Genomic DNA, 55,619 nt, shown 5'->3' with positions numbered 1-55,619 from the left:
GACATAACCCTTCAGTTTCAGAGACCTAAAACTGCCTGACCTTTACCGAAATTGTGTGACCACATTTCATTTGAATCAGGAACATTTCGCACCCATAAACGCGCCCATCGTTAAAGATCCTTGCAAAGTCTTATGGAACAAAAGCGTTCGTTACTTCAACAAGAGAAAGGGGTGATAATTAGATTAAAACCCGAATGATTTTAATAAATAAGATAGAAAAATGGTAATAAAATAAGAATCACTATACTTTGAATAAACGTTAATATAATGTCTTTTTTCTTAGTGTTTTTTGGGGGATAACGATTGGTCAGCCTTTGGAAAACAAACAAAATTATCCACCAGAATAATAATGTTATAATAACTGTTTTAAAGTCTTGAAAACAAATTAAAACGCCCCTCCTAATTAAAGCCACTCGTTAGAAGTATATACTAAAAATTAAGAAAAAAGTTTCTTTCTTCTTAAACAATCCTTCCCCGTTGTAAATTGTCAAAGCCCTGACGCTTCCCCTTAGAATACTTTAAATACTTCTGATTTTCATAGTAAAGGACCGGAATGTTGGCAGTACCCCATATAGTCTCCGTGTCAAGTTACAATACTCTGTAATTGCAATTTCAACTATCTTTATTTTTTCAGTACAAAATACAGATAGTGAGAATTTTCAAACAACTAAAGAATCTTCATTACTCTAATCTTGCTTATAAGCAAGATTTTTTTATTTTATTAAAAGTGTAAATTATCTGAATTTTATATTGAATATCATTTTCTTGTGTGATAAACTAACTTTAACATTAACGATAATCGGATATTTAAACCGATTATCGGAAAAATGGCGCGGGGGATATTACCAAGCGCGCTTACCGACTAACATGATTGGAGGTATATTATGAAAAAAGCATTAGACGATATAGTTGTTTTAGACTTAGGTCAAATTTATAATGGTCCGTATTGTTCACTTATGTTGGCCTTTCAAGGAGCAAAAGTTATCAAGATTGAACCGATTAAAGGGGAGAACCTTCGAGTTAGAAGAAAAGGTGATAGTCACGAGTTACTTATGCTGAATTCTAATAAGAAGGGCGTATCTATTGATCTTAAATCTGAGGAAGGAAAACAGTTATTTTTAGATCTGGTTAAAAAGGCTGATGTCGTTGTAGAGAACTTTTCTCTTGGAGCAATGGATCGCCTCGGACTAGGTTATGAAGTTTTAAAAAAAGTTAATCCTCGTATTATTTATGCATCAGGAAAAGGATATGGTTTAGATGGTCCATATGCTAAGAGACTTGCAATGGATTTAACGATTCAAGCAATGGGTGGAGTAATGGCGACTACTGGTTTTGCTGATAAACCTCCTGTTAAAGCTGGCCCAGCTCTCTGTGATTTCCTAGGAGGAATTCATTTATTCGGTGGTATTACAACGGCTCTTTATCAAAGGGAGAAGACAGGAAAAGGCCAACTAATTGAGGTATCTATGCATGATGCAATTTATCCAACTCTTGCATCTGCATTGGGTGCATACTACAGCAGTGGAGGAAAGGTTTCTCAAAGAACAGGAAACCAACATAGCGGTATGGCAACGGCCCCTTATAATGTATATCCAACCGAAGATGGTTACATTGCTATCCTCTGTGTTGCGGATAGACAATGGCAATCACTATTAAGAGTAATGGGCAAACAAGAACTGATTGATGATGATCGTTTTCAAACAAACGTAGATCGTTCTGCAAATACTAAACTTGTCGATGAAATTGTTACAAGTTGGACTTCTAATAAAAACAAATTAGAGATTTCAGATATTCTAATTGAGGCGAATGTCCCTCATGCACCAGTATTATCTATAGATGAAGTTGCTAATGATCCGCACCTTAAATATAGAAAAATGATTCGCGAGATTGAACATCCTATAGCGGGAAAAGTTAGAGTTCCTGGTTCTCCAATTCGTTTATCTGACTCACCTCTGGATGAAGTTGTGGCAGCACCAATATTGGGTGAACATACAGATGAAGTACTTCAGGAAATGCTAGGTCTATCAGAAGAACAACTTGAATTTTTACACAAGAAAAATATTATTCATTCAAAAGAAAAAGTTACTCGGTAAAATTTATGAAAAAGGGAGTGGTCTTATATGAATCCAACAATTCTAACGAATATTGAGAACAAAGTCATGACAATTACATTAAATCGTCCTGAAAAGAAAAATGCTCTTAATGGTCAAATGATAGATGAATGGGTAAAAGCTTTAGAAGATGCACAGGAAAGGGATGATGTAAATGTTATTGTAGTTACTGGTGCCGGCAATGCTTTCTGTTCAGGTGGTGATGTAGGTGGAATGAAACAAGATCAGAAGCCACTAGATAATAAGAATAAGCTTTGGAAGAATATTCACCGTGTGCCCCTTACTTTAAAAAACATAGATAAACCAGTCATTGCTGCTATTAACGGTCCAGCTGTAGGTGCAGGGTTAGATATGGCTTTAATGTGTGATTTCAGGACAATTGTATGCGCTTCGAAAATAAGCGAAGGATATGTGAAGGTCGGCCTTGTGCCAGGTGATGGAGGGGCATTCTTCTTACCTCAGATTATTGGCGAAGCGAAGGCACTTGAATTATTGTGGACCGGGGATTTCATTAGTTCTGAAGAGGCTTATGAATTAGGGTTAGTTAATCATGTATATCCTGAAGAGGAGTTCCTTCAAAGGACGCTTACATTAGCAGAAAAAATAGCAGAAGGCCCACAGGTTGCTATTAGAATGACGAAAAGAGCTGTACGATATTCTAGAACAATGGAACTTGAACCTGCACTTGATTTGATGTCATCTCACTACGCAATCATTAAGGAGACAGATGATCACAAAGAAGGAGTCACTGCATTTAAGGAAAGAAGAAAACCTAATTTTATAGGAAAATAATAAAATAATAGTAACGCCAAGAAGGGGAGATTGTAAGTGAACTTTATTGAATATAAGAAAAAAGGCCAAATTGCTTACTTATATTTAAATCGTCCGGAAAAACGGAATGCGATTAACTCTGAAATGTCCGATTTGTTTCTAGATTATTTACGAGAATATAAAGAAGAGAAAGATGCTAGAGTTTTAATCATTACAGGGAAAGGTGATAAAGCGTTTTGCAGCGGAAGAGATTTAAAAGAATCGAAGGAAAATCCCGAAGCATTTAAACGGAAACCTTTAAGAGGTAGACTATTTAACGCAATTATTGATACCTATAAACCAGTTATCTCAGCCATTAATGGGGCAGCTGTAGGTGCAGGCTGTGAAATAACATTAGCCAGTGATATTCGTTTGGCTAGCTCGGGATGTAAAATTGGTATGCCAGAGGCAAAAAGAGGGATGGGGGCAACATTTGGTTCTACCATCTTACCGAAATTAATTTCACCAAGTTTTGCAGCTAGAATGTTATTTACAGGCAAGTTAATTTCTAGTGAAGAAGCTTTACAAGTTGGTTTGGTAGATGAAGTTTTAGACGACCAAGATGCGTTAATGGAAAGAGCAACTGAAATAGCAAATGAAATTTGTGAATGTGCCCCTCTTTCTGTCCAACGAATTAAAGAAACTATATGGAAGACGATGGATGTTCCGTTGTTTCAAGCATTGCAGCTAGATATCGGTCCTAATGTATACGAGAGTGAGGATCGTATTGAAGGGGCCCAGGCTTTTCTTGAAAAAAGAAAACCTGTATGGAAGGGCAAATAAATCTGTTTAATACCAATTTACTAATCTTTCTTAGAAGGTGAATATCGTGTTTGAACATATAAAGAAGGAAATAGATAACTATGTCGGTACGATCATTATTGATAGACAAGAAGTCAGAAATGCACTTAATCAAGCAACAATAAAAGAGCTTAGAGTAGCATTAGACGAACTAGATTCAATACCAGATCTTAGAATAATAGTGATTAAAGGTGCTGGAGAAAAGGCATTTGTAGCTGGAGCTGATATAAAAGAATTACATGAAAAATCCATGCTAGAGGCACTCGCACCTGGAATGCAAGGCATTTATAAAAAAATTGAGCAATCAACTAAGGTTACTATTGCAGTCATAAACGGTCATGCCTTAGGTGGTGGACTAGAACTTGCCTTAGCCTGTGACATTAGAATTGCAGCAATCCACGCCAAAATGGGTTTACCGGAATTAAACTTAGCCATTATACCTGGTGCAGGTGGTACACAGAGATTAACCAGAATGGTTGGTAAAGGCAGAGCTTTGGACATGATACTAACTGGGAAAATTATAGACGGGGTTGAAGCGGAGCGAATTGGTTTAGTAACCCAAGTTGTTGAGGGTCATAAACTAACTGAAGCTACGGATGATATAGTGAAATCTATATTATCCAAAGGAACGTTAGCTGTTCAACTTGCCAAAATGGTCGTAAATAAAGGAGCAGATGTTGATTTAGATACAGGCTTAATGTTAGAGAAATTAGCTCAAACCGTTATATTTGCATCAGAGGAAAAGGAAGAAGGTACGAGAGCCTTCTTAGAAAAAAGAAAACCAAGTTATCATAAAGACTAACTGTTTTTGAAGGGGGGATAAAAGAATGCATGAAACAGTCATAGTAGATTCGGTTAGAACTCCTATTGGTAGACTAGGAGGGACGTTAAGCACCGTTCTTGTCGATTATTTAGCCGCAAAAGTTATAAAAGAAACTTTACTTAGATCAGGAGCACCAGCAGATTTAGTTGATGAGGTTATCTTGGGTCAGGCAAAGCAAGGTGCCGATGCTTCCAACCTAGCGCGACTTGCTTTGTTACGCGCAGGATTTCCTAAAGAAGTACCTGGTTATACGATTCATCGTCAATGTGGTTCCGGCTTACAAGCCATTAATAATGCAGATATGCAAATCAGGCTAGGATTAAGCAATGTAATCATAGCAGGTGGAGCCGAAAGTATGAGTACTGCACCATACTATATTCGGAATGCTAGATTTGGATATCGTTCAGGAAATGGATTATTACTTGATCCTAATATAGAAAGTCAGCCTAACTCACAGCCAATTGAGGAATACGGTGATTTAACAATGGGGATGACAGCTGAAAACCTAGTAAGTATTTATAACATTGAACGACAGGAACAGGATGAATTTGCATTACGAAGTCAGGAGTTAGCCGCAAAAGCTATCCGAAACGGTCTTTTTAGAGATGAAATCGTACCATATGAAGTGAAGCAGAGAAAAGATACTATTCTTTTTGATCAAGATGAACATCCAAGGCAAACATCATTAGAAAAGTTACTAGCTTTAAAACCTGTTTTTAAAAAAGGGGGGACAGTAACAGCAGGTAACTCTTCAGGTAGAAATGATGCAGCTTCTGCTCTTCTTTTAATGAATGATTCTGTTGCGAGGGAACGAGGTTTTATACCTAAAGCAAGAGTCGTAGCCCATGCAAGTGCAGGAGTTTCACCTGAATTCATGGGAATAGGACCTGTTCAGTCTACACAAAAGGCTTTAATACGAAGTGGGCTCTCATTAGATGATATTGATTTAATCGAATTAAACGAGGCGTTTTCAGCACAAGCGTTAGCTGTTATTAAAGAGCTCAACCTTGATTTAGATAAAGTTAATGTTAATGGTGGAGCTATTGCATTTGGACACCCTATAGGTGCAACGGGAGCTATCCTAGCAACAAAACTATTGCATGAAATGGAACGTCGAGGATCAAAATACGGCTTAGTCACTCTCTGTATTGCGGGAGGACTGGGGATTACGACGATTTTTGAAAATTTACAAGTTTGAAAGAAGGTGAGTTGATTTATGACTAAAATCGCAGTAATTGGATCTGGAACGATGGGTCGAGGTATTGCCTATATAGCAGCACTTAATGGATTTACAGTGGCGTTACATGATATAAATAAAGAATCTTTAAAAAACGCTGAAAAGTACATTTACGATGAATGGGCGAAAAGTGAACAACGAGGTTTTATTACGAAAGATGATATGGAAAAAGGCGAGAGCAACTTGAATTTTTCATCAAATATGAAAGAATGTGTTGAAGATGCCGACCTTGTTATAGAGGCAGTATTGGAAATTATGGACGTAAAAATTAAAGTTTTCAAAGAACTTGATCAATTATGTCCACCTCATACCATTCTTGCTACAAATACATCAACAATGAGTCCGACCGAGATAGGTGCTCAAACATCTCGATCTGATAAAGTCATTGCAATGCATTTCTTTAATCCTGTTCATAAGATGAAGCTCATCGAAGTGATCAAAGGCTTAGATACATCTGAGGAAACAGTAGAGTATGCAAAAGATATAGGAAAGCAGATGAAAAAGGAAATCGTAGAAGTTAATGAATTTCCTGGATTTATCACTAGTAGAATGAATTGCTTAATAGGAAATGAAGCAATGAATATGTTAATGGAAGGTGTTGCTTCAGCAGAAGATATTGATAAATCGATCAAACTTGGATTAAATCATCCAATGGGACCATTAGAACTAGCAGATATAGTTGGACTGGATACTAGATTGCGGAATATGGAATATTTACATCAAACTTTAGGCGAAAAATACCGTCCTTGTCCATTACTTACTAAGTATGTAAAAGCTGGTAAATTAGGGGTGAAAACAGGTTCTGGATTTTTTTATTATAAAAATTGATTGAATAAATTATATTTAAAATATAAGGAGGGGCATAAAGTGACAACAAAAAAAGTAGCGGGTTTATTTATTTCATTGATGGTAATTTTCGCAATGATAGGTTGTTCTGGTAACTCAAGTTCTGGTAACTCAAATGCCGGCGGAAATAAATCTAACGTAACTATTACAACTGGTGGTACTGGCGGTACACTTTATCCAATTGGTGCTTCTATTACTAAAATTGTAAATGGAGGTCAAGATACCATTAAAGTAACAAACCAAGCCTCTGGTGGCTCAGTTGAAAACGTAACTTTACTACAAAATGGTGATGCTGAATTTGCTGTTATAGGTGGAGATGTCGCGGTTAACGGGTATGAAGGTACAGATATTTATAAAGATGACCCTCAAAAACTAAGCGGTGTGTTTGTAGCTTATGATCAGCCTTTAACTATTGTAACGCATGCGGATACTGACATTAACTCAATTCAGGATATTAAAGGTAAGAAAGTTGTCGTTGGACAACCGGGTAGTGGAAACGAGGTGAAATCGAAACAGATGCTTGAAATTTTAGATATTACGTATGATGATTTCAAGCCGCAATTTATTTCATTTTCTGAAGCTGTTGATGCATTAAAAGATAATCATGTTGATGTTGCAATGTTCTGGGCTGGAAGTCCAAATGCATCTATTATGGACTTAGCGACAACAGAAGACATAAAATTCATTTCACTATCAAATGAAGAAAGAGAGCTAGTCTCTGGTACACATGCTTATTATGTTGATTATACACTTCCTAGTGGTCTTTACGAAGGTATGGATGAAGATGTGACAACCTTGTCGGTGAATGCCCAAATAGTTACTTCTCCAGAAGTAAATGAAGATGTAGTTTACACTTTTGTAAAAACGATTTTTGAAAACGTAGAAGAATTTAATGCATCACATGATGCCGTTAAGGACTTTTCTTTAGAGACGGCATCCAGAAATACTATACCATTACACCCAGGTGCAGAAAAGTACTTCAAAGAAGTCGGGGCAATTGAGTAAGTACTTAGATGTTTGAAAGCGATTTCGTATTGTGGAGGAAATTTTAATATTATTATCATCTTAGTCTCCTCTGAAAAATTTAAATTTACAGGATAGTAACACCTGATATAAGAAAGGAGTGACGGTTTTTGTCTAAGGCGATTTCAGAAAATAAGGTTCTTAAAAAAGTTATTCTTCCCATAGCGTTAATACTTTCTATTTTTCAACTTTATACAGGTGGATTTGGTGTGCTAACTCCAATGCTACAAAGAAGTGTTCATTTAACGCTTGTTTTGATATTAGTATTTTTACTTTACCCAATTAGCAAATCACCTAAGCTACGATGGATAGACTATGTAGGTGCAATTTTAGCCTTAGCAAATGGTATCTATCTTTATTCATCCTATACAGACTTGTTTAATCGAGTAGGGAATCCAAATGTACTTGATCAATTTTTTGCAGCAGTTACGATTATCTTACTTTTGGAGGGTACACGTAGATTAACTGGGTGGATTCTACCTCTGATTGGTGTTATTTTCTTAATTTATGGTTACTTCGGCCATCATTTAACTGGAATATTCTCAATTGGAGAGCTTTCATATGATAGAATGATTTCACTTATTTATATGTCTACTAGTGGAATCTGGGGTACTACTTTAGGGGTAGCAGCAACCTTTATTGCTTTGTTTATCCTTTTTGGAGCTTTCTTAGAGTCAACGGGTGCCGGGAAAATTTTTATAGATTTAGCCTTTGCTATTGGAGGTAAATTTAGAGGTGGACCTGCAAAAGTGTCGGTCATTGCTAGTGCTTTAACGGGGACTATTTCAGGTAGTCAAGTAGCGAATGTAAGTATTACAGGTCAATTTACAATCCCACTTATGAAGAAGGTGGGTTATCAGCCAAAAGTAGCAGGCGGAATTGAATCTGTTGCTTCAACAGGTGGAGCTATTATGCCACCGATTATGGGAGCTGGTGCATTCGTTATGGCAGAAATGACTGGGATACCATACTCTGAAATTGTTATAGCCGCTATCATACCAGCATTCCTTTACTTTTTATCTGTATACTGGTCGGTTGACTTTGAAGCTGCTAAAAAGAATATGAGTGGACTGAAAAAAGAAGACCTACCTGATTTCAAGAAAGTAGCTAAACAAGGGATTCATCTATATATCGGGTTAGCTGTGCTAATTTATATGCTGATGATTGCTCATTCATCTCCAATGAAATCAGCTGTTTGGGCAATATTTGCTATCATTATTGCAACCTTTATTTTTAAACGTAAAACAGTTAAATGGGATTTTATTATTGATGCCCTTTATAGAGGTGCTAAAAGTATGTTAATGGTAACAGTTGCCTGTGGTACGGCTGGTATTGTAGTAGGTATTGTGAATTTAACAGGAATTGGTATTACACTGACCTCTCTTATGATAGGTATTGCTGATAGTTCAATGTTCCTAACGCTTCTTATCGCAACAGTAGCAAGTATCATTCTCGGTATGGGGCTTCCGCCAACGGCTGCTTATATTTTATTAGGTGTTTTAACTGCACCTGCATTGGTTGAAGTAGGTTTACCTGTTATTGTAGCTCATATGTTCGTTTATTATTATACTTGTCTAGCACCAATTACACCTCCGGTAGCCCTTGCGTCCTATACAGCAGCAGGTATTGCTGGTAGTAAACCGATGGCCACCAGTTTTAGTTCATTACGTATAGGTCTGGTAGGGTTTATCATTCCTTTTATGTTTGTTTACGGACCATCCTTATTGTTCCAAGGAAGTCTGCAAGATATTGCTACATCACTAGTTACTAGTATTATCGGTGTTACTTTACTATCTGCTTCAATGGTAGGGTGGTTAAAGAGGAATTTGAATATTTTCGAAAGAATCGTACCGTTAGTAACAGCTCTATTATTAATTTTTCCAGAGACTATAACGGATATAGTTGGAGTAACTATGACTGTACTCTTTGTAGCATATGTTTACCTGGTTAAGACGAAAAAAAGTTATGTTACAAGTGGAGTAGAAAAATCGCAAATTTAGTTAGCTAGAAAAACCCCGATAAATTAATGAGGACACTGAAAAAGTCTGTTTAAAGAGAAAAAGAAGCTAACAACCTACTGCATATTGGTTGTTAGCTTCTTTTATTATCTGTATATTGATGAAAATCTTTGATTCTTTCAAAAAGGGTTACTTTTTCAGCAGGCTCAAATTAATATCGGGGTTTTTGTATGGTTTTAGATGGAAATTTTTAATGCATTTTCAATTTGATTAGCAGCTTGCATTAAGTATTTGGAAAATGTAGAAACAGTATCTTTCTCTTCTCTAAATACTGGAAAAGTGATGGATATGCCCGCAAGGATTTCTCCTTTTGAAGATAAAATGGGAACAGAGACGTTAAACGCTCCATTGTATACTTCTCCTTTTGAATATGCATAGCCTCTATTCTTTATATCCTCTAAGTCCTTTTTTAACTCATCTATTTTCGTAAAACCCTCTGCAATAGCTCTTTGAAAAACTTGTTCCTGCTGTGCTGAATCCATAAATGCTAGCATTCCTTTTTTGGATGCACCACGATAAAGGGGCCGACTTGAACCTACAGGTGTAGAGAATCTAATTTCATTTGGACTTTCAAGTGATATGATACAAATTCCTTTTAAAGTTAGAGGATTCACAACATACATACTAACGGTTTCTTGTGTTTTTTCTGCAACTTTCTCTAAAAACGGCATTGCTAATTGTTGTAGCCTAAAATGCGGATTTGCATTTAAGCCAAGTTTATAGGCGTTGAATCCTAATCTGTATTTTCCAGTAGCATTATTTTTTTCTAAATAACCACATTCCACTAGAGTATTAACTAATCGAAATGTAACAGTTGAAGAAATATCTAATTGATTGGCTAGTTCTTTTACACTGTACTCCTTGTCTTTCCCGTGAAAATGATCTAATAACATTAATCCTCTTCGTAATGTTTGGGAGGTCGACTTGTCTACCATTGAGATACCTTCTTTCGCTATATAGAAAATAATTTATTGATTTTGATTAAAAGGGTCTTCTATTTTTAATATTATACATATATTACTACCTTTTTCAGTTTAATAACAATAGGTTTATAGGTATTAATATCTATGATGATTTAACTTTTTAAATTATTGAAAAAGATTGATATTAGTGATAAAATTCAATTATCGGATTTATAATCCGATTATCGTTTTAATTATATTACCTTTTTACGCTTTTGTAAAGTTAGAATCCTTACTTAAAAAGGAGTGTACAAGTGATGAGTTAATTTCAGAAATCCATTTTGGGAACATATAGGGCTACGAGAAATTAATAAGGAAAATGTAGCCTCAATAATAGAGTTATAGGTTAAAAAATTTCTTACTTAAAGACATGGAACAGTTCATGGGGACGTGATTGCTGCTATGGAAAATGCCGCAGTCCGGACTACTATACTCTCCCTTATTCCGAAAGAAAGTTCTGCTGTTACGGTTGAGATGAAATTAAATTACCTTCGCCCATCAACAGGATTTAAGCTAACGGGTAATGGGATGATCATTAATAAAAAGGTAATTCCATTATAGTTGGAGATGCTCTAATTTTTAATTCTGATGGAAATGTTGTTGCTCATGGAATGGCAACTTATATGATCGTTAAAAGCTAGATGCTAATGAACCACTAAAAAGGTGGAGTTATGATGCAACATTACTTTTTATATTTAGTTTCAGCACTCTTTGTTTTAATACCTATATCAGCTGTACGTCCGATGACCTCGTTATTTGCAGAGTCTCTTGGTGCATCTGTTATCGAGGTGGGCGTACTGACAGCCTGTTATTCTTTGACTCCATTACTTCTAGCGGTAAGTACTGGACGTTTTATTGACCGAATTGGAGAGAAGATCCCTATTTTGATAGGATCTTCAGGGATGGCTTTGGCACTTACCATCCCTTTTCTATTTCCGAACTTAATAGCTTTATATTTTTCACAATTACTTTTAGGAGGATCACATTTTTTAACTTTTGTTGCAGTTCAAAATGGATTAACCCAATCTGTTCCTTATGAAAAGCGTGATAGTGCGATCACAACCTTTAGTTTATTTGTCTCATTTGGAATGATGTTAGGACCATTAATTGGTGGATATTCTTCAGAACATATAGGGTTTCAAAATTCATATTTACTCTATTCGGTTATAACTATGTGCTTGCTTGTAATAGGTTTTTTAAATAAATCTAAGGGGCATCCTCAGGTTGCTTCCATTCAGGATCGGAATGTTAAAGAGGTTTTCATGATTCCAGGTATTAAGAGTGCTTTTTTCATTAGTATGTTAAATTTAGGTGCTCTAGATATATTTTACATTTATTTTCCATTGTACGCTAATTCAATAGGGCTTAGCCCTTCTCAAATTGGTTTGATTTTAACTATTCAATCTTTGGCGAGTGTAATTACTAGAGTATTTATTCCTAAACTAGTACATCGATATGAAAAATTTAAAGTATTATCTGTTTTTATGTTTGTTGGTGCAATCGCATACGGTTCTTTATCCTTTATGAATGGTTTTGTCTCCATGCTTGTTGCAGTGACTATCTTTGGTGTCGGACTTGGTATAGTGCAACCACTTACAATAATGGTCACTGTTAGTTTAGCACCTGAAGAACGAACGGGTGAAGTTTTAAGTTTAAGAATAGCAGGCAATAGACTTTCTCAAATAGTGATACCGTTGTTAATTGCTGGAGTAACAACTGTTACAGGTGTTAGTTTTATATTTGCCTTTAATGCCATATTTTTAACTTTTGGTTCTATGATGTCAAGTAGAATCAATTATAAAGTAGTGTCAAATCGGTGATTAAATCATAGATTCCAAGAGACGGCTTTCAAAGTCCCTCAGATAGCGTTCCTCTAATGAAGAAGTAAAAAATTATAAATAAAATTGCAGACTGTAATTTTCAACAAATTGAGTTTACATGGGGCTGGATTAGAATTATTAAGTGTATAGAAAGCGACTTAATATGAAGGAAACGATAAAAATAGTAGGAAATGGATGCATGGAAACCAGAGTGAAAATCAAAAAACTATTTTTAGGTAGCTTGCTGAATACATAGAAAATGCAATAGCTGATGGTACTTTCCAAAAACAATAAGTTCTTATGCCGATAATTTTAATGTCAGCAACAAGTGTAGTAGGTATGTCCAGTGTTTTTTTACTTTCCGGAATAATAATTATTGATAGCTCAATAAATCATAGTAATCTAAAGATGTTAGAACTAAAAGAAACCTATAATTAATAGAAAAGAATGATGGAAAGGAGGGCATTATATTGTTAGAGACAGTTACAAAAATAGATGTGATGGAAAAAGATATTGACGGCTTAGATCATGTTAATAATAGTATCTATGTTTCCTATTTTGGAATAGCACGTAAGGAATGGTATCGTGAAGCTGGATTATCATTTGAAGAAAAACAGAAAAGAAATATAGGTACCGTAATTAGAAAATTAGAAATAAATTTCCTGAAGGAATCTAGATTAGGTGACTCATTAAAAATTATTACTCGGCCACTTCAACTTGGGAACAAAAGCTTTTTATTAAAACAAAATATTTATAATCAAAATGATGAACACTTAACAGACATTACTGTTACGGTCGTCATGTTCGACACAATAAACCGAAAGAGCATAAAAGTAGTTGAGGAAATAGCACGTCATTTCAAATAAGGCGAGATATTTGCAATAATTAATATTGAATAGTAACTTTGTCTCTTGATTGAAATAGTAAGTATCTAACGTAACGTTTACGTCATAAGCAAAATCAACGGTCTGTTTAAGATTGGAGGAATTAATGTCTTCTATTCCATTTTACTCCAATAATTTTGAAATTAGTCGAGAATAAGATAATTCAGATGAAATATTATCTGATGCCAGAAATCCACATTCAAGCCCAAAAACAAAATCATAAACGTTTATAAACAATTTATTCAAAATGATAATAGATTTTTAAGTGGTAGTTCAGTGTTGAAAACGACAGACTGTCCGGAGCAATGTATGCTCACTGCTTGAACTATTTTTTGAAAGCTCATTTATTTTTTAAAAAAGGGAGAGCGCCTGTTTCATAGGATATTTGAAAACTATTTTAGAACTCGGTTTCTGTTAGTGAAACAAGGATCATGCCAATACTGAGAAAAAACTAATTGAAGTAGAGCAAAGAAATAATAAATTGGAAACCTTTATTGAGGAAAAGTTTGAGAAACGGGATCAGCTATTACTTGAAAATATTAGGAATATACAGAATCAAAATCAGAAACAAAAACGGAAAGGTTTTTTCGGTTTGTTTAAAGATTGATTCCATTCATCCCATCTAACCAGTAGGATGTGGTGGTTTTCCGTTAGAAATTCTTGTCAAGTAGGTTTAGGCCCTTGTGTAGCAATGGAACCAAATCATGTAATAAGTATTCCGGACATCAAATATATAAAAATCAGTAGTTTATGTCCGCTAACATACGTAATAATGCCGAAAATCAATGTCCGCTAATACTTAACGTAAGATTTGGTTCGGTTCCTACATAGACCCCTAATTACACAGATAGAGGGAGTTTGTTATGACATCTATTGAAAGAACGGCATATCCTCGGTTTAAGCGAAGCTTAACAAAAAAAGAACTTCAGCGCATTTATACCCCCAAATTAGAAGAAACTCAATTTATTCACTCGATCGCACGAGGACCCGAAAATTTATTAACAGCGGCTGTTTTGTTCAAATCGTTTCAGAGGCTAGGCTATTTCCTAAGGCTCATGACATCTCGAAAGGGATTATTGAACATATCCGTGATTCGTTAAACTTGTCTCCTGATATGTCCTTAGATATCAAAACCATCCAGAACTATATAGAGACATCAACAAGAAATACGCAAATATTTTAATGTCATACCAAACGGAAAACAAACACGGCCTATCATGTTCAACATTTTAACCGAAGCAGCAAAGGTGAAAGATCACTCCCCTGATCTGGTTAATATCGCTATCGAAGAGCTCGTTAAAAGCTTATCACATCTGCTGGGTATTAAACTGATGCCGAGGATACGGAATTTCAAAAAGCTTACCTTTTTCCGTCCAAGTCCAGAAATAATATTTAATCATATTGATTCTCTTTTTAGTGATACGATCGACTGGGATTTAATCGAATTGCATTGGAAGGATCTTTTATGTGTGGTCTTGTCCATTAAATATGGGAAAATCTCTTCTGCTATGTTGTTAAGAAAACTGGGGAATTATAGCCAAAAGAACAAGCTCTATCAAGCATTCAGGGAATTAGGACGTGTCGTGCGTACGGTGTTCTTACTACAATACATTGCAGACATCGATCTCCGTAGAAAAATTACAGCTACCACAAACAAAGTAGAGGTTTACAACGGATTTTCCAAGTGGTTGTTCTTTGGTGGGGATGGCATTATTGCCGACAACGATCCTGAACAACAGGAAAAATCAATTAAGTATCGAGATCTGGTTGCAAATGCAGTTATTTTTCAAAATGTCGTGGATTTGACCGCAGTGATACGCCATTTGAGACAAGAAGGATATTACGTAGACCCAGACAATCTAAGTGTACTTAGTCCTTGTAAGGTACCTCCAACTTTTAAATATGTAACTACGCTCTAATACATTTATTGGCAGAAGTCCTTTCGTTAAGATCGTTAAGATCTGCTTACCACTATAGCAGTCATCAACTGCTATAGATAGGAAATTTATATTATTTGAAAATGATAAGTTAGATTTTTTTCCCCTGATTGTGGAAATGGGATTGACTTTTCAAAGAATATATCTAATATAAAAAGAAAGAATATATCTTTTAGATATATATCTTAAAGATAAAAATAAAGGTCGTGGTCTTTTGTCTAGGGAAAATAAAAGTCTATATTCCATACTTGGGATATTAACAATTGAACCAAAATCAGGATATGAAATAAAAAAATTGATTGAAAGTAGTCTTGGTCACTTCTGGTATGAAAGCTACGGGCAAATTTACCCGAATCTTAAGAAATTGCTCGCTGATGAACTGATTACTATGGAAAATGAAAAACAAGAGGGGAAACCGGATAAAAAAATCTATGCTATTACAAAAAAAGGGGAGGAAACACTAAAGGATTGGCTTTTAAAACCGGCTCATCTTCAAGTAGGCAGGAATGAATTACTCCTAAAACTTTTCTTTGGCCATAATGTTCCAACGGTTGCAAACAAAGAACATATTATTGCACATCAAAAAGAAATAGAAAAACTATTAGAACAGTATACACATATTGAAGACGTCCTTACGGAAACAAAAACAACCAATCCTAATCTTCAATATTGGCTATTAACAATTAGCTATGGCAGGCATTGGGCAGAAGCAACAATAAAGTGGTGTAGGGAAAGTATAGAAAAGTTAAATTCTATAAATGATTAAGGGTGGGGGCTGCTGTGGATATTTTTCAAATTTTTCTTGTTATTCATATTATTGCGGGTACGGTTTGCTTGGTTACTGGAGCGTTTGCTTCGGTAGTTAGAAAAAGATATGGAAAGCATACGATTACTGGAGAAATTTATCACGGTGGGTATGTGGTTATCTTTTTAACTTCGGCGGCAATGGCAATAATCCATTGGTCAGAAAGTGCATTCCTTTTTTATATAGCCATTTTTTCTTACGGTTTAGCTCTTTGGGGTTACTTAGCGAGAAAATTACGATGGAAAAATTGGTTGGGTATGCATATTAGTGGCATGTTAGGTTCTTATATTGGTATCATAACAGCTATACTTGTTGTTAATGGTTCACAAATCCCATTTATAAGCGAGATGCCTATTCTTTTATTATGGTTTTTACCAACTATCATCGGGTCACCTATTATTGCAATTGTTAGCCAAAGATATAAAAAATAATTGTTTAGTTTTACAAGCTTTTTTAAAAACTTGAGATCAGAATCAACAGTTAGATAAATGAAATGATGTAAATCCCATGTATTCAAAAACACTCTTGCTTGGTTGCAAGCATACTTTCATTTAATTCACACCACGATTAAAATACATGATAATGAAATTCCTTTTTTGATGAAGGATTTGGAACAACCGATAAGGAATTAGTTTATAGCCTATACTATACTAGACATATTTATACTGCTATATCATCTGCAGGAGTGTCTGCAATCAAAATGGGTATTATATTAATATTTAAGTCTTTCCTATATCAACGGTTCATTAGCAGAGAAAGGAGTAGAAAATCTTGAAACTGACATCAGAGCAGCGTATCCAGTTACATGAATTCAACAACCTTACGAAATCGCTAAGTTTTAATATGTATGACATATGTTATACGAAAACAAGACAGGAAAGAGAAGACTATATCGAATATATCGATGAACAGTACAATGCTGATCGGTTAAAAAAAATTCTAACTACTGTTACAGAGATTATCGGAGCACATGTTTTGAATATTGCCCAGCAGGATTATGTTCCACAAGGAGCTAGTGCAACCATTCTCGTATCTGAAGGTCCGGTAGTTGAGGTTCCTAATGAATCCTATGAAGAATCTCCCGGCCCTCTGCCAGATTCAGTTGTTATGCAATTAGACAAGAGTCATATAACCGTTCATACATACCCTGAATATCATCCAAATGAAGGGATAAGTACGTTCCGTGCAGATATCGATGTGTCCACCTGTGGTGAAATTTCTCCGCTAAAAGCATTGAACTATCTAATACACTCCTTTGACACAGACATTATGACAATGGATTACCGTGTCCGCGGCTTTACCAGGGATATAAACGGAAAAAAATTATTCATTGATCATGATATCAACTCTATTCAAAATTACATTCCTGATAATGTAAAGGATGCCTATGACATGATTGATGTCAATGTCTATCCGCAAAATATCTTTCATACTAAATGCAAATTGAGAGAATTCGACCTCAACAATTATCTGTTCGGGTATACAAAGGACAAGCTGTCTTCCGAAGATAGGAATGAAATCACTAAAAAATTGAAGATGGAAATGGATGAAATTTTTTATGGGAAGAATATTAAAAAGCAGGACTAGGATCGTATAAAAAAGCTCTGAGGCTAGTCCTTAGACTCCTAAGATAAGGCAAGTAACCTTTTGATGGATTGGTAAGAGACTTTGGGCCATTGCCTTTCGGAGATGGAGAGGTTTCTTCCATAAATGACTATTCATAATCATCATTCACAAATAGTGGTCAGAAATCAAGCAAGTCTCATTTTTCCAAAATCCATTTAGTTAGCAACAATATTATGGTACCAATTAATTTTTTGTTTTATCATTTCTTGATAGGACATCAGCTGATCTACTTGTGATTTTAAGTTTTCATTTTGCTTTTTAAGCATGTTGATACGCAGGTCAATTGTTTCGTCCCCCTGCATGGCAAGCCGCACAAATTCTTTTAAATCAGAAATGGACATGCCTGTTGCTCGGAGACAGCAGATAAATTTAAGCAATTCAATGTCTTTCGTTTCATAAATGCGGATGCCACTTTCATTACGGGTAACTACTGGAAGTATGCCTTCTTTTTCATAATAATCGCAAAGTGTGGATTGACAACCCAATTTGATCTGATACTTGCCCAATTGTATAGCTCATAATGATCCCTCCAGTACTTTATGATTCAGAAAAACCACAGTTTTTGGACCGATCGTTCACTTTGGTACCGTATTTAATTTATTAGTATTAATATTTTGATCAGTTATTAAATTTAATTTGTTCTTACTTTCTATATTCTCAAAAAATTCTTCATCATTCAATTTTCTATTTTTTAAACATGAAAGGCCCACCTCCAAACAGGTGAGCCAAAACATCTCTTATTATTAAATTTCTTGTTTAGTTGGTCTTACGATGATTTCATTAACTGCCGTATTATCCGGTTGAGATATCGCATAAAGGATTGAATCGGCAATGGCTTTTGCAGGTATTGCAAGCTTTACAACATCATCTAAACTTTTTCTAACTTCTTCAGTAGTAATCGTATTAAGCAATTCTGTTGCCACTGTTCCAGGCGATATATTTGTTGCGCGAATGTTATTCTCTGCTTCTTCTTGTCGCAAGCCTTCAGTAATGGCTCGTACAGCAAATTTTGTACCTGAATAGACAGCACTTGACTGAAAGACTATGTGTCCTGCAACAGAAGCAACGTTAATAATGTGTCCTTGTTTTCGTTCTCGCATATAGGGAAGAACTGCAGCAATCCCATAAAGCACACCTTTAATATTTACATCAATCATTTGCTCCCATTCAGTTATCTTTTTCTCGTGTAAATAAGAAAGGGGCATGATACCTGCATTGTTTATCAGAACATCGATTTGACCGAAGGTATCCAAGGTAAAACGCGCAAGCTCCTTTACCTCCTCTTGAGAAGAAACGTCAGTAACTTTAATTACGGATGTGCAGCCTTGTTTTTCTAGCCTTGATTTTAGAGCCGCCAATCGTTCCTCACGTCTTGCAGCAAGTACAACCTTAGCTCCATTATTAGCCAGAACCTCTGCAGCGGCTTCTCCAATTCCGCTTGAAGCTCCAGTTAAAATCACTACTTTTCCTTCAACATTTAACAACACAAACCATCCTTTCTAAGTTTAAGATCTCTTTTTAAATATAGAGTCTAGAGTGTTCTCTAGGTCAAGGAATATATCTAAAATTTTTTGTAAAATTTTTTATTTGAGATTAAAATATGTTCAGTATTTAAGAAAAAGAAAGTAAGTAAGAAATATCTTTAATGTAAAAGAAATCCTTTTCCTTTGTCACGCAATTCCGTCCTCATTCGTCTTGTTGGTAGAACAACAAGGAGGGATTTAAATGGAAAAAGTTGATGTCATTATTATTGGTGGCGGTCTTGCAGGATTAACAGCTTCAATCTATTTAGCTAGGGAAGGTAAAAAGGTTGCGATATTAGAAAAAGCGAATAGAATTGGCGGCCGCTCCATTACAACGAATAAGAATGGTGTGCTTATGAACCTTGGTGCACATGCCATTTATAAAGGCGGTGAAGCTATGTCGATTTTCGATGAGCTGGGAGTAACACTTGAAGGAGATATCCCTTCGACAAAAGCTCAAGCTATATGGAAAAATCAAGTTTATCCATTGCCAACTGATTTTCGTTCCATGTTTACAACATCATTGTTTTCTTGGGGAAATAAATTAAATATTTCTAGTTTAATGTTCCTACTCGGAAAGCTGGATTTAAATGCAATTCCAGCTATCAGTTTGAAAGAATGGGCTGAAAAAGAGATAAATGATCCAATGGTAAGGCACTTCTTCTATGCGTTTTGCAGAACTGTTTCGTATACGAATGCTCCAAAACTTCAGCTTGCAAAACCTGTATTAAAACAAATGAAAAGGGCTTTGAAAGACGGTGTTTTCTATGTGAATGGCGGTTGGGAAACCATCATTTCAAAGCTGAGAAAAGGAGCAGAAAACGCAGGAGTGGTATTGCTTCAGAATAAGAATGTTATTGAACTTGAGCATACTGGCCAATCCCAGTGTATAAGATGTGCAGACGGGGAAATATTTGATGTTCCCTATTCTGTCGCGGCAATCCCGCCTATTGAAGCTGTTAGACTCATTAAAGGGGCTGAAAATACTTCCATTCAAGCATGGAAGGACCAGTCCAAGCCAATTACTGCTGCGTGTCTTGATCTTGGCTTGAGAAAATTACCGAATCCAAATCATCAATTTGCACTGGGATTGGATCAACCTTTATTTTTCACTAATCAGTCAAGAGCAGCAAAGCTGAGTGAAGATGGCACACAGGTAGTTAGCTTAATAAAGTATCATGATCCCACCCTTGAGCCTAGTGATCCGCAAATTGATAAACGACAACTGGAACACACAATGGATCTTCTCCATCCCGGTTGGCAAGAGGAAGTAGTAGAGGAACAATACCTTCCTAGAATAACAGTCGTATACGATTTTCCTCATATAGGAAGATCTGTAAAGCCCGGCCCTGCAGTTCCGGAATATCAAGGGTTGTTTATAGCAGGAGATTGGGCAAGTCATGATGAATTATTAGCTGACGCGGCCGTTGCAAGCGGCAAACGGGCAGCACTTCAACTTTTGGAGTCATTTAAAGTCACCAATTGAAAGAGGGGTTAAATCGTTGGAAACTGAAGAGCTGTATCATGAATATAAACCTTTGCTTTTTTCTTTAGCCTACCGGATGCTGGGGAGTGTCATGGACGCAGAAGATATTGTTCATGATGCTTTTCTTTCATTTAATCATTTAGAAAATAAGGAGACGATTAAAAATCCAAAAGCATTTTTATGTAAAATCGTAACAAACCGAACGATTGATAAACTGCGTTCTGCAGCACATAAACGCAATGAATATGTTGGAACATGGCTGCCTGAACCACTCGTAGAAGAAAAGAATGATCCATCTCATTCTTATATTATGAAGGAATCTATTTCAATGGCATACCTTTTGCTTTTGCAGCAGTTGTCTGAAATTGAGCGGGCTGTTTTTATTTTGCGTGAAGTATTCCAATATGAATACGATGAAATTGCCGATATTGTCGATAAGAAAAGCACGAATTGCAGGCAAATTTTTCATCGAGCAAAAAAAAGTATGGGGGAAGAGCCTAAAACCTCTAAAACAGAACTTGCAAAGATGACGATTAAAGTAGAACAATTTATTAAAGCATTACAAAGAGCTGACATTAGTCAGATGTTAGAAACGTTAAGAGGTGATGCAGTCTTTAAATCAGACGGTGGAGGTAAAGTCAAAACAGCTATTAATCCGATTTACACAGCTGAACGCATTGTGCAGCTATTCATCAGTGTAATAAAAAAGCTGCCTGAGGGGGCATCATTTAAATATAAGGTTGTTAATGATAGACCGGGAATTGTTGTAAATATCAACGAGCTTGCCGCATATGTGGTTTCATTTGAATTTATTGATGATAAAATTTCAACCATTTTTATGATGGCTAATCCTGACAAGCTTGTTCATATAAACCGGACAGCTTCAGGCTCATTAGAATTATAGTTTAAAAAGAAGCTTACCTTACCATTTGATGGAGATAAGCTTCTTTTTGGTAGGTAAGCAGAACTTTTCAACTCTATGATCACCAAGATACCGTGAGCTTTTCTTAATTGTTATGAATTATTCTTAATTGTTGTTTTGAAAAATGCTTCATGGGCTTTCCTTGGGTCTGCAAACCATTCAGCAATACGATCTGCTTTTGCTTGATCGTGTGCTCCCTCTAACAACAATTGAACAACATGCTCAGGAAGCGGCTGTGTCATTGCATTCGTCCATTCAGTTACTTGTTTAACAAATGGTTTTGTCCGATTCCAATACGTTTTACCTAATTCACTATCCCATGGTAAATCTTTGTATTCCAAAAGGGTGCTGGCCAATTTCTCAACACAATAAGAGGAAAGGTTACAGCCTTGGCCGGTAATCGGGTCATTGAGAAAAACACTATCTCCACAAGCTAAAACCAGCTTATCGTCTAACATTCCATAAGACCTTCGAATAACAGGTGTGATGGCAATCTGAAGGTAGGCATTGTCATCACATAAAGCAAATTGGTCATTATTAATCCGATGATAAATATCCGGGAAATACTTTTGGGTTGTACCTTTCATCCGGTTTGTAAACTCACTTGGATCCTTTATGCCTTTAAATGCGTCTAATTCCTTTTCTGGAATTGCCATAATGAACAAAATCGTCACAGGGCCTTCTTCCGTCATTGCTGGTATTTCAAACATTTCTCCAAGTTCAGGGAGAACGGTTACATTTATACCGAGCGGGTGATTCGGTTTTATACCTAAAAAATACCCTGTAATACACTTTCGCTGAGGAAAATGAAAGGGGGACAAATCTCTTTCAATCGGAAATGGGAAAAGGGGGCCAGATTTCCCTGTGCAATCAATCACTAAATCATACTCTTCAATTAATGACTCGGTATTCTCTTTATCAACTCTTTCCATCCTGAAAGAAACACCTTGCTTGTCAAGATCTTCCATGGAATAGGAATAATATAAACGTTGATCAACAGACAATGCTGGTTCATTCAAGCTTCCCACAAATAGTTTTTGATTTCCAATTGTTATATGAACACTATTAAGAAGATGATCATCTTCCCATTTGGGCATAGAAAAGCGGTTTTCACGGGCTCTAGTAGAACCAAAGTGAACCTGGGTAGACATAATCCTTCCATTTCGAATCTCATCTTGCGAACGATGGTGAATAACGGTCACCTCAAAGTCATCTTTCAGAGCATAAGCAAGCTGAAGTCCTGCTGTGCCACTGCCGATAATACCAATCTGCTTCTTCAAAAATATCACTCCTTCAATCTACTAAAATTGGCTATTCTTTCAAAGAATATGTAACAATAAGTTTTTGTCAGAACTTAAACAATTTTCAGTTTAAATTCTCCATAGAATCTTGTAAATGCAACTTTGTATTTAATTTTGACTATAGAGATAATAATCCCATAATGATTTGCAAAATTCGTATTTATACTGCTAAATTTCCAGAAAAGAGTTTGACCTGCTGAAAAAATAAAGGATTATTATATGATGAATTACAAAGTATGCTAGAAGCATATGAATAGGATAATATATGAATGAATATCTCTTTCAATAAAACGGAAAAACACAAATTATATTCATTCGACTGTCCACACTAACGAGGGAAGTGTATAATATGTAAGGTGTTACTAGACCCTACCAATAATGTAATGATCGAAAGGACGTTTAATGAAATGTTGATTACTGGACATACAGTTGAAAAGCTTGAGGATCCGACTGGGATATTAACTGGCGAGCGCTATGAATATATACTTAAAATTGAGGTACCAGAGGAAGACGAATTGTTCTCTGAAAATGGATTATATTTAAAATCTATCTTTGTATTAGATGAAAATGGTTCGCGGATTGCTCAATATCAATTTTTTGAAGAAAAAACAGACAGGTATATTGATCTTTCACTAGAAGAAGATGAGGAAGCCTTAATCATTGATTATTGTAAACAGCATATAAAGAATTAAAACTATAAATGGGGTTCATAAATGGGTAGAAGCGGTTTTAAAGACTTTCATATAAGTAAAGACATACTAAGGGCGCTAGCTAGCTTAGAATATAAGAATCCGACAGAGGTACAACATGAAGTCATACCTTTAGCATTAAAAAAGAAGGATCTTATAGTGAAGTCACAAACTGGAAGTGGAAAGACAGCTTCCTTCGGCATTCCTATTTGTGAAATGGTAAAGTGGGAAGAGAATAAGGCCCAGGCGTTAATACTTACACCAACTCGTGAGCTCGCTGCGCAAGTGAAAGAGGATATTGAAAACATAGGAAGGTTTAAACGAATTAAAGCTGCCGCCATATATGGAAAGCAGCCTTTTGATAAACAAAAACTAGAATTAAAGCAAAAAACTCACATCGTTACAGGTACACCTGGACGAGTTCTAGACCATATGAAAAAGGAAACCCTTTCCTTAGACCGCTTGAAATATTTAATAATTGATGAAGCAGATGAAATGCTGAATATGGGATTCATCGACCAAGTGGAAGCGATTATAGAAAAACTCCCTAAAGATCGGGTGACCTTAGTTTTCTCCGCTACATTACCAAATGACATTGAAAACCTTTGCTGTAAATATATGAAAAACCCAATTAAAATTGATATTAAAGCTTCCGAAATTATGGCAAATAAAATTACTCATTCCTTGTTAAAAGTGAGTGAAGAAGAAAAGAATTCCTTGCTTAAAGATGTCTCTATACTAGAAAATCCAGATAGCTGTATGATTTTTTGCCGAACCCAGGAACGGGTTGATCTAGTTTTTAGGCAATTAAAACGTTTCGGTTATCCGTGTGATAAGATCCATGGGAGTATGAGACAAGAAGACCGATTTGCAGTAATGAATCATTTTAAAAGGGGAAAATTCCGCTATTTAGTCGCGACAGATGTTGCAGCAAGAGGAATTGACATTGAAAACATATCCCTTGTTATCAATTATGACATCCCATTAGAAAAAGAAAGCTATGTCCACCGTACAGGAAGGACTGGCCGAGCTGGGAAAACGGGAAAAGCCATAACATTTTTCACGCCACACGAAGAGAAGTACGTAGAAGAACTTGAGGAATATATAGGCTTTGAAATACCTTTAAAGAACGCCCCCTTAAAAGAGGAAGTTGCTAGAAGAAAACCCTCTTTTGAGGAAAAGATAAATGATCAGCCAACGATTAAAAAAGAAAAAGGTGCGCAATTAAATAAAGGCATCATGAAGCTTTATTTTAATGGCGGAAAGAAAAAGAAAATAAGAGCAGTAGACTTTGTGGGCACTATTGCCAAGATTAATGGTGTCTCAGCAGAGGATATCGGAATCATTTCAATTCAGGAAAATGTCTCATACGTTGACATCCTAAATGGCAAAGGCCCGATTGTATTGAGAGCGATGAAGAATACGACAATAAAGGGAAAGCTTTTAAAAGTACATGAGGCAAGGAAGTAGTCATTCTCCTTCGGCATTTTAAGCCCTGCTAAAAATTTATTATTGTTTAAGGTTTTTCAAATTAGGTTAACAACACCCACTTTTAAGTATAATTTGTTTAGCTGTTGACTCTGCAATATGTAAAAGAGGTTATTATAAAATGGTTATTAGAAATTGAATCGATGCCGGAGCAAAAGGAATTATATTAGGATGTACAGAAATTGGATTATTAATAAAACCGGAAGATTCCGAGGTTCCAGTGTCTGACACTCCATATATCCATGCGGTTGAAGCGGTAAATATGTCCTTAAAGGAATAGAGTTTTATATGGATTTGTATCAGAAGATTTTTCTTGTACAATCAAGTACGCTGAATCAGTTGTTCACAGATTATAAACGAATTGTGTAATGAAGCCAGCAAAAAAATAGCTGGCTTTTTGTATTTTTTCAGATCATGATTATGTATAATTAAAACGCTTGCTATAATGCAAGATAGAAGAACAAAGCAGGAGGTTTCGATTTGCGGGAAAGTGTATATAAAAGAGATGCGGCAATAGAAAACTTAGAAGCAGCATCCGAAAATTTAGATCCTTATATAAAAACGATTCGAGAAGCGGCACCTAAAACTAGTCATAATGAAAGTCATTATTTAAAGGATTTAAATCGGAAAAAATGGAAAAAAGGCTTTATCATTTTTAAAAGTTTTTTTCGTTTTAGGTCCATTCTCTATACGATTCCGGCTGGTTTTATTGGTTGGCTATTTACAATGGATATAGTGGTAGGGTTTTGTGTAGCGACATTCATTTTACTTTTCCTAATAATTTTATTAATAAACATTATTTTGAAGGAAAAAACCCTTCAGGACATGACAGATGAGAGGAAAAAAGACTATTTTCATTATTATGCTTATACAAATCATAGACGGGAATATGAAATTTTTTCTCCCTACTTAGTTGAAGGGAATCATTTTAGGTTTAAACACGCTTATGAGCTAATGAAAGAGCTGGATAAAGATATTAAGATGAAAAAAGAAATGATCTTGACTCTTGAAAAGAATTTGAAGAAAATAGCAATGGAATCCAACAATTTGCCTTTAATTGCTGAAAAAGAGTATGAATTTGTATCAGAGCTTTCTATTAAATTACTAGAAAAGATTGAAAGTAAGTTTTTGGGGAATCTATCTTATAAAACGATGGAATTTTATGGACATTATGCCATTTATCGATTACAAAAAGATGACCTAATTCTTGAACACTGTTCGAGAACCAATCCGAATTTGACTAAGAAGGTAAACATCGATGACGAAGCGCTAAAAAATAAGTCATATTTAAAGGTATTGAGTTCAAGCTATGCTTGGGAATCAGACCAAGCAACGATTTCATTTGCTGTTGAAGTTAATAATACTGTTTTTGTCTATACTCTTTTCATAGATAATCGTAATCAGATTGCATTGAACAAGAGTACAGAATCTGGTAAAATGAATATAGATAGATTTGCAGATGTCGTATTTACAGCCTTTAAATTGTTTGCGTTTCATGTAAATAAAAATCGAAAGGGCTGGTTGTGATGGGTCGGATCATTGTTGATATTAGCAGCAGAAAAAAGCGAACCGATTATAAAAAAGCAAACAGTGGTTTTGCACAAATAAGAAAAGAAAGACTAGAAAAAAATAAAAAAATGCTTTCTGAAATTGACCGGCAGATTAAAAAGGTTATGAATAAATAAAAGACAAGGATAGAATCAAATCAATCCTTGTTTTTTATTTTATACTTTTTTTCCATGTAAGCTAAATGTTGTTTTAAGGATTCAAGGTCATTAAAAAAACGCTCGTACATGGAGTTAAGGCTTTTCGTTTCCGATGCCAAGAATTTTCTCTCTTTATAGTTTGTTCTTTTTTTCCGTAAGTGGACAGGATAAATTTTCATCCTTTAGCTCCTTTTAATATTTATTTATGTATATATATGTCCTTAAATATCAATAAGTATGTTATTGTAAAAAATATTCTATCGTGAAAAAAATCCAAATATTCAAATAAATAACCTTGCCGTTGTTTCCATATTATGCTACTGTTGCAGTAATGAATATACAAATAATTGTACAAGAGTGATGTTATGGAAATTTTTGAGTCGCTGCTTTCAAAGAGAGGGCTGATCCTCCAAAAGATTGCAGAAGAACTATTATTTATTGAGATGAATGATCGTATTCCAAGTGTCGGGAAATTTTCAGAGAAATTCAACGTTGGAAGAGGAACTGTACAGACTGCCCTTAAATATTTAGAGAAATCAGGCTGTATAAAGCTTGAAGCACGAGGACACCTAGGGACCTTTCTCAGAATGAAAGAGATACCGCAATTATTTAAATATTGCGGTGCTGAAAGACTAACAGGAGTCATGCCCCTGCCATATTCAAAAAAATATGAAGGTCTTGCCTCCGGGCTAACGTCTGAATTTGAAAAAAACCACCTAAACTTAAGTATCGCATTCATGAGGGGAGCAAAGCTAAGATTAGAGGAAGTGAGTAAAGGAAGGTACGATTTTGCCCTGGTTTCTAAATTTTCTGCAGCAGAAGCCGTCAAACAGGATCCCCAATTGTCGATCGCCCTATCCTTTGGCAAGAACAGTTATGTTTCAAAGCATGCGATTTTCTTTTCTGACAAAGGAAAAAATGAAATTAATAATGGTATGAAAGTAGGAATTGACAATTTTTCTACCGACCAGAAAATATTACTCAATGCGGAGGTTAACAAAAAAGAAGTTGAGTTTGTTGAACTGAATTATATGCATCTTCTGCAGCATTTAAGAGCGAAAACGATTGATGCGACGATATGGAACATTGATGAAGTCGATTGTGAAATGTATCATACAAGGCCATTAACCTCTGAAATTGCCAAAAAGGAAGAAGCGAAGATAGGAGAAGCTGTTTGTGTGATCAGGAAAGAAAACATAAAAACCGAATTTATTCTGCAGCATTTAGTATTAAATGAAATTACAAAAATACAAGCGCTAGTTGAAAAAGGGGTATTTATACCAAAATACTAGCAAGCCATTCTTATTTTTTCAAAATACAAAATACTGTATATTGAGGTGGTTTGATGAACCAATTACAAGAAAAGCTGGAAATATTGAAATCCTCTGATTGCATTACAGAAAATGCCCATTTTATTTGTCAAAAAACAATGGAAGAATTTTACGCAGAAGCTGACGCCCGAGGTTATTCAACGCTTATCACCCACTTAGCAATGGCTGTTACGAGAATAGAACGAAAAAAACCTCTAGACAGACCGCCTGCGGTCATTATGAAGGAAATATACAATTCTCCTAATCTAGAAGAAGCCCGCCGAAGAGTGATTTGGATTGAATCACAACTAAATCAACCCATCCCTATGGAAGAAAAAGAATTTTTATTTATGCATTTCGTTGCAGTTCTGACAACATGTAATGATAAAAGGAGGAAAGAAAAATGAGAATTGTAGTAGGCGGCCAAGTAGAGAAACCAGAGATTGAGAGATTGATAAAGGAATATGGAGAAAATAAAGCAGAGGTGGTTGTGAAATCCGATTTAGAAGCAGCGATGCTGATAAAGTCCGGCGGGGCTGACTACTACTTCGGTGCTTGTTATACTGGCGGCGGAGGGGCTTTGGCTATGGCCATCGCTTTACTTGGCAAATCCCAGTGTGCAACCATCTCAATGCCCGGCAAACCTCCTGTTAAAGGAAAGGTACATACAGCAATTGAACAAGGAGCAAAAGCTTTCGGATTTACAGGCGACCATAAAGAACAGGCGGTTTCGATTCTAATGGATGCCTTAATAAAAAAATAAAGATGTTTTACTTAATTTGCTACTAAATGAAACAAGGACAATCATATCGAAAATGAGAGTTTCTCTTGAGGTGAGAGGTTAGGAGTATGGCTGGAAGCAATCAGTGATTCACCGCTTGTTTTTATTTAAAACTTTTTATCTATTTATAGCAAGAAACTCTTAGAAAAAATCTAATAATAATTAGCTTCATAACGGGGATGGGTGAATGAAATGGTAGAAGTAATATTAATGGCTTGCATCGGGGCTTTGGCAGCTGTTATGGCAAACTTGGGGATTGCTGTTTTTAATGATGGCTTACGGCCTATCATTCCGGAAAATCTAGAAGGACGAATGAGCAGAAAGGAGCTTGGGATAACCGCATTTGCAATGAGCTTTGGGCTTGTCATTGGGTTTGGAATTCCAATTTCGATCGCCGGAAGCATTATTTTGATTCACAGTATTTTACTTGGTACAGACATCATAGGCCTTGCTTTGAATAGAGGAAAAATCAATGCTGTCATCGCGGGAGTTGCAGGAGCTTTATATGGAGCTGGCATTTATTTCGGTCTTCAAGCAGTCGTAGATGCATTCGCACTGCTTCCGCTTAACTTTGTTGAAGGGTTTAATAAAGTAGGGGAGCCGGTTGTTGTCTCATTTATGGTATTTCCTGCGATCGCTGTTGCCTTACAATTTGGGATTAAAAAAGGGATTGTCACATTTCTTGTGGCAGCGATTGCGCGCCAACTTATTGTCTTTGCAAACACCGAAAAATTAATCAGAATGAATGGAACTGAAGTTATTTTAAGCCCTGAGGGTATAGCATTGATTGTTGGGATGATCTTTTTAATAACCTTTGCAGTTCGGGAAAAATCAGATGAACAAAACTTATCTCAGCTTGCCGCCTTGTTTACAGAACGTGTGGCTAAAATCAAGAAATACGTTTGGGTCCTTATGATTAGCGGCGGCCTTGTCGCAGCCGCAACCAACCAGTTATTAATTGCTGGAGACCCTATTTCTCTGAATCTGCTGGCAGAAGGTAAAATTTCAGAGGGTGGTATTGCTTCTCTTGCAAAAGCCATCGGGTTTGTTCCATTAATTGCGAGTACGGCAATTGCAACAGGAGTTTATGGTCCTGTTGGATTCACCTTTGTATTTGGTGCAGGAATATTTACTCCACATCCAATTATTGCTGCTATTTTAGGAGCTGCTATTATTTTTGCTGAAGTCATGCTGTTAACACAATTGGCAAAGCTTTTGGATAAATACCCTGGAATTCGTGCCTCAGGTGAAAATATACGAACTGCGATGACAAGGATACTTGAGGTGGCTTTGCTGATTGGCGGTGCCAATGCGGCGAATGCGATTGTACCAGGTTTAGGATTTTTTGCCATCGCAGGTTTTTACCTATTAAACGAAGCGGCCGGACGTCCGATTGTACGAATGGCTATTGGACCAGTAGGGGCGATAGCAGTTGGTATAATTGGGAATATTTTGGTGCTCTTTGGACTCTATACTCCCCCTTCAGCATAAGGAGATGAGCTAAGAATGTATATTCAAACCGTGCTAGGGAGAATTCAACCAGAAGAAATGGGTGTTTGCGCTTGTCATGAGCACCTTTATGTAGACCTAAGCAGAATAAAAAACAACGACGATACGTGTCTTCAAGATGTTGAATTAGTAATGAAAGACTTATCAGAATTTAAAAAATATGGCGGAAAAGCCATCGTTGAGGTAACAAATGATGGAATGGGCCGAGATGCTACAAAGCTAGCTGAGATTAGCATGAAAATGGACCTCCAAATCATAGCAAGCACCGGCTGTTATAAAGACCCATTTATCCCAGAGGACAAAAAACAATGGAATCGTGATTTGTTTGCTGAGTGGATCGTGGAAGAGATTGAGTATGGAATAGGAGAAACAAGGATTAAACCAGGAGTTATCGGGGAGATAGGAAGCAGTCATAACGAATTTAAACCAATTGAAATGGAGCTTTTTTTTGGTGCGATTGAGGCAGCCAAGCTAACAATGCTTCCGCTATCGACTCATACTACATTAGGCTCGTGTGCGCTTGAACAGGTAGAACTGTTTCAAAAAGAAAATCTGCCGCTTGATCACGTGGTGATTGGTCATCAAGATTTAAATACAAATGACAAGATTGTAATCGAAGTTTTAAAAAGCGGAGCATTTGTGGCAATGGATACGATTGGAAAAGAAAATTACCGATCTGATCAAGACAGGCTTCAATCATTGATCACTTTTATTGAGTCCGGCTATGAGGAGCAGATTTTACTCTCCAGTGATTTGACGAGGAAATCTCATTTGCGTGCAAATGGCGGACAAGGGTATGATATTGTGCTCCGCTCATTTATCCCTGCACTTAAAGAACGTGGGATTAGTGAAAAAATCATTAAAAAGCTACTGGTGAAAAATCCTCAAAAAGCCTTTAGCATTCGCAAGGAAGGATGATCAAGCGTGGCATTAAGATATGCAGAATCTATTCTAGTCAATCGAACAATAGAGGAAGCGAAAGAATTACAGTTCCGGCTTATGGATGAAATAACTAAAGAATTTACGAACAATTCTTTTTTCGAAACAGGAGATTTGGGGCTTCATCCCGCTTATAACCGGCCAAAAACAACAGCATCTGCTGAAAGGGTATTAGCCAATCTTTTTCACTCTGAAGCTTGTGCACTAGTTCGAGGAAGCGGCACGGCAGCCATTCGTATTACATTAAGTATGGTTGTAGAACCAGGAGATTTTGTTATTGTTCACAAAGCGCCGATGTATAAAACGACACAAGAAACGTTTAGGATGATGGGCTTAAAGCAGATAGCTGTGAATTACAACGAAAAAGGAGCTTTGCAGAAAGCACTTGAGTCCGACAATACCTCAAAAGTATTTTATATTCAGCATGCCAGGCAAAAGCCGACAGATATATATGACCTGAAGGAGACTATTGCTTTTGTGAAAAAGAAAAGACCAGATTTGTTTATTGTCGTTGATGATAATTATTGTGCTATGAAAATGAAAGGGATCGGTGTCGAGTATGGAGCACATCTATCAACCTTTTCAGGCTTTAAATTAATGGGTCCAGAAGGAATCGGCGTGATTCTTGGGCCAGAAACAATTATAAATAAAATTCATGAAAGCAATTATTCGGGCGGAGGTCAGGTCCAGGGCCAAGAGGCTCACGCATTATTGCGGGGCATGACAGCCGCACCGGTAATGCTTGCGGTCCAAAACGAACAGGTGGAACAATTATGCCGCTATTTGAATGAAAACAAAACATCCTTTGTTAAAGAGGCTTACATGACAAACTCTCAATCTAAAAATGTCATTATAGAATTGAATGAACCAATTGCTCAGGTGGTGATTGAAAAGGCTGCTAAATATGGTGCTGCAACCTACCCGGTCGGCGCAGAATCAAAATATGAATTGGTTCCAATGATATACCGAGTTTCAGGAAGCTTTCTTGAAAGCCAGCCTCATTTAAAGGAATACGGACTAAGAGTAAATCCAATGAAATCGTCTGCTGCTACCGTCATAAGAATTTTAAACGCTGCAATAAATGAGATCGTAAGGGGATGAAATCATCATGTTCTTAGACATAACTTTAAGACGAAATCCAGAACTAATTCAAACTGCTGTAAAATTACACCAAGACGGCACCATTCCCCCTAATACGTATGTTATCGATTTAGATTCTCTTTCAGAAAATGTAAGGGTTTTAAAAAAAACATCAATTGAACATGGCATGAAATTGTATTACATGACAAAACAAATCGGGAGAAGCGGCTTTGTAGGAAAAGTAATCGAGCAAAATGGGATTGAGCAAGCTGTTGCAGTAGATATTGATGAAGCTGCAAAATTAAGGGGAGATGGTTGTTCAATCGGCAACTTCGGACATCTTGTCCAGCCTGGCAAAAATCAGTGGGACTTGGTTTTAAAGCGATTAAAACCGGAAATTGTCACCCTTTTTTCATATGAAAGAGCCCGGCAATTATCAGATGCAGCATTGAGATTAGGTTTGAAGCAGGATGTCATTTTAAGAGTGATCAATTCTAAAGGTTTTGTTTATCCAGGCCAGAATGGGGGCTTCCAAATTGATGACCTTGAAAATAGTGTAAAAGAAATCGTGCTTCTGCCTGGCTTGAATGTGATTGGCATCACCAGTTTTCCTATCATGCAATTAAACGAAGAAAAGAATGATTATGATTTCACATCAAATTTCTATACTTTGCTAAAGGCGAGAAATGTTCTTGAGAATCTTGGGATAAACGTTATACATCTGAATGCGCCCGGCTCCACAAGCTGTCATACGATTCCTAGATTAAAAGATTATGGTGTTACACATGGGGAGCCTGGACATGCATTAACAGGAACGACGCCTCTCCATGCCTATATGGAAAATCTGAAGGAAAAGCCATCTATCCTTTACATATCAGAAATCTCCCATTTAGATAAAAATCATGCGTATACTATAGCTGGCGGGTTTTATGTCAGGTCGAATATGGAGAAAGCTCTCTATGGAAGAACAGAAACAGTCATATTAGAAAATTCTACAGAGGTAGACAAGTCTAATTCAGAAAACATTGATTACTACGGCAGCCTGAAAAGACAAAGCGATATGACCATTGGTGACAGTGTCGTTTATGCCTTTCGTACACAAATATTTGTAACGAGGGCACATGTGGCTTTTATTAGAAAAATAGATTCAAAAGCTCCAGAAATTGTTTATTTTCAAAAGCGAGGAGGATAATGAGCGGCTAAACTCTCATGACTCATTTTAATTGGATTCCGGATCAGAGAAAGGGAGACTGTAAAAAAAGTGAACTAAGAGGATATGAAGGCAAATACATTTAAAAAGAATTTGCTGATTTGCAAAACAACAATGGTCCTTTACATTAGTAAACATAAGGGGCATACATTAAAAGTGATTTTAAATATTTTTTAAGTGCTCTAGAAAGCTAGTCAGGAATACATTTAGTTACACCTCCAAATTTACAAGAAGGGAAGTTTCTATTTATCTACTAACATCTTCTAAATCAAAATAATACCAGTGATTCAGGCAAATTGTTAAAATGGTAATAACAAAATAAAAAGAGGTGAGCTGAATGGAGAAAAACATTACATTTGATTTTCACACCCATCACAGCCGGTGCGGACACGCAGAGGGTTCTATTCGTGATTATATCGAGGCAGCCATTGAAAAGAAATTGGACTTGATCGGAATATCTGATCATTCTCCTTATTTTGCCCATGAAGAAGATCAGCCATATCCACATATCGCAATGGCCAAAAGCCATTTTCATGAGTACATATCAGAGGTATTACAATTAAAACAAGAATATAAAGGAAAAATCGAAGTTCTTCTTGGTGTCGAATCAGATTTCTTTCCAAATCACATAGAATTGTATCGGAAACACTATACTAAGTATCCCTTTGATTACATTATCGGGTCTGTGCACCATGTAAATGGAATTGGTATTTTTAAAAAAGGTCGCTGGGAAGGCCTTACAGAAGGAGAGAAACAACAGACAAAAGAAAATTACTATATGTTAATCGAACAGTCTGCACGGAGCGGATTGTTTGACATTCTAGGACATATCGATGCAATGAAAGGATACTATCCTTCTTTTTCAGCAATTGAAACTGGCGCAATTGAACATACCTTAAAAGCCATTGCTGAGAACGATATTGCCATTGAAGTAAATACATCAGGGAAAATGAAAGATTGCGGAGGCTGGTATCCAGCAGATGACCTCCTAGAGAGAGCCTGCTATCACGGTGTTAAGATTACCCTCGGATCGGATGCCCATGACCCCAGCCGTGTCGGTGAGGATTTTGAACTAGTGAGGAAAAGGTTAAAAGAATTAGGTTTTACAGAGTGGGCATATTTTAGAGAGAGAAAAAGATTTATGACTTCACTTTAAGTACAAAGGCAAGGCTTTTTAAAAGCGTTTTTACTATAAAGATAGTTCTATATAGGACAAGCTTTGATAAAATTAACAATGCCATCTCCGAAAATGACGCAAATGAAATTTTTGCCTTTTACGATCTAGGCAGTGCAAAAATGAACTTGGAAATGGTGATGGAATTAACAGATAAAAAAATCCACCTCATGGATACCGCCTTAGCTGAAAGTGCTTATACAACAGCTGCATTAATCCAAGCCGATGCGTCATTTGACACGATAATGGCGCAGCTTAAACCATTAAAAATTAAATAAAATGTCAAAAAGAACCTCCAATTCACATGTGTAATACGATGTGCATTTGGTGGTTTTTATCATGCCTTTCATAAAGGCATTTCTTCAGGAAAAAGATTTGTTTTCCAAAGTTTTTAGGTATATTATCTATGCATGTTGCAATGATCCTTTTTTTAAAAACTGACGAAGCGGACGCTCAATTCGATTCTTATCAGTACAAAAATTGTCCCCCACCAAGATGAAATAATTTAGCCCTTCCATTTTTGCCGTTTGTACAATTTCTTGCATCATAAACTACTTCGGAATGTTCTAAAATTTTGTTAAGAGGTAATGTAGAATGGTCAGTTAAAATTACAACACAATCAGATTCTCTTAAGGTATCTTCTGTTAAGTCTTTGCTGGAAAGTTCATATTCATTTATAACCAAATTTTTAAGAAAAGGATCATGGTATGAAATATTTACACCTTTTTTCAAAAGGGAATTGATGATTGGTAATGAAGGGGACTCTCTCATATCATTTGTATCTCTTTTATATGTTACACCACAAATTAAGATCTTTTTATTATTTATATTATCCCCGTTAATCGACAATAACTTTGTTATTTGCTGTACGATATGGTCTGATATTAATTTTTTTGAACGACTAGCTGCGTCGATTAATTCACTGTTTTTACCCACTTGACATGCTTTCCATTTTAAATAGAGAGGATCTACAGGAATACAATGCCCACCTATTCCGGGCCCTGGATAAAAAGGAGCGAAACCAAATGGTTTAGTACTAGCTGCTTTAATGACTTCCCAAACATTTATATTTAGTAAATCACACAATATAGAAAACTCATTAATAAAAGAGATGTTAATAAAGCGATAAGTATTTTCCAAAAGTTTTGACATCTCTGCTATTTCTGGAGTCGAAGCTTTAATGACTTGATTAAAAACCTTAGAATATACATTAACAACATTAATTAAACATTCTTCAGTTACACCGCTAACTACTTTGGGGATATCTTTAATTGAATATTTCTTGCTTCCCGGATCCATTCTTTCAGGAGAATAAGCCAAGAATAGATCTTTTCCTATTTGCAGGCGACTCTTTTCAAGAATAGGTTTAAGAACATCTCTTGTAGTTCCAGGATAAGAAGAACTCTCTAGAACGATCAATTGTCCTTTATTAAGTTTTGTAACAAGGGAATTTCCGACATCACTTAAGTAAGTTAAATCTGGTTCTGAAGTGCCTGATAACGGTGTTGGAATACATATAATAATGACATTTGCTTCTTTGATAAGTTCATAATCAGAAGAAACTGTAAATGATTTATTTAATACCTTTTTTAATTCATGATTTGTTATATCCGGTAAATAGCTTTTGCAATCATTGAGCTCTTTTATTTTGTTTTCGTCTATATCAATTCCGATAACTTCAAATCCATTATTTAAAAATAAGAAAGCAAGAGGTAATCCAACATATCCTAGACCAATTACCGCTATTTTATTCTTTGCTTCTTTATCAAGCATGAATTTATACCTCCATGATGCTAAACTAAATCTGTTCATTCAATGTAGATAAATTTCTGCTTTATTGAACGATTATTAAATTTATCAATCTTGGTAAGATACCTGTCGTCGTGAACAATATTTCAATAATAAACCAAACCTAAGTTAATAACTTATATTTGTTTTTCGGTTTAATTTCAGAAAAAGTTTTTCAAAGAGTTAGAGTTAAAAAGATTGGATAATCTTTCTACTAGGAAGTATGATGAAAAATTATCTTTAGAGTATTTAATGAGCTCATCTGGATTTCGAAGAAATGTATCCCCTGTACGATATTGATTGTATTGTACATGCCATCCCTTCTCTTTTAAATTTTTCATATATCTAGGCTTTCTTTCTTGAAATATTTTTTTTTCAGCATGTTGTTGAGAACGTAGAGGATAGTGTTTAACAAGAAAGTTAAAAGGGGTTACTTTTCTGCCTTGAAATTGGGCTTGATGTCCACCAGATCCTGATAAGCTTATTTTTTGGTCAGTTTTCTTCCAAGTCTTAACACAACCAGCAGCATATATCCCGAATTCAAAGTATTCAAAATGTTTTTCAAAGTCACCACTTATAAAGCCATTGTCAATCGGCTGAAAATTAATAACAGTATGGTCAATGGCATTGTAACCTATATGATCCACGTAACGAATAGCATCTACTAATTCTAATTTTTCCCAGGGGGACTCTCGAATTTCATCGGCATCACAATGAATAAACCAGTCTGCTTCGATATGGCTTGCAAGCTCTGATTTCCTATCTAAAATGTTAGTGAAATCAAATTTATTATCATGAGATTCTTTTTTTTGAGGGAATCTTTCGCAGCCAATAAAATAAGGGTTATTATTATATTCCATTACAATATCATAAGTTTTATCAGTGGACCAATTATCTATGACATAAACGTATACTTTTTGTTCAATTAATTTCTTTATTGAATAATAGATAATATCCTCTTCATTGTACACAGCCATTAAAGCAACCACTTTAAAGGGATTATTATATGTTTTATTGAAACTTTCATTCCCTATAATTGACAAAATTTGATCTTTCATTTTTGTAGATTCATTTATTTTTGTTAAGCCTACAAATTCAATATTGAACTTAAAATGATTTAATAATTTCGTGTACTCAGTTAGGCTCCAGCTCCTTTTACATTGAAATAATTTATTTTCTTGTAGTTCTCTCTCTTGAGTCCTCATTAAACATATAGGAGAGTGCTTCATAGCTGTTTTAATGCTGTAAAGTAAATTAAAAGGATTATCCAAGTATTCAATATAATTTAAACAAATAATAATTGAATCTCTCAGCACATGACTATCTATTGGTAAACTCATTTCTTTTTCCAGATCATATTCAATCCATTTACCAGGTATTTCAATCCTTTTACATGATTCAATATTATATTTATTATCTATCCCAATAATTTTGAACCTCTTAGATAATGATTTTAAAAGATCTAATTGATTACAGCCCACAGCAACAAGATATTTACAATCAAATTTCACCCCTAAGAATTCTATATAAGACTGAATATCATTTATTAAATGATTATTTTTTTCCTTAGAGGAATTTATATTTAATTCTAAATATAATTTTTCACTATTAGACTTTGTAGTAAAGAAATTTTTAAATGAACGGAGAAAGGATTTTTTTTTATCTTTTATAAAAAAATTTTTATTAAATAATGTTTTCTCTAGCTCATCCAAACGAAACACTCCTTTAAAATTTGTAACATAAACTGCAGCCTAAAAATAGTATATGATTGATCCGAAAAATGGAAATAAATATATGCCTATAAACCTAGCATAAATATTTTTATTTAACTTAGATTTCCCCTTTAAAAAACAGCTAGCGAAGGAAAGATTGAAATACTTAAGAATCAAAGTCCAAATCATGACTGCCTGAAAAGCACAAGGAGGAATGAAGGTGCGAAAATTTATTAGATTTCATAACAATCCTTTATTTTCCATCATTATTCTTACTCGGAATGGATTAAATCTTACTAAATTATGTATTGAAAGCATTTTGAAAAATACGGAACCAAACTATGAATTGATTTTTATTGATAATGCATCAAATGACGGCACAGTTCAATATTTAAAGAATGTTAAGAACTCATTAATTATAACGAATAAAGAAAATAAAGGATTTTCAGGAGGATGTAATCAAGGATTAAAAATAGCAAGTGGAAAATTTATTGTTTTACTTAATAACGACACAATTGTTCCTAGGGAATGGTTAAAGAAAATGAAGGATTGGTTAGAAAAAGACCCTTCAATCGGTATAGTAGGTCCGAGATCTAATATGGTATTGCCCGACCAGGCAATTTCCCCTCATTTATACAAAGCCAAAACCAAAAAACAAATTGAACAATTTGCAGCAGAATGGTCGGAAAAGTGGAGGCAAACTGGCTATGAAGTCAAGCGCATAAGTGGATTTTGTATGGTTTTTAGAAAAGAACTTATTGAAAAAATTGGCGGACTTGATCAACGCTTTTTTCCTGGAAACTCTGAAGATACAGACTTTTGTATTCGTACAAGAATAAGCGGGAAGAAGCTGTGGGTCGCAAATGATGTATTTATTCATCATTATGGCAATAGGACATTTAAGCTGAATAATGAAAACTATCCCCATTTGTTTATAGAAAATCAAAAGAAATTATTAAATAAATGGAAAATCAATTCTTTAAATGAAATTGACCACCTTATTATTCGAGAAACACCATTTGACTACTCCAAACATTACATCTCACTTTAAACATCTGTTAAACAGGAAAATAATTTTGAATGAAAAACAATTAAAACCCCTTATAAACTGCAAGTTCTCATTTATCCCCTTCTTAACGGGCAGTAATACCCTCCCCTCAATCTTCGAAGAAATAATGAAGAATGGTGGTGAATAAAATGCCCGTAAGGTCTTGAAAAATAAAAGGGCCACCTCCATGAAAGGGTCTGTGTGATCCTAATTCTGTTGGACTCATCTAACCATCAGCGGGGGATGAAGATGGAAGTTTCACTTTATTATTTCTCATTTTCATTTAATCGTTGCTGCTCAGTTTTATTTATAAATAATTTTAAAATTTTAAGGAAACTTGTAAAATTTTACGAATAATTGAAAATACCGACTGGCAATTTTAACCTTTTATCCATAAAGTATACTGAGAGGAATTTGGAAATTTTAACCAATATTACGAAACTTAATAGGAGTAGTAACCCTCAAAATGAACGGATGAAAGGAGGATATTATTATGGGTATGGCTTTAATGTGTACTGTAACAGTAAATGGTACTGTATCTGGAGTTCCGATTGTAGACTTGCAGGTTTCTGTTCCTACGTCACGTACTGGGTTAATAAGCCCCACAATTCCTTTAGGAGGGGTGTTAGGTGATGTTGTATTAGTAAATATTCCGTGTCCGACTGTTGAAGACATTCAGGTTCAAATTGGTACCTTAGCTTCATTGACGGTCAGAGTAACAGAAACAATGAGATAAATATACCATTTGTTTGCAGTGCCATCTCGACTTGAGGTGGTACTGTTTAGGAGTGATACAGTGAAAAATGACGAATCAAACCCTCTTATTGGAATCTGCGTCTCAAAGGATGATTACCCAGGTTTACTTAATTTGTTAACAAAAAGGCTTCAAACCGCACTTGATCATGCTACTTTTATAAGGTTTCATCTTACGGACATAGATTTTGAAAAGCTAAAGGTAAAGGCTGCAGAGTATAAAAAGAGTTCTAATGAGTGGCAAGAAGGAATTTTCCCGATGCCTGATGTAGTCTATATGCAATGTTCTGCAAACCGTGAAACGATTAAGAGGATAGAGAATATTATTGGTCCTAAAGTTTTTAATAGTTTTTTATTTGATAAATGGGAGGGGTGGAAACTACTAAAAAAATCCTGGAGCTTACGCAAGCATCTTCCAACCACTCAATTACTAGAAAATAATGCGGATTTAATCGATTTTATCAGTAAATTTAACTACTGCGATGTCATAGTAAAACCCATTAATGGGTATAGCAGTGAAGGAATTTACCGCATAAAGTTTCAGGAAGGGAAAAACATTGAGATTTCTTCAACAAAAGGATTAAAAATTGAAAAACAAGAATTTAAGTATTCCAAAGAATTTTGGTATCTTCTCTCACCGAAATTCTTTGCAGGCACCCATATTATCCAGCAAAGCATTGAAACAATAAAAGCTCACGAGAATGTCAGCGATATTCGACTGAACATGAATAAGAATCGAAATGGGCAGTGGGAAGTGTCTTTATTATTATTTCGAATCGCGACCAATAGCAGTGTTGTCATTCCAAAATCGATTACAGCCTACAACCCGGACAAATTTATGAAATCATCCATTTATGAAAAAGAAAAAATGGGCGATATCGAAAAGACAATCATTAATCTCGGTCTTAAGATTTGTAAAGCTTTTGACAAATCAGAATATCATATGGCGGACTTAGGGATTGATTTAGGAATGGATGAAAAGGGACATTTATGGATTTTTGAAGTGAATCCACTTCCATTTCCAACTCGAGGATCTGTTCTTGATTACTCAATGACCAAACCTATGGAGTATGCACTTTATCTAGCGTCGAAAAGAAATATTTAATTAATTAATAACCTCCAATTCACAAGGGCATTTTTTGTGAAATTGGATTTTTTTTTGCCTTTTTTAGAAATCAAAGAAAAACTTGCACCGTTGTTTGTTTATTGTTTGATAGAGCGTACTCAAAATGAATTGAAAGGATAAAGTTTAGGTTAAAAACAAAAATATAAACAAAAATATAATTGTCTGTTTATATGTTTTTTATATTTATTTATGTTGACTTTGTAGAATGATAGTTTTATTATAAGTAAGTGTAATCGCTATCATAAATAATATTCAGACAAATAACTTTTAAAGAAAGGATGAAGACATTGATTAGAAAAGCGTTTGTAATGACAGTTCACCCCGACAAACACGACGAATATGAGAAACGTCATAATGAGATTTGGCCCGAGATGATAGATGAACTACAGAATCATGGGACAAGTAATTATTCTATTTTCTTAGATAAAGAAACTAGTAAACTGTTTGGTTATGTTGAAATTGATGATGAAGAATTATGGAGTAAAATAGCTTTGGCAGAAATGAACAAAAAGTGGTGGAAATTCATGGAGCCACTAATGGAAACCAATCCAGACAAAAGTCCTGTCACTAAAAATTTAAGACAAGTATTCCATATGGATTAACAATGAGATTACATTTTTCAGGGGGGAATAAGAATGGCAAAACAGGGAAAGCCTTCAGGTAAAAATATAACAGGTTGGAAGGCTACAATAGCTGTAGCAATGGCAAATTATATCGAAGCCGGTTCGATCATAGCAGCTGCAAGCAGTTTAACACTTTGGCAAACGTTTCTTGGTATAGATAGTATTGGTATTGGATTATTAAGTGCATTGAGTGCAAATGCTTTTGGTGCTGCTATTGGTGCATTACTCGGTGGGCCATTAACTGATAAGTTTGGCAGAAAAGTTATTTTTAAATATGACTTATTAGCTTATATGATCGGTATTTTGCTTCTTGCTGGTTCAGTGAATTTCCCAATGCTATTAATTGGTACCGTTATCACTGGGATTGCTGTTGGAGCTGGTGTACCAGTTTCCTGGACATACATTGCGGAAGAATCGCCTGAAAATAAACGGGCTGCCCACGTGGGTACAGCACAGTTAGCTTGGTCAATAGGTCCTATGATTACTTTCGTTTTAGCTGTCTTATTGGCACCACTTGGATTATTAGGTTCTAGATTAATTTTTATTCATTTATTTATCATTGCCTTTATTACGTGGTATATCAGACAAGGATTGAGTGAATCAAAAATTTGGTCTGAACAAAAAGAAAAAGAAAAAAGAGATTTACATTTAGGTAAAGAAAAAAGTGCTTCTATTAAAGAGTTATTCTCGCTTAAAGTAAACCGTCAAGCATTATTTTTACTATTAGGTATTTACCTTTTCTGGAACTTAACGTCCGGGGCAATGGGGTATTTCATGCCATATATCTATGAAAATGTAGGGGGCTTAAGCACACAGCAAGCGAACTTGCTGCAAGCTTTCTTATGGATGTTTACTGTATTAACAACCTTCTTTGTTTTTATGAAGTTAACCGATAAATATAGTCAGCGTTTCTTATTTGGTTTAGGAGCAGCAATGGGTGTAGTCGCTTGGCTGATCTTAACTTTTATGCCTATGACTTGGCCGACATTACTACTATTTGTTATTTTATGGGGTTCTGCCGCTGGGTTTGGGGCTCAGGCTTTCTATGCTTTATGGACAAGTGAATTATTCCCAACTCGATATCGTGCAAGTGCACAAGGCTTTATGTACTTTCTCGTTCGCATGGGTATTGGTGTATGGTCCTTCATCTTGCCGACATTAATGCTGGAATTAGGATTTCAGGTTGCAGGCATACTCATGATTAGTTTCTTAGTTATCCATATGATAATAGGAATTGCTTTTGCACCAAAAACACAAGGAAAAACATTAAAACAAATTGAAAAAGAACGTTATGGAGAAATAAATGAGATAGATAATAAAGAAATAATATCTAGATAAAGGATTTGTTGATTTAAGCCATTGTTTAATAACAGATTATGAATCGATGAATAAACTTTTAGTAAAGTAGATTTTGAAAACGATTTAAAATCATATTTGAAATTTTCCTAAACAATCTCGGGATAAACAAAAATAAAAATATATATTCAAAAACAAACAAATGTGATGTACAATAAATTCATAAAATAATCAAATGAAAAACAAAACTTAAATAGGAGGAATAAAAATGGTTCAAAGTTTATGGAATAAAGAAACAGCTTCAGATTTACCTCAAGGGCTTGAACAATTAGTATATCGCTCTAACTTAATAGGATCAGATCGTTCAGTTTGCAACTGGGGTGGCGGAAACACGTCGATGAAAACAATTGAAAAGGATTTCCGCGGTCGTGAAGTAGAGGTAATGTGGGTGAAAGGAAGCGGATCAGATTTAGCAACAATGAAGGCTCAAAACTTTACAGGCTTAAGGTTGGAGGATATCCGCCCATTAATCGAACGTGATGAAATGCCAGATGAAGAAATGGTTGCTTACCTTGCACATTGTATGATCGACAGTAAGCACCCGCGTGCTTCAATTGAAACATTATTACATGCATTTTTACCATTTAAACATGTTGACCACACACACCCTGACGCTATTATCAGCCTTTGCTGTGCAGACAATGGCAAGCAAATTGCAGAAAAGATTTATGGAAATCGTTTTGTTTGGGTTCCTTATGTACGCCCGGGATTTACATTATCAAAAATGATTGCAGAGGGTGTTAAAAACAATCCAAATGCTGAACTAGTCTTAATGGAAAAACACGGGCTTGTGGTTTGGGGAGATACAGCTGAAGAAAGCTATGAAAAAACAATTTCAATTATTAATGAAGCAGAACAATATATTGGGTCAATAGTTGAAGAAGAAAAAGTATTCGGCGGGCAAAAATTCGATTCACTTTCACCAGAAGATCGTAAAAAAGTTCTGGCTCAAGTTATGCCAGTTATCCGCGGGGCTGTTAGTGATGAAAAGAAAATGCTGTTAACATATGATGATACCGAGGATGTTCTGCAATTTGTAAACAGCAGCGATGCGCCGCAGCTATCTCAAATTGGAGCGGCTTGTCCTGACCACTTAGTTCATACAAAACGAACACCTTTGTTTATTGATTGGAATCCACAAACTGAAGATATTACTAGTTTAATTGAAAAAGTAAAAACTGGTATTGAAAGCTTTAAAGCAGGGTACAAAGCATATTTCGAGAGAAACAAAAACGAAGGGGATCAAATTTCTGAAGCAGCTCCACGTGTTATTTTAATTCCAGGTATCGGGATGGTTAACACTGGTAAGAACGTCGCAATGTCAAATGTAAGCGGGGCATTATATCACCGTGCAATTGCTATTATGAAGGGGTCTACGACTCTAGGAAGCTTTGTTTCATTAAACGAAAATGAATCTTACAATGTTGAATATTGGCCGCTTGAGCTTTACAAATTATCTTTAGCTCCTGCTGAATCAGAATTTTCAAGACAAGTAGCGTTTGTAACAGGTGGGGCAGGTGGAATCGGAAGCGAAACTTGCCGTCAATTTGTCGAAGAAGGTGCCCATGTTGTCATTGCTGATCTCAATATTGAAGGGGCAGAAAAGGTAGCTGTAGAAATTAATGAAAAATATGGAGAGCGCCGTGCTATTGCCGTGAAAATGGATGTAACAAGCGAAGAGGCAGTTCAAGCGGCATTTGAACAAACAGCATTAACCTATGGAGGCGTTGATATTATCGTAAACAATGCCGGCCTTGCGACATCTAGTCCATTTGATGAAACCTCTTTAAAAGAATGGAACCTTAACATGAACGTTCTTGGAACAGGTTATTTCCTAGTTGCCCGTGAAGCGTTCAAACAAATGAAAACACAAGGCGTTGGCGGAAATATGGTGTTTATTGGCTCTAAAAACTCTGTATATGCTGGTAAAAATGCAGCAGCCTACAGCTCTGTAAAAGCGATGGAAACTCATCTTGCAAGATGTATCGCAGCAGAAGGTGGAGCGTTCGGGATTCGGGTCAACTCAGTACTTCCAGATGCCGTCCTTCAAGGATCAGCCATTTGGGGGTCAAGCTGGAGAGAAGAACGTGCAGCAGCATACGGTATTCATCCAGATCAATTAGAAGAGCACTATCGTAAACGTACGACATTATTAGTAAATATCTATCCAAAAGATATCGCACAATCCATTTTATTCTTTGCTTCATCTAAATCAGATCGAACTACAGGCTGCATGTTAACAGTTGATGGTGGTGTTCCAGCAGCATTTACTAGATAATATCGTATAAATAAGGGTAATAGGAGAAGATCGTTATCCCGTTTAGGTCCGTTTAGTACAGGTTAACCATCAGTGGGTGAAGAAGACACCCGCTGATGGAAGTTTCACTTTATTGCACCTTACTTTATAATAGAGATACTAACACTTCTTTCTAATAAGATGTAAACGTTTTAGTTGATGAAGTGTAATTCCGTTAATGGTGTTCTATGTCATAATAATATAGAGTATACACGCGGAAGAGCTTTCTCTTTTATCATGTAAGCTTAAATCTCATATATTTTACATTTCTTTATTTGTGAGTAGGAGGATAAGATTCAAATGCTTGTAGCAGAAAGACGTCGAAAAATCGTTGAAGTTGTTAACGAAAAACGAAGTGTGCGAGTAACAGAATTAAGTAAGAAATTTAAAGTAACTGAAGAAACCATTCGACGTGATCTCGAGAAATTAGAAAAAGAGAATTTACTGCGCCGAAGTCATGGCGGGGTTGTTAGTATCCAGGAAGAGCAATCGGAGATTTCTTATGAAGAAAGAGAAATAACAAATTCTTTCGAAAAGAAAGCTATTGCCTTAGAAGCCATAAAACTGATTAAGACTGGAGATCAAATTGTTTTGGATGCCAGTACAACAGCATGGTATATGGCAAAGGAATTGCCTAATCTCCCCTTAACTGTCATAACGAATTCAATAAAGGTTGCTATAGAACTTAGCAAAAAAGAACAGATAAAAGTCATTTCAACAGGCGGTATGCTCTTGCCAAAATCCCTTTCATATGTTGGACCTTTAGCCGAAAGATCACTGAAAATGTATCATGTAAACAAAGCGTTTATTTCCTGTAAAGGAGTACACCTTGAAGGAGGATTAAGCGACTCAAATGAATGGCAAGCATTATTGAAAAGACAAATGATGGAGATAGCAGACCAAACAATCCTCATGGCTGACTCTACTAAGTTTGGAGTCCGCACGTTTGCTTATATTACGGATATCCAACAAGTGATTAGTGTTATAACAGATTCGAAAATTGCAGGATCATATTGTAAAGCAATAGAGAAAAAAGGTGTCGAAATCAGAACTGTTGCAGTTAATCAGTAAATAGAAGTTTAGTTGTATACCCTATTGTATTTTTTTAGCGAAGCAAAATGAGGGATCGAGATGAATTCTGACTTATTACAAGAATTGCTGCAGTTAAATGAAGAGGAAAAAATGCTGCTTCACCAAAGGAATAAAGTAAATAAAGAACTATATACAAGCCAGGAACACTTTATCGTTGAAAGTGAAAAATTTCTTAACAACAATAAAATGATTATGGTCCGTAAGCATACAAGATTTGTTGACTTTCCTAAGCACAAACATAATTATATTGAAGTGAATTATGTTTATAACGGGAAGCTGAATCAAACAGTTGGAATTGACCGGATTACTTTGAAAAAAGGAGATCTTCTATTTTTAAACCAGCACATTGAGCATGAGCTGGAGGCTTGCGGTGAAGAAGACATTATCATTAATTTTATCATTCGGCCAGAATTTTTTTCATTTATCTTTTCATATTTAACAAAGGAAAATTTAATTAGTAATTTCTTAATAAACAGCTTGTTTAATCAAACAAAAAGTGGTCAATATCTCTATTTCGCTGTTTCAGAAGTAAAAAATATTCAAGAGTTAATCGGTAGGATTATTAAAGAAATTATGGAACCATCCATGTTATCTGAACCCACAATAAAATTATATATGGGCATATTATTGATCGAACTCATTAAACATTCTGATAAAGTGAAGTCAAAAGAAGATTCACTTAAACATCAAACCATTATAGAATCATTGAAATATATTGAAGAGCAATATCAACATGCCACATTAAATTATTTAGCTGAAAAACTAAACCAGCCTCATTATGTTTTAAGTAAGCACATAAAGAAGGCGACTAATTTTACATTTAAAGAATTGCTTCAGGAGAAAAGACTAAGCGTCGCAAAGGAATTATTAGAAATTACAACATTACCAATCGCTTCAATTATTGAGCAGGTTGGGTATGAAAATATAAGCTACTTTTATCGTGTATTTAAAGGCAAATTTGGTTGTACACCGAAGGAATTTAGAGAGCATATAATTAAAGGATAAGCCGCTATTTTTCTAAAGGAAAATAGTGGCTTTTTTAATTGCTAACATATGAATGAAGAGCAAATAAGGACAATAAAATTGTTGAATAACGATATAGGATCTTCTTATCTTTTGTTCTATTATGTTTTATAAGGAAGCGTTTTCAATTAAGAAGGTGACGAAAATGAGTAAATATTGTTTAGCGGTAGATATAGGAGCATCAAGTGGAAGATTGATACTTGGGCATCTCGAAAAAGGAAAGCTAAAATTAACCGAAATACATCGATTCGATAACAATATTGTTCAAAAAGGAGAGCAATATTGTTGGGATATTGAAAAGCTATTCCATGAAATAAAAATAGGAATAAATAAATGCAAAGAGCTAGAGGTAAAGCCAGAAAGTATTGGAGTCGATACATGGGCAGTCGATTTTGTCTTACTAGATGAAAATAACAACCCTTTATCAAACGCGGTGGCATATCGTGATCCTAGAACAGATGGAATGATGGAAAAGGTTTTTAACATCATTCCAAAAGAAAAGCTTTATTTAGAAACAGGGATTCAATTTCAAAAATTCAATACTATTTATCAACTTTTTGCTCTAAAACAAAAATCTCCAGATGTTCTTGAAAAAGCGAAAGCGTTTCTTATGATTCCAGAGTATTTGAACTTTTTACTTACTGGTAAAAAAGCAAATGAATACACAAATGCAACATCAACTCAGCTTGTGAATGCATTTACGAAAAATTGGGATCATGAAATCCTGGATCAATTAGGAATAAATAAAGAGATGTTTCAGGATATAAAACCACCAAAAACGGTTTTAGGAACTCTTTCTGAAGAGCTTGTAAGCGAATTTGGATTTGGTATGAAGGTTGTATTGCCTGCGACACACGATACTGGATCAGCTGTAATATCTGTACCGGAAATAGAGGATACAATTTATATCAGCTCTGGTACATGGTCATTAATTGGCGTAGAAAATCGCTTTCCGATTTGTGTCCCAAAAGCTCTCGAATACAATTTTACAAATGAAGGTGGAATCGATTACCGTTTCCGTTTTTTGAAAAATATTATGGGTCTTTGGATGATTCAAGAAGTAAAAAGGAATTATGATGACAAATTTTCATTTTCTGAACTAGTTGGGCTAGCTCGTGATGAAAAAGAGTTTAATTCAATTGTGAATGTTGATGATGATCGTTTCTTGAAACCTAATAATATGATTAAAGAAATTCAGGGATATTGTAAAGAGACACATCAACAGGTGCCACAGACACCTGGACAAATGGCTAAATGTGTATACGATAGTTTAGCAGACAGCTATATTCGTGCCATTAATGAGATTGAAGAAATCTTTGAAAAGAAATTCCCTAAGGTGAATGTTATTGGCGGCGGCTGTCAAAATGAAATGCTAAATCAATTAATAGCAGATCGTACCGGTAAAGAGGTTTGTGCAGGGCCAATTGAAGCTACTGCAATCGGAAATATTGTGTCACAGCTTATGGCACTTGGAGAAATAGAAGATATTACCCAAGCTAGAGCAATCATTAAAGATTCATTTGAAGTAAAAACCTATCAACAATCATTTCAGAAAGGATGAAAGATATGTCGATCAAAGAAAGCTATGAATCAGCAAAAAAAGAATATGCTAAATGGGGCATTGATGTTGAAAAGGTAATAGAGCAGTTAAAACAAATACCTATCTCCATTCATTGCTGGCAAGGAGATGATATTGGCGGCTTTGAAATGAACAAAGGAGAATTATCTGGTGGAATCGATGTAACCGGAAACTATCCCGGCAGAGCCACAACACCCGAAGAATTAAGAAGTGATTTAGAAAAAGCGCTTTCGCTGATCCCAGGTACCCACAGAGTTAATCTACATGCTATCTATGCGGAAACAAACGGGGAAGTGGTTGAAAGAGACCAAATTGAATCTAAGCATTTTGAAAACTGGGTAAACTGGGCAAAAGAAAACGGCTTAGGCCTTGATTTTAATCCAACATTGTTTTCTCATGAAAAAGCAGCAGATGGCCTGACATTATCACATCCTGATCCAGAAGTTAGAGAGTTTTGGATTAACCATTGCAAGGCAAGCCGTAAAATTGCTGAGTACTTTGGAAAAGAATTAGGTACACCTGCATTAACAAACATTTGGATTCCCGATGGATATAAAGATGTGCCAAGCGATCGTTTAACACCAAGAGTACGATTAAAAGAATCTCTGGATAAAATTTTTGAAGAGGAAATTGATGAACAATACAATATTGATGCAGTCGAAAGTAAATTATTCGGAATTGGCTCTGAATCATATGTTGTCGGCTCACATGAATTTTATTTGGGCTATGCATTAACAAACAACAAGCTTTGTTTACTAGATACTGGCCATTACCATCCAACAGAAATGGTGTCTAATAAAATTTCTTCAATGCTTCTATACAGTGACAAACTAGCATTACACGTATCAAGACCCGTTCGGTGGGATAGCGACCATGTTGTCACATTAGATGATGAGTTAAAAGAAATCGCCCTTGAAATCGTTCGTAATGAGGCATTAGATAAAGTCATGATCGGTCTGGACTTCTTTGATGCAAGTATTAATCGGGTCGCAGCATGGACAATCGGAACTCGAAATATGATTAAATCGTTACTGTATGCAATGCTTGTTCCAAATAATCATTTAAAACAATTACAAGAAGAAGGTAATTTCACAGAAAGACTCGCATTAATCGAGGAGTTTAAAACATATCCTTTTGGCGCAATTTGGGATTACTACTGTGATCAAATGGGTGTTCCAGTCAAGGAGACTTGGTTAAAAGATGTGAAGGAGTATGAGAAAGCGGTGCTATCTAAAAGGCAATTGTTTTAATAAAAGCGATACGTGACCCATTTCCTGTGGGAGTAATCTAACCAACAAGCGGGGGATGAAGGTAAAAACGCTGCTTATGAAAGATTGAGTTTATTTGGAGGTAATAAAATGACAATGAATGAAGTATTTATCGAAAAAAATAAAGTAATTAATTATATAGATCTGCTAATGAATAACCTTTCACAAATTAAAGATGATACCGGAGAGTTTTTATTAAATTTCGATGGTTTAGTTGTCGATGATAAGAGTTGGAATGTTTGGAACTGGCCTCAAGGTGTTGGTTTATATGGAATATTTAAATATTGGCGGCTGACAAATAATGAAAAGGCTTTAAATATTATCACAAATTGGTTTAAGAACAGATTCGAAGAAGGTGTTCCGCCAAAAAATGTAAACACAATGGCTCCACTTTTAACATTAGCTTTTTTATATGAGGAAACAAATGATAAGACATTTATCCCTTACCTTGAAAATTGGGCCAAGTGGGTAATGTATGAGATGCCGCGTACGAAAGAAAATGGATTACAGCATATGACATACGGTCCTGAAAATAAAAATCAACTTTGGGATGACACATTGATGATGACCGTATTACCGTTAGCTAAAATAGGTAAGGTCTTTAATAAACCTGAATATATAGAAGAAGCAAAAAAACAATTCTTAATTCATATCAAATATTTAAGTGACAGAAAAACAGGATTGTGGTTCCATGGCTGGACATTTGAAGAAAACCACAATTATGCAGGAGCTCTTTGGGGAAGGGGGAACTGTTGGATTACAATAGCCATTCCTGAAATGATTGAGATTTTAGACTTAAAAGAAGGAGATTTCTTTAGAGATTTCCTGCTTGATACATTAAACAGACAGGTGGAAGCTTTAGCTGAATACCAAGATGTAAGCGGTTTATGGCATACATTAATAAATGACAAAACATCTTATCTTGAAGCTTCAGCAACAGCAGGATTTGCATATGGTATTTTAAAGTCTGTTCATAAACGTTATATAGGGCAAGAATATATGGAAGTAGCATATAAAGGAATTCAAGGGATTATAAAAGAAATCAGCGAAGATGGGGCTTTGCAGAAAGTTTCAGTTGGGACAGGAATGGGAGATAGCTTAGATTTCTATAAAGAAATTAAAACCACTACAATGCCTTATGGACAATCATTGGCAGTTCTTTGTCTATCAGAATTTTTACATTCCTATATTTAAGAATGATTAACTTTTATATTTACATGAATAAAATAGATATCTTTAGAAGCAATAATCAAAAAAAGTTTTCATTCTATTCATTAGTTTGTTGGAAACTATTCAGAAAGTATCTGAATAGTTTCACTTAAAATTCCAACGTTAACTCTATATTTTGTGGAAATGTAATTGGAGGAAATTTGAATGAAAAGAATTTTTTTTATATTACTCATAAGCTTGTTTTCTCTCCTCTTGTATACCGGATGCAGCAATCAAGGGGACGAAAAAATCGTTTTACGATTTGCTTACGCGAGTAATAGTCAACCAGTTAAAGACGCAATGGCTAAGTTTGGAGAATTATTATCTGAAAAAACGAATGGAGAAGTTACCGTTGATTATTTTCCAGATAGTCAATTAGGGGGAGAAAGAGAACTTGTAGAATTAACCCAGACTGGGGCGGTTGATCTAACAAAAGTAAGTGGATCTGCACTCGAAAGCTTTTCAGAAAAATATTCTATATTCGGCCTTCCTTATTTATTCGATGATAAAACACATTTTTATAATGTAATGGACAGTGATATTGTCCAACCGATCTATAACTCTACTGAAAAACTAGGTTTTGTAGGTTTAACATACTATGATTCAGGCCAAAGAAGTTTTTATACAACTAATAAACCGATAGAAAAACCAAGTGATTTAAAAGGGATGAAAATTAGAGTCATGCAAAGCCAGACAGCGATAAAAATGGTTCAATTATTAGGAGGCTCACCGACACCTATGGATAGCGGCGAAGTTTATACTTCATTGCAGCAAGGTATTCTAGATGGAGCAGAAAATAATGAGTTTGCTTTGACGGAAGCAGGCCATGCAGAAGTGACAAAGTATTATTCATATGATGAACATACCAGAGTACCAGATATCTTGATTATTAACAAAGAAACATTGGATCGTTTAACGGAAGATCAGAGACAAGCAGTTTATGAAGCTGCAAAAGAATCAACTGAATTTGAAAAGGTAGTTTTTCAGAAAGCGATTGATGAAGCAAGGGAAAAATCTGAAAAAGAATTTGGAGTTGTTTTTAATCAAGTCGATAAAAAACCATTTCAAGAAGCAGTACAGCCCTTGCATGAAGAGTTTAAAAATAAGGATGGTTTAAAAGAAATCTATGAAGAGATTGTAAACATGAAAGAAAATAAATGAGAGGAGGCAGAATGATGATGCGCTTGAAGAAATATACTGATAAATTGATTGAATTTCTTACCTGTACATTATTTATGATTATGGTAGCGGTTGCAAGCTGGCAGGTTTTAAGGCGGTATATATTAAATAATCCAAGTACAGTTACTGAAGAGTTCCTAAGATTTAGTTTGATATGGCTGGCGATGTTAGCTGCTGCTTATATTGTAGGAAAAAATCAACATATTGCCATTACGTTTTTAAGAGATCGCATGACAGAAAACTCTCGGATTAAACTTGATATTGCTATCCAAATTATTTTTCTATTATTCTCAAGTTTTATTATGGTATATGGAGGTGGAAAAGCTGTTTCGATTACAATGAATCAGATTTCTCCGGCTTTAAACTTACCGATGGGATTAGTATATTTAGCGTTGCCTGTATCTGGGATATTTATTATTTTTTATAGTTCTATTCATTTAATTCAATTAATGAATGACAAGAAAATGCTATATTCCCAAGGGATGAGGAAGAAAAAACCAATTTCTAACGATATTGTAAAAAAAGAAATGTAAAATAAATCAAAGCAGGTGGGAGCCCTATGGTCTTACAAGCAAGTTTAATTTTAATCGGCGTATTTTTCTTATTAATGGTAATAGGGATACCAATTGCGATTAGTATAGCAACTGCTTCCTTAGCTACCGTATTAATCGTGTTACCCTTTGATGTATCCGTTTTCACATCAGCTCAAAAAATGATATCTAGTATAAATAGCTTTTCGCTATTAGCTGTGCCATTTTTCATTTTATCCGGAATCGTAATGAATAATGGTGGAATAGCGATTAAACTGGTGAATTTAGCTAAATTGCTTGGAGGCAGAATTCCAGGTTCATTGGCACATACGAATGTTATTGGAAATATGTTTTTTGGATCTATTTCAGGCTCTGCGATTGCTGCCTCTACAGCTATTGGCGGAGTGATGGTTCCTTTGCAAAAAAAAGAAGGTTATGATAACACATTTTCAGCAGCTGTAAATATTGCATCGGCTCCAACTGGAATGCTAATACCCCCTAGTTCAGCATTTATCATTTATTCTTTAGTAAGTGGAGGAACATCTATTGCCGCTTTATTTATGGGTGGTTATGTTGTTGGAATATTATGGAGTTTAGCTGTGATGGTAGTTACGTATTTAATTGCCAAAAAAAGAAACTATCCTACAACATCAAAAGTCCCTGCTAAAGAAGCTAAAAAAATAATTATTGAAGCAATTCCTAGTTTGCTGTTGATTGTTATTATCATCGGAGGAATACTAACTGGTATTTTTACAGCAATAGAGGCTTCAGCAGTATGTGTCGTGTATTCCTTATTTCTTGCTCTCGTCTTTTATAAGTCAATCTCGATTAAACAATTGCCGGGTGTTTTAGTACAAGCAGTTGAAATGACAGGAATCATCATGTTTTTGATTGCCGCTTCATCAGGTATGGCGTTTGTTATGGCATTAACTGGAATACCAGAGGCTTTAAGCAATCTTATCTTAGGAATTTCAGACAATAAAATCATTATTCTATTAATTTTAACGATCATTTTATTAATTATTGGTACTTTTATGGATATTGCACCTGCTATTTTAATCTTTACACCAATCTTTTTGCCAATTGCACAAAATGTCGGTGTAGATCCCGTACATTTCGGACTTTTCTTTGTCTTTAATCTATGTATTGGAACAATAACACCTCCTGTTGGAACTGGTTTATTCGTTGGAGCCAGTGTAGGTAAGGTAAAGATTGAGCAAGTATTAAAACCATTAATACCTTTCTACGCAGCGATAGTTTTTATCTTGCTGTTAATTACTTATATTCCGCAAATAAGTTTATTTTTACCTAATTTATTTGAGTTATAAGAAACACTTTTGGCACAAGCTGGCTAGTAAGTGCTGTTTTTGGCGAACCGGGGAGTAATACCTATGAAGATAAATGGAACAATAAACCATATGTGAATATTGCTAAAGAAAAAATAACTATTCAATCACCGAATTTAAACTCAATAAAAATTACAATCTGATTAAAGTCTATCGAAAAAAGGATTATCTAAACAGATAGAAAAATTTTATCAAGCTTTTTAATAGAAATTTTTAAAAAGTATAACGAGGAATCTCAAATTTAATATACATAACTTCCTTTAGCTGGGGGTTTTTTTTGTTTATATACAAATGTAATTTTTTTAAAACATCAGGAGATCTCTACAATTAGGTAAAATTACCAATTCTTAGCATTGTTGAAAAGAAGTTTTAAAGATATCATAATATTAAGATAATGACAGATTTGAGAAAAATATTATGATATTGTAAATTGTCATCGTTTGGGGGGGTAGCGTTGGAAAACAATGAACTGTGCAGAACAATTATTGCAGATGATGAAATATTAATAAGACAAGGCATTAAGCATTATATAAATTGGGAAGAGGAAGGCTTTCAGATTGTCGGTGAGGCCTCTAATGGTCAGGAAGCACTTGAACTAATCGAATCTACTAATCCTCACATCATCTTGACGGATATTGTAATGCCAATTATGGACGGAGAACAATTAACTAAAATTGTGAAATCTAAATATCCTCATATTGAAATTATTATACTAAGCAGCTTTGGGGAATTTGAATATGTGCGTTCTACCTTCCAAAGCGGAGTTATTGATTATGATTCATCATCACTTTTTGTGAAAATAGCACAAAAATAGGAAAACACGAACGAATTCCTGGCAATAATGTTAGTTACCACAACAAACATTAGGAG

Annotated in this window: 48 protein-coding genes and 6 pseudogenes; 48 read left to right on the top strand and 6 right to left on the bottom strand. The window is 35.3% G+C overall.

From position 1 onward, the window contains the following. Positions 1-884 precede the first annotated feature (884 nt). From IC621_RS22340 to IC621_RS22305, 8 genes are all read left to right on the top strand, one after another. Positions 885-2,093: a CaiB/BaiF CoA transferase family protein gene (locus tag IC621_RS22340; protein WP_191161609.1), complete on the top strand. Its 1,209-nt coding sequence runs from the start codon at positions 885-887 to the stop codon at positions 2,091-2,093. A 27-nt stretch (positions 2,094-2,120) separates the two neighbouring features. Beyond that, positions 2,121-2,903, top strand: a complete 783-nt coding sequence (locus IC621_RS22335; protein WP_191161607.1) for an enoyl-CoA hydratase/isomerase family protein — start codon at positions 2,121-2,123, stop codon at positions 2,901-2,903. A 36-nt stretch (positions 2,904-2,939) separates the two neighbouring features. Next, positions 2,940-3,704, top strand: coding sequence for an enoyl-CoA hydratase/isomerase family protein (locus tag IC621_RS22330; RefSeq protein ID WP_191161605.1), 765 nt, complete (start codon positions 2,940-2,942; stop codon positions 3,702-3,704). A gap of 46 nt (positions 3,705-3,750) precedes the next feature. Next, on the top strand, positions 3,751-4,524 hold the full coding sequence (locus tag IC621_RS22325; RefSeq protein ID WP_318153109.1) for an enoyl-CoA hydratase/isomerase family protein: 774 nt from the start codon (positions 3,751-3,753) through the stop codon (positions 4,522-4,524). Between the two features lie 25 nt (positions 4,525-4,549). Then, a complete protein-coding gene (locus IC621_RS22320; protein ID WP_191161603.1) occupies positions 4,550-5,743 on the top strand; it encodes a thiolase family protein in 1,194 nt (397 codons plus the stop codon). Between the two features lie 18 nt (positions 5,744-5,761). After that, positions 5,762-6,610 carry a 3-hydroxyacyl-CoA dehydrogenase family protein gene (locus tag IC621_RS22315; protein WP_191161601.1) on the top strand — a complete coding sequence of 283 codons (849 nt, stop codon included), beginning with the start codon at positions 5,762-5,764 and terminating at the stop codon, positions 6,608-6,610. 39 nt (positions 6,611-6,649) lie between these two features. Next, entirely contained in the window at positions 6,650-7,633 is a 984-nt protein-coding gene (locus IC621_RS22310) for a TAXI family TRAP transporter solute-binding subunit (RefSeq protein WP_191161599.1), read from the top strand. Between the two features lie 128 nt (positions 7,634-7,761). Next, positions 7,762-9,651, top strand: a complete 1,890-nt coding sequence (locus IC621_RS22305) for a TRAP transporter permease (RefSeq protein ID WP_191161597.1) — start codon at positions 7,762-7,764, stop codon at positions 9,649-9,651. Positions 9,652-9,845: 194 nt separating this feature from the next. Here IC621_RS22305 and IC621_RS22300 read toward each other — a convergent pair whose 3' ends face one another. Next, positions 9,846-10,604, bottom strand: a complete 759-nt coding sequence (locus IC621_RS22300) for an IclR family transcriptional regulator (RefSeq protein WP_224752735.1) — start codon at positions 10,602-10,604, stop codon at positions 9,846-9,848. Between the two features lie 408 nt (positions 10,605-11,012). On the opposite strand from IC621_RS22300, the pseudogene IC621_RS22295 reads away from it, so the two are divergent. The 9 genes and pseudogenes from IC621_RS22295 to speD all read left to right on the top strand — a co-directional run. Further along, positions 11,013-11,192, top strand: a pseudogene (locus IC621_RS22295) (PaaI family thioesterase); the annotation flags it as partial. Positions 11,193-11,305: 113 nt separating this feature from the next. Next, complete coding sequence (locus tag IC621_RS22290; RefSeq protein ID WP_191161591.1) at positions 11,306-12,451, top strand: MFS transporter; 1,146 nt, start codon at positions 11,306-11,308, stop codon at positions 12,449-12,451. A 470-nt stretch (positions 12,452-12,921) separates the two neighbouring features. Next, the gene (locus tag IC621_RS22285; RefSeq protein WP_191161589.1) at positions 12,922-13,317 is read left to right on the top strand and encodes an acyl-CoA thioesterase; all 396 of its coding nucleotides are present in this window, start codon (positions 12,922-12,924) and stop codon (positions 13,315-13,317) included. Between the two features lie 442 nt (positions 13,318-13,759). Next, a pseudogene (locus IC621_RS26670) lies at positions 13,760-13,942 on the top strand (MerR family transcriptional regulator); the annotation flags it as partial. Positions 13,943-14,198: 256 nt separating this feature from the next. Continuing rightward, a complete protein-coding gene (locus tag IC621_RS27265; RefSeq protein ID WP_191161587.1) occupies positions 14,199-14,435 on the top strand; it encodes a DUF4158 domain-containing protein in 237 nt (78 codons plus the stop codon). A gap of 195 nt (positions 14,436-14,630) precedes the next feature. Continuing rightward, positions 14,631-15,212 (top strand): annotated as a pseudogene (locus tag IC621_RS22275) (Tn3 family transposase); the annotation flags it as partial. A 274-nt stretch (positions 15,213-15,486) separates the two neighbouring features. Beyond that, positions 15,487-16,038, top strand: coding sequence for a PadR family transcriptional regulator (locus IC621_RS22270; protein WP_191161585.1), 552 nt, complete (start codon positions 15,487-15,489; stop codon positions 16,036-16,038). Positions 16,039-16,052: 14 nt separating this feature from the next. Further along, the gene (locus IC621_RS22265) at positions 16,053-16,508 is read left to right on the top strand and encodes a DUF2306 domain-containing protein (protein WP_191161583.1); all 456 of its coding nucleotides are present in this window, start codon (positions 16,053-16,055) and stop codon (positions 16,506-16,508) included. A gap of 340 nt (positions 16,509-16,848) precedes the next feature. After that, a complete protein-coding gene (gene speD, locus IC621_RS22260; protein WP_191161581.1) occupies positions 16,849-17,664 on the top strand; it encodes an adenosylmethionine decarboxylase in 816 nt (271 codons plus the stop codon). A gap of 194 nt (positions 17,665-17,858) precedes the next feature. On the opposite strand, the gene IC621_RS22255 is transcribed toward speD, so the two are convergent. Continuing rightward, entirely contained in the window at positions 17,859-18,209 is a 351-nt protein-coding gene (locus IC621_RS22255; protein ID WP_224752734.1) for a MerR family transcriptional regulator, read from the bottom strand. 237 nt (positions 18,210-18,446) lie between these two features. Further along, positions 18,447-19,187, bottom strand: coding sequence for an SDR family oxidoreductase (locus tag IC621_RS22250; RefSeq protein WP_191161580.1), 741 nt, complete (start codon positions 19,185-19,187; stop codon positions 18,447-18,449). Between the two features lie 241 nt (positions 19,188-19,428). Here IC621_RS22250 and IC621_RS22245 point away from each other — a divergent pair, with 241 nt between their 5' ends. Continuing rightward, entirely contained in the window at positions 19,429-20,712 is a 1,284-nt protein-coding gene (locus IC621_RS22245; protein ID WP_191161578.1) for a phytoene desaturase family protein, read from the top strand. Positions 20,713-20,728: 16 nt separating this feature from the next. Next, on the top strand, positions 20,729-21,616 hold the full coding sequence (locus IC621_RS22240; RefSeq protein WP_191161576.1) for an RNA polymerase sigma-70 factor: 888 nt from the start codon (positions 20,729-20,731) through the stop codon (positions 21,614-21,616). A 110-nt stretch (positions 21,617-21,726) separates the two neighbouring features. Here the strand turns inward: IC621_RS22240 and IC621_RS22235 are convergent, their stop codons facing one another. After that, positions 21,727-22,914 (bottom strand): styrene monooxygenase/indole monooxygenase family protein, encoded by a 1,188-nt coding sequence (locus IC621_RS22235; RefSeq protein ID WP_191161574.1) that lies wholly within the window; start codon positions 22,912-22,914, stop codon positions 21,727-21,729. 428 nt (positions 22,915-23,342) lie between these two features. On the opposite strand from IC621_RS22235, the gene IC621_RS22230 reads away from it, so the two are divergent. The 14 genes and pseudogenes from IC621_RS22230 to IC621_RS22170 form a co-directional block, all read left to right on the top strand. Then, complete coding sequence (locus IC621_RS22230) at positions 23,343-23,627, top strand: DUF6509 family protein (RefSeq protein WP_191161572.1); 285 nt, start codon at positions 23,343-23,345, stop codon at positions 23,625-23,627. A gap of 21 nt (positions 23,628-23,648) precedes the next feature. Next, positions 23,649-25,094, top strand: coding sequence for a DEAD/DEAH box helicase (locus IC621_RS22225; protein ID WP_191161570.1), 1,446 nt, complete (start codon positions 23,649-23,651; stop codon positions 25,092-25,094). Between the two features lie 157 nt (positions 25,095-25,251). Next, positions 25,252-25,392: pseudogene (locus tag IC621_RS26665) on the top strand (aspartate racemase); the annotation flags it as partial. Positions 25,393-25,592: 200 nt separating this feature from the next. Beyond that, a complete protein-coding gene (locus IC621_RS22220; RefSeq protein WP_191161567.1) occupies positions 25,593-26,639 on the top strand; it encodes a hypothetical protein in 1,047 nt (348 codons plus the stop codon). Then, complete coding sequence (locus IC621_RS22215; protein ID WP_191161565.1) at positions 26,639-26,797, top strand: hypothetical protein; 159 nt, start codon at positions 26,639-26,641, stop codon at positions 26,795-26,797. The genes IC621_RS22220 and IC621_RS22215 overlap by 1 nt, the downstream gene beginning before the upstream one ends. Positions 26,798-27,183: 386 nt before the next feature. After that, positions 27,184-28,110, top strand: a complete 927-nt coding sequence (gene yhfZ / locus IC621_RS22210; protein WP_224752733.1) for a GntR family transcriptional regulator YhfZ — start codon at positions 27,184-27,186, stop codon at positions 28,108-28,110. Between the two features lie 53 nt (positions 28,111-28,163). Next, positions 28,164-28,535 carry a PRD domain-containing protein gene (locus IC621_RS22205; RefSeq protein ID WP_191161563.1) on the top strand — a complete coding sequence of 124 codons (372 nt, stop codon included), beginning with the start codon at positions 28,164-28,166 and terminating at the stop codon, positions 28,533-28,535. Next, positions 28,532-28,891, top strand: coding sequence for a DUF2620 domain-containing protein (locus IC621_RS22200; RefSeq protein WP_191161561.1), 360 nt, complete (start codon positions 28,532-28,534; stop codon positions 28,889-28,891). The genes IC621_RS22205 and IC621_RS22200 overlap by 4 nt, the downstream gene beginning before the upstream one ends. Before the next feature lie 210 nt (positions 28,892-29,101). Next, a complete protein-coding gene (locus tag IC621_RS22195) occupies positions 29,102-30,400 on the top strand; it encodes a YhfT family protein (protein WP_191161559.1) in 1,299 nt (432 codons plus the stop codon). Between the two features lie 15 nt (positions 30,401-30,415). Then, a complete protein-coding gene (locus IC621_RS22190; RefSeq protein WP_191161557.1) occupies positions 30,416-31,336 on the top strand; it encodes a phosphotriesterase family protein in 921 nt (306 codons plus the stop codon). A gap of 6 nt (positions 31,337-31,342) precedes the next feature. Continuing rightward, complete coding sequence (locus IC621_RS22185) at positions 31,343-32,458, top strand: aminotransferase class V-fold PLP-dependent enzyme (RefSeq protein ID WP_318153108.1); 1,116 nt, start codon at positions 31,343-31,345, stop codon at positions 32,456-32,458. 7 nt (positions 32,459-32,465) lie between these two features. Further along, positions 32,466-33,629 carry a YhfX family PLP-dependent enzyme gene (locus tag IC621_RS22180; RefSeq protein ID WP_191161555.1) on the top strand — a complete coding sequence of 388 codons (1,164 nt, stop codon included), beginning with the start codon at positions 32,466-32,468 and terminating at the stop codon, positions 33,627-33,629. A 355-nt stretch (positions 33,630-33,984) separates the two neighbouring features. Next, the gene (locus IC621_RS22175; RefSeq protein WP_191161553.1) at positions 33,985-34,803 is read left to right on the top strand and encodes a histidinol-phosphatase; all 819 of its coding nucleotides are present in this window, start codon (positions 33,985-33,987) and stop codon (positions 34,801-34,803) included. A 56-nt stretch (positions 34,804-34,859) separates the two neighbouring features. Then, positions 34,860-35,099: pseudogene (locus tag IC621_RS22170) on the top strand (PTS sugar transporter subunit IIA domain-containing protein); the annotation flags it as partial. Between the two features lie 190 nt (positions 35,100-35,289). Here IC621_RS22170 and IC621_RS22165 read toward each other — a convergent pair. Both IC621_RS22165 and IC621_RS22160 read right to left on the bottom strand, forming a co-directional pair. Continuing rightward, positions 35,290-36,594, bottom strand: a complete 1,305-nt coding sequence (locus IC621_RS22165) for a nucleotide sugar dehydrogenase (protein WP_191161551.1) — start codon at positions 36,592-36,594, stop codon at positions 35,290-35,292. Between the two features lie 176 nt (positions 36,595-36,770). Continuing rightward, the gene (locus IC621_RS22160) at positions 36,771-38,321 is read right to left on the bottom strand and encodes a glycosyltransferase family 2 protein (protein WP_191161549.1); all 1,551 of its coding nucleotides are present in this window, start codon (positions 38,319-38,321) and stop codon (positions 36,771-36,773) included. A 220-nt stretch (positions 38,322-38,541) separates the two neighbouring features. Between IC621_RS22160 and IC621_RS22155 the strand changes: the two genes are divergently transcribed. The 15 genes and pseudogenes from IC621_RS22155 to IC621_RS22085 form a co-directional block, all read left to right on the top strand. Continuing rightward, positions 38,542-39,372: a glycosyltransferase family 2 protein gene (locus IC621_RS22155; protein WP_318153107.1), complete on the top strand. Its 831-nt coding sequence runs from the start codon at positions 38,542-38,544 to the stop codon at positions 39,370-39,372. Between the two features lie 490 nt (positions 39,373-39,862). Beyond that, the gene (locus tag IC621_RS22150; RefSeq protein WP_191161545.1) at positions 39,863-40,105 is read left to right on the top strand and encodes a hypothetical protein; all 243 of its coding nucleotides are present in this window, start codon (positions 39,863-39,865) and stop codon (positions 40,103-40,105) included. A 60-nt stretch (positions 40,106-40,165) separates the two neighbouring features. Next, positions 40,166-41,227: a YheC/YheD family endospore coat-associated protein gene (locus IC621_RS22145; protein ID WP_191161543.1), complete on the top strand. Its 1,062-nt coding sequence runs from the start codon at positions 40,166-40,168 to the stop codon at positions 41,225-41,227. A gap of 308 nt (positions 41,228-41,535) precedes the next feature. Next, the gene (rhaM, locus tag IC621_RS22140; RefSeq protein WP_191161541.1) at positions 41,536-41,850 is read left to right on the top strand and encodes an L-rhamnose mutarotase; all 315 of its coding nucleotides are present in this window, start codon (positions 41,536-41,538) and stop codon (positions 41,848-41,850) included. Between the two features lie 33 nt (positions 41,851-41,883). Beyond that, entirely contained in the window at positions 41,884-43,209 is a 1,326-nt protein-coding gene (locus tag IC621_RS22135) for an MFS transporter (RefSeq protein WP_191161539.1), read from the top strand. Positions 43,210-43,435: 226 nt separating this feature from the next. After that, the gene (locus IC621_RS22130; protein WP_191161537.1) at positions 43,436-45,505 is read left to right on the top strand and encodes a bifunctional aldolase/short-chain dehydrogenase; all 2,070 of its coding nucleotides are present in this window, start codon (positions 43,436-43,438) and stop codon (positions 45,503-45,505) included. Positions 45,506-45,823: 318 nt separating this feature from the next. Further along, positions 45,824-46,594 carry a DeoR/GlpR family DNA-binding transcription regulator gene (locus IC621_RS22125; RefSeq protein WP_191161536.1) on the top strand — a complete coding sequence of 257 codons (771 nt, stop codon included), beginning with the start codon at positions 45,824-45,826 and terminating at the stop codon, positions 46,592-46,594. Between the two features lie 60 nt (positions 46,595-46,654). Beyond that, positions 46,655-47,620: an AraC family transcriptional regulator gene (locus IC621_RS22120; protein ID WP_191161534.1), complete on the top strand. Its 966-nt coding sequence runs from the start codon at positions 46,655-46,657 to the stop codon at positions 47,618-47,620. 163 nt (positions 47,621-47,783) lie between these two features. Next, on the top strand, positions 47,784-49,199 hold the full coding sequence (rhaB, locus tag IC621_RS22115) for a rhamnulokinase (protein ID WP_191161532.1): 1,416 nt from the start codon (positions 47,784-47,786) through the stop codon (positions 49,197-49,199). Between the two features lie 5 nt (positions 49,200-49,204). Further along, positions 49,205-50,467 (top strand): L-rhamnose isomerase, encoded by a 1,263-nt coding sequence (gene rhaA, locus IC621_RS22110; protein WP_191161530.1) that lies wholly within the window; start codon positions 49,205-49,207, stop codon positions 50,465-50,467. 108 nt (positions 50,468-50,575) lie between these two features. Next, positions 50,576-51,679 (top strand): beta-galactosidase BglB, encoded by a 1,104-nt coding sequence (gene bglB / locus IC621_RS22105; protein WP_191161528.1) that lies wholly within the window; start codon positions 50,576-50,578, stop codon positions 51,677-51,679. A gap of 180 nt (positions 51,680-51,859) precedes the next feature. Next, positions 51,860-52,855, top strand: a complete 996-nt coding sequence (locus tag IC621_RS22100) for a TRAP transporter substrate-binding protein (RefSeq protein ID WP_191161526.1) — start codon at positions 51,860-51,862, stop codon at positions 52,853-52,855. Positions 52,856-52,869: 14 nt separating this feature from the next. Beyond that, positions 52,870-53,406, top strand: a complete 537-nt coding sequence (locus IC621_RS22095) for a TRAP transporter small permease (RefSeq protein ID WP_224752732.1) — start codon at positions 52,870-52,872, stop codon at positions 53,404-53,406. Between the two features lie 26 nt (positions 53,407-53,432). Continuing rightward, positions 53,433-54,731 (top strand): TRAP transporter large permease, encoded by a 1,299-nt coding sequence (locus IC621_RS22090; protein WP_191161524.1) that lies wholly within the window; start codon positions 53,433-53,435, stop codon positions 54,729-54,731. A gap of 472 nt (positions 54,732-55,203) precedes the next feature. Continuing rightward, a pseudogene (locus IC621_RS22085) lies at positions 55,204-55,524 on the top strand (response regulator); the annotation flags it as partial. Positions 55,525-55,619: the final 95 nt, after the last annotated feature.

It is taken from the genome of Metabacillus arenae (genome assembly GCF_014773385.1).
Classification (GTDB): Bacteria; Bacillota; Bacilli; order Bacillales; family Bacillaceae; genus Metabacillus_D; species Metabacillus_D arenae.
This window is presented reverse-complemented; position numbering and strand designations above follow the sequence as displayed.

Coding starts and splice junctions, on each gene's coding strand:
- IC621_RS22340 (WP_191161609.1), top strand. CDS start 885: ATGAAAAAAGCATTAGACGATATAGTTGTTTTAGACTTAGGTCAAATT.
- IC621_RS22335 (WP_191161607.1), top strand. CDS start 2,121: ATGAATCCAACAATTCTAACGAATATTGAGAACAAAGTCATGACAATT.
- IC621_RS22320 (WP_191161603.1), top strand. CDS start 4,550: ATGCATGAAACAGTCATAGTAGATTCGGTTAGAACTCCTATTGGTAGA.
- IC621_RS22315 (WP_191161601.1), top strand. CDS start 5,762: ATGACTAAAATCGCAGTAATTGGATCTGGAACGATGGGTCGAGGTATT.
- IC621_RS22300 (WP_224752735.1), bottom strand. CDS start 10,604: ATGGTAGACAAGTCGACCTCCCAAACATTACGAAGAGGATTAATGTTA.
- IC621_RS22290 (WP_191161591.1), top strand. CDS start 11,306: ATGCAACATTACTTTTTATATTTAGTTTCAGCACTCTTTGTTTTAATA.
- IC621_RS27265 (WP_191161587.1), top strand. CDS start 14,199: ATGACATCTATTGAAAGAACGGCATATCCTCGGTTTAAGCGAAGCTTA.
- IC621_RS22245 (WP_191161578.1), top strand. CDS start 19,429: ATGGAAAAAGTTGATGTCATTATTATTGGTGGCGGTCTTGCAGGATTA.
- IC621_RS22230 (WP_191161572.1), top strand. CDS start 23,343: ATGTTGATTACTGGACATACAGTTGAAAAGCTTGAGGATCCGACTGGG.
- IC621_RS22225 (WP_191161570.1), top strand. CDS start 23,649: ATGGGTAGAAGCGGTTTTAAAGACTTTCATATAAGTAAAGACATACTA.
- IC621_RS22215 (WP_191161565.1), top strand. CDS start 26,639: ATGGGTCGGATCATTGTTGATATTAGCAGCAGAAAAAAGCGAACCGAT.
- yhfZ (WP_224752733.1), top strand. CDS start 27,184: ATGGAAATTTTTGAGTCGCTGCTTTCAAAGAGAGGGCTGATCCTCCAA.
- IC621_RS22205 (WP_191161563.1), top strand. CDS start 28,164: ATGAACCAATTACAAGAAAAGCTGGAAATATTGAAATCCTCTGATTGC.
- IC621_RS22200 (WP_191161561.1), top strand. CDS start 28,532: ATGAGAATTGTAGTAGGCGGCCAAGTAGAGAAACCAGAGATTGAGAGA.
- IC621_RS22195 (WP_191161559.1), top strand. CDS start 29,102: ATGGTAGAAGTAATATTAATGGCTTGCATCGGGGCTTTGGCAGCTGTT.
- IC621_RS22190 (WP_191161557.1), top strand. CDS start 30,416: ATGTATATTCAAACCGTGCTAGGGAGAATTCAACCAGAAGAAATGGGT.
- IC621_RS22180 (WP_191161555.1), top strand. CDS start 32,466: ATGTTCTTAGACATAACTTTAAGACGAAATCCAGAACTAATTCAAACT.
- IC621_RS22175 (WP_191161553.1), top strand. CDS start 33,985: ATGGAGAAAAACATTACATTTGATTTTCACACCCATCACAGCCGGTGC.
- IC621_RS22165 (WP_191161551.1), bottom strand. CDS start 36,594: ATGCTTGATAAAGAAGCAAAGAATAAAATAGCGGTAATTGGTCTAGGA.
- IC621_RS22150 (WP_191161545.1), top strand. CDS start 39,863: ATGGGTATGGCTTTAATGTGTACTGTAACAGTAAATGGTACTGTATCT.
- IC621_RS22135 (WP_191161539.1), top strand. CDS start 41,884: ATGGCAAAACAGGGAAAGCCTTCAGGTAAAAATATAACAGGTTGGAAG.
- IC621_RS22130 (WP_191161537.1), top strand. CDS start 43,436: ATGGTTCAAAGTTTATGGAATAAAGAAACAGCTTCAGATTTACCTCAA.
- IC621_RS22125 (WP_191161536.1), top strand. CDS start 45,824: ATGCTTGTAGCAGAAAGACGTCGAAAAATCGTTGAAGTTGTTAACGAA.
- IC621_RS22120 (WP_191161534.1), top strand. CDS start 46,655: ATGAATTCTGACTTATTACAAGAATTGCTGCAGTTAAATGAAGAGGAA.
- rhaB (WP_191161532.1), top strand. CDS start 47,784: ATGAGTAAATATTGTTTAGCGGTAGATATAGGAGCATCAAGTGGAAGA.
- rhaA (WP_191161530.1), top strand. CDS start 49,205: ATGTCGATCAAAGAAAGCTATGAATCAGCAAAAAAAGAATATGCTAAA.
- bglB (WP_191161528.1), top strand. CDS start 50,576: ATGACAATGAATGAAGTATTTATCGAAAAAAATAAAGTAATTAATTAT.
- IC621_RS22100 (WP_191161526.1), top strand. CDS start 51,860: ATGAAAAGAATTTTTTTTATATTACTCATAAGCTTGTTTTCTCTCCTC.
- IC621_RS22095 (WP_224752732.1), top strand. CDS start 52,870: ATGATGCGCTTGAAGAAATATACTGATAAATTGATTGAATTTCTTACC.
- IC621_RS22090 (WP_191161524.1), top strand. CDS start 53,433: ATGGTCTTACAAGCAAGTTTAATTTTAATCGGCGTATTTTTCTTATTA.